Annotated in this window: 49 protein-coding genes (2 of these 49 cut by a window edge); 23 read left to right on the forward strand and 26 right to left on the reverse strand. The window is 59.2% G+C overall.

What is annotated here, in order from left to right; all coding sequences use genetic code 11:
• Together CFBP6623_RS18900 and CFBP6623_RS18905 are read right to left on the reverse strand one after the other, a co-directional pair.
• A protein-coding gene (locus CFBP6623_RS18900) for a tetratricopeptide repeat protein (RefSeq protein WP_167379185.1) crosses the window boundary here: on the reverse strand, positions 1–734 show its 5' portion. The gene continues 367 nt to the left of window position 1, outside the view; the window shows 734 of its 1101 coding nt (coding positions 1–734); its start codon is at positions 732–734; the stop codon falls past the left edge of the window.
• Between the two features lie 8 nt (positions 735–742).
• A complete protein-coding gene (locus tag CFBP6623_RS18905) occupies positions 743–1396 on the reverse strand; it encodes a thiamine phosphate synthase (RefSeq protein ID WP_046800034.1) in 654 nt (217 codons plus the stop codon).
• 104 nt (positions 1397–1500) lie between these two features.
• Here CFBP6623_RS18905 and CFBP6623_RS18910 point away from each other — a divergent pair, with 104 nt between their 5' ends.
• Complete coding sequence (locus CFBP6623_RS18910) at positions 1501–2265, forward strand: sulfite exporter TauE/SafE family protein (RefSeq protein WP_046799927.1); 765 nt, start codon at positions 1501–1503, stop codon at positions 2263–2265.
• Between the two features lie 105 nt (positions 2266–2370).
• Here the strand turns inward: CFBP6623_RS18910 and CFBP6623_RS18915 are convergent, their stop codons facing one another.
• The gene (locus CFBP6623_RS18915; RefSeq protein WP_046799928.1) at positions 2371–2547 is read right to left on the reverse strand and encodes a YdcH family protein; all 177 of its coding nucleotides are present in this window, start codon (positions 2545–2547) and stop codon (positions 2371–2373) included.
• Positions 2548–2782: 235 nt separating this feature from the next.
• Here CFBP6623_RS18915 and CFBP6623_RS18920 point away from each other — a divergent pair, with 235 nt between their 5' ends.
• The 5 genes from CFBP6623_RS18920 (at position 2783) to CFBP6623_RS18940 (ending at position 5558) form a co-directional block, all read left to right on the forward strand.
• Positions 2783–2986, forward strand: coding sequence for a YdcH family protein (locus CFBP6623_RS18920; RefSeq protein ID WP_006314698.1), 204 nt, complete (start codon positions 2783–2785; stop codon positions 2984–2986).
• 14 nt (positions 2987–3000) lie between these two features.
• Positions 3001–3501 carry a 5-(carboxyamino)imidazole ribonucleotide mutase gene (purE, locus tag CFBP6623_RS18925; RefSeq protein WP_077767952.1) on the forward strand — a complete coding sequence of 167 codons (501 nt, stop codon included), beginning with the start codon at positions 3001–3003 and terminating at the stop codon, positions 3499–3501.
• Positions 3501–4586: a 5-(carboxyamino)imidazole ribonucleotide synthase gene (locus CFBP6623_RS18930; RefSeq protein ID WP_046799929.1), complete on the forward strand. Its 1086-nt coding sequence runs from the start codon at positions 3501–3503 to the stop codon at positions 4584–4586. The genes purE and CFBP6623_RS18930 overlap by 1 nt, the downstream gene beginning before the upstream one ends.
• Positions 4587–4725: 139 nt before the next feature.
• Entirely contained in the window at positions 4726–4851 is a 126-nt protein-coding gene (ykgO, locus tag CFBP6623_RS18935; RefSeq protein ID WP_003497670.1) for a type B 50S ribosomal protein L36, read from the forward strand.
• Between the two features lie 101 nt (positions 4852–4952).
• Complete coding sequence (locus tag CFBP6623_RS18940) at positions 4953–5558, forward strand: hypothetical protein (RefSeq protein ID WP_046799930.1); 606 nt, start codon at positions 4953–4955, stop codon at positions 5556–5558.
• A 66-nt stretch (positions 5559–5624) separates the two neighbouring features.
• Here the strand turns inward: CFBP6623_RS18940 and CFBP6623_RS18945 are convergent, their stop codons facing one another.
• The 3 genes from CFBP6623_RS18945 to CFBP6623_RS18955 all read right to left on the reverse strand — a co-directional run bounded on the left by CFBP6623_RS18945 (position 5625) and on the right by CFBP6623_RS18955 (position 7143).
• The gene (locus CFBP6623_RS18945; RefSeq protein WP_006314683.1) at positions 5625–5882 is read right to left on the reverse strand and encodes a DUF2312 domain-containing protein; all 258 of its coding nucleotides are present in this window, start codon (positions 5880–5882) and stop codon (positions 5625–5627) included.
• A 151-nt stretch (positions 5883–6033) separates the two neighbouring features.
• Positions 6034–6339 (reverse strand): DUF1244 domain-containing protein, encoded by a 306-nt coding sequence (locus CFBP6623_RS18950; protein ID WP_046799931.1) that lies wholly within the window; start codon positions 6337–6339, stop codon positions 6034–6036.
• A gap of 15 nt (positions 6340–6354) precedes the next feature.
• Complete coding sequence (locus CFBP6623_RS18955; RefSeq protein WP_046799932.1) at positions 6355–7143, reverse strand: N-formylglutamate amidohydrolase; 789 nt, start codon at positions 7141–7143, stop codon at positions 6355–6357.
• 279 nt (positions 7144–7422) lie between these two features.
• Here CFBP6623_RS18955 and CFBP6623_RS18960 point away from each other — a divergent pair, with 279 nt between their 5' ends.
• Both CFBP6623_RS18960 and pyk read left to right on the forward strand, forming a co-directional pair.
• The gene (locus tag CFBP6623_RS18960) at positions 7423–7821 is read left to right on the forward strand and encodes a DUF1036 domain-containing protein (protein ID WP_225244082.1); all 399 of its coding nucleotides are present in this window, start codon (positions 7423–7425) and stop codon (positions 7819–7821) included.
• A complete protein-coding gene (pyk, locus tag CFBP6623_RS18965; protein WP_062653036.1) occupies positions 7821–9260 on the forward strand; it encodes a pyruvate kinase in 1440 nt (479 codons plus the stop codon). The genes CFBP6623_RS18960 and pyk overlap by 1 nt, the downstream gene beginning before the upstream one ends.
• An 86-nt stretch (positions 9261–9346) precedes the next feature.
• Here the strand turns inward: pyk and CFBP6623_RS18970 are convergent, their stop codons facing one another.
• Both CFBP6623_RS18970 and CFBP6623_RS18975 read right to left on the reverse strand, forming a co-directional pair.
• On the reverse strand, positions 9347–11224 hold the full coding sequence (locus tag CFBP6623_RS18970) for a DUF882 domain-containing protein (protein WP_046799934.1): 1878 nt from the start codon (positions 11222–11224) through the stop codon (positions 9347–9349).
• A 209-nt stretch (positions 11225–11433) separates the two neighbouring features.
• Positions 11434–12978 carry a sigma-54-dependent transcriptional regulator gene (locus tag CFBP6623_RS18975; protein ID WP_046799935.1) on the reverse strand — a complete coding sequence of 515 codons (1545 nt, stop codon included), beginning with the start codon at positions 12976–12978 and terminating at the stop codon, positions 11434–11436.
• 169 nt (positions 12979–13147) lie between these two features.
• On the opposite strand from CFBP6623_RS18975, the gene CFBP6623_RS18980 reads away from it, so the two are divergent.
• Complete coding sequence (locus tag CFBP6623_RS18980) at positions 13148–14998, forward strand: M3 family oligoendopeptidase (RefSeq protein WP_046799936.1); 1851 nt, start codon at positions 13148–13150, stop codon at positions 14996–14998.
• Positions 14999–15097: 99 nt separating this feature from the next.
• Complete coding sequence (locus tag CFBP6623_RS18985; protein WP_046799937.1) at positions 15098–15733, forward strand: aminotransferase class IV family protein; 636 nt, start codon at positions 15098–15100, stop codon at positions 15731–15733.
• Here CFBP6623_RS18985 and CFBP6623_RS18990 read toward each other — a convergent pair.
• Positions 15730–16638, reverse strand: coding sequence for a GGDEF domain-containing protein (locus CFBP6623_RS18990; RefSeq protein ID WP_080842849.1), 909 nt, complete (start codon positions 16636–16638; stop codon positions 15730–15732). The genes CFBP6623_RS18985 and CFBP6623_RS18990 overlap by 4 nt on opposite strands.
• Positions 16639–16881: 243 nt before the next feature.
• Between CFBP6623_RS18990 and CFBP6623_RS18995 the strand changes: the two genes are divergently transcribed.
• The 6 genes from CFBP6623_RS18995 (at position 16882) to CFBP6623_RS19020 (ending at position 23868) form a co-directional block, all read left to right on the forward strand.
• Positions 16882–18327, forward strand: a complete 1446-nt coding sequence (locus tag CFBP6623_RS18995; protein WP_052819434.1) for a homospermidine synthase — start codon at positions 16882–16884, stop codon at positions 18325–18327.
• 150 nt (positions 18328–18477) lie between these two features.
• Positions 18478–18852 (forward strand): outer membrane lipoprotein Omp10, encoded by a 375-nt coding sequence (gene omp10, locus CFBP6623_RS19000; protein WP_046799940.1) that lies wholly within the window; start codon positions 18478–18480, stop codon positions 18850–18852.
• A 219-nt stretch (positions 18853–19071) separates the two neighbouring features.
• Positions 19072–20949, forward strand: a complete 1878-nt coding sequence (locus CFBP6623_RS19005; RefSeq protein ID WP_046799941.1) for a 5'-nucleotidase C-terminal domain-containing protein — start codon at positions 19072–19074, stop codon at positions 20947–20949.
• 350 nt (positions 20950–21299) lie between these two features.
• Positions 21300–22334: a ferrochelatase gene (hemH, locus tag CFBP6623_RS19010; RefSeq protein ID WP_046800037.1), complete on the forward strand. Its 1035-nt coding sequence runs from the start codon at positions 21300–21302 to the stop codon at positions 22332–22334.
• A 59-nt stretch (positions 22335–22393) separates the two neighbouring features.
• Entirely contained in the window at positions 22394–23401 is a 1008-nt protein-coding gene (locus CFBP6623_RS19015) for an SPFH domain-containing protein (protein WP_046799942.1), read from the forward strand.
• A gap of 2 nt (positions 23402–23403) precedes the next feature.
• The gene (locus tag CFBP6623_RS19020) at positions 23404–23868 is read left to right on the forward strand and encodes an NfeD family protein (protein ID WP_046799943.1); all 465 of its coding nucleotides are present in this window, start codon (positions 23404–23406) and stop codon (positions 23866–23868) included.
• A 16-nt stretch (positions 23869–23884) separates the two neighbouring features.
• Here the strand turns inward: CFBP6623_RS19020 and CFBP6623_RS19025 are convergent, their stop codons facing one another.
• Together CFBP6623_RS19025 and CFBP6623_RS19030 are read right to left on the reverse strand one after the other, a co-directional pair.
• Positions 23885–24880 (reverse strand): KpsF/GutQ family sugar-phosphate isomerase, encoded by a 996-nt coding sequence (locus CFBP6623_RS19025; RefSeq protein WP_046799944.1) that lies wholly within the window; start codon positions 24878–24880, stop codon positions 23885–23887.
• A gap of 60 nt (positions 24881–24940) precedes the next feature.
• The gene (locus CFBP6623_RS19030; RefSeq protein WP_046799945.1) at positions 24941–25306 is read right to left on the reverse strand and encodes a PAS domain-containing protein; all 366 of its coding nucleotides are present in this window, start codon (positions 25304–25306) and stop codon (positions 24941–24943) included.
• Between the two features lie 419 nt (positions 25307–25725).
• Between CFBP6623_RS19030 and uppP the strand changes: the two genes are divergently transcribed.
• Positions 25726–27231, forward strand: coding sequence for a polysaccharide biosynthesis protein UppP (gene uppP / locus CFBP6623_RS19040; protein ID WP_046799946.1), 1506 nt, complete (start codon positions 25726–25728; stop codon positions 27229–27231).
• A 54-nt stretch (positions 27232–27285) separates the two neighbouring features.
• Here the strand turns inward: uppP and galU are convergent, their stop codons facing one another.
• Positions 27286–28173, reverse strand: a complete 888-nt coding sequence (gene galU / locus CFBP6623_RS19045) for a UTP--glucose-1-phosphate uridylyltransferase GalU (protein ID WP_046799947.1) — start codon at positions 28171–28173, stop codon at positions 27286–27288.
• Positions 28174–28368: 195 nt separating this feature from the next.
• Between galU and CFBP6623_RS19050 the strand changes: the two genes are divergently transcribed.
• The 4 genes from CFBP6623_RS19050 to CFBP6623_RS19065 all read left to right on the forward strand — a co-directional run bounded on the left by CFBP6623_RS19050 (position 28369) and on the right by CFBP6623_RS19065 (position 33119).
• The gene (locus tag CFBP6623_RS19050) at positions 28369–29592 is read left to right on the forward strand and encodes a lytic murein transglycosylase (protein ID WP_046799948.1); all 1224 of its coding nucleotides are present in this window, start codon (positions 28369–28371) and stop codon (positions 29590–29592) included.
• 62 nt (positions 29593–29654) lie between these two features.
• Positions 29655–30890 (forward strand): SGNH family hydrolase, encoded by a 1236-nt coding sequence (locus tag CFBP6623_RS19055; RefSeq protein WP_046799949.1) that lies wholly within the window; start codon positions 29655–29657, stop codon positions 30888–30890.
• A gap of 202 nt (positions 30891–31092) precedes the next feature.
• Positions 31093–31767 (forward strand): response regulator transcription factor, encoded by a 675-nt coding sequence (locus CFBP6623_RS19060; protein ID WP_046799950.1) that lies wholly within the window; start codon positions 31093–31095, stop codon positions 31765–31767.
• Entirely contained in the window at positions 31764–33119 is a 1356-nt protein-coding gene (locus CFBP6623_RS19065) for a sensor histidine kinase (protein WP_046799951.1), read from the forward strand. Before CFBP6623_RS19060 ends, CFBP6623_RS19065 begins: the two co-directional genes overlap by 4 nt.
• Positions 33120–33319: 200 nt before the next feature.
• On the opposite strand, the gene CFBP6623_RS19070 is transcribed toward CFBP6623_RS19065, so the two are convergent.
• The 3 genes from CFBP6623_RS19070 to gltB are packed head-to-tail and all read right to left on the reverse strand — an operon-like array spanning position 33320 to position 39702.
• Positions 33320–34774 carry a glutamate synthase subunit beta gene (locus tag CFBP6623_RS19070; protein ID WP_046799952.1) on the reverse strand — a complete coding sequence of 485 codons (1455 nt, stop codon included), beginning with the start codon at positions 34772–34774 and terminating at the stop codon, positions 33320–33322.
• A gap of 15 nt (positions 34775–34789) precedes the next feature.
• Positions 34790–34948, reverse strand: coding sequence for a hypothetical protein (locus CFBP6623_RS26895; RefSeq protein WP_156393940.1), 159 nt, complete (start codon positions 34946–34948; stop codon positions 34790–34792).
• Positions 34949–34956: 8 nt separating this feature from the next.
• The gene (gene gltB / locus CFBP6623_RS19075) at positions 34957–39702 is read right to left on the reverse strand and encodes a glutamate synthase large subunit (RefSeq protein WP_046799953.1); all 4746 of its coding nucleotides are present in this window, start codon (positions 39700–39702) and stop codon (positions 34957–34959) included.
• A 373-nt stretch (positions 39703–40075) separates the two neighbouring features.
• On the opposite strand from gltB, the gene CFBP6623_RS19080 reads away from it, so the two are divergent.
• Entirely contained in the window at positions 40076–41128 is a 1053-nt protein-coding gene (locus CFBP6623_RS19080; protein ID WP_046799954.1) for a low specificity L-threonine aldolase, read from the forward strand.
• Positions 41129–41161: 33 nt separating this feature from the next.
• On the opposite strand, the gene CFBP6623_RS19085 is transcribed toward CFBP6623_RS19080, so the two are convergent.
• The 9 genes from CFBP6623_RS19085 to CFBP6623_RS19120 all read right to left on the reverse strand — a co-directional run bounded on the left by CFBP6623_RS19085 (position 41162) and on the right by CFBP6623_RS19120 (position 52105).
• Complete coding sequence (locus CFBP6623_RS19085) at positions 41162–41851, reverse strand: response regulator transcription factor (RefSeq protein WP_046799955.1); 690 nt, start codon at positions 41849–41851, stop codon at positions 41162–41164.
• A 60-nt stretch (positions 41852–41911) separates the two neighbouring features.
• Positions 41912–44614 carry a sensor histidine kinase gene (locus CFBP6623_RS19090; RefSeq protein ID WP_046799956.1) on the reverse strand — a complete coding sequence of 901 codons (2703 nt, stop codon included), beginning with the start codon at positions 44612–44614 and terminating at the stop codon, positions 41912–41914.
• Positions 44615–44669: 55 nt separating this feature from the next.
• Positions 44670–45236, reverse strand: coding sequence for a potassium-transporting ATPase subunit KdpC (gene kdpC, locus CFBP6623_RS19095; protein ID WP_046799957.1), 567 nt, complete (start codon positions 45234–45236; stop codon positions 44670–44672).
• Between the two features lie 11 nt (positions 45237–45247).
• Positions 45248–47332 carry a potassium-transporting ATPase subunit KdpB gene (kdpB, locus tag CFBP6623_RS19100; protein WP_046799958.1) on the reverse strand — a complete coding sequence of 695 codons (2085 nt, stop codon included), beginning with the start codon at positions 47330–47332 and terminating at the stop codon, positions 45248–45250.
• Positions 47333–47376: 44 nt separating this feature from the next.
• Complete coding sequence (locus tag CFBP6623_RS26900) at positions 47377–47541, reverse strand: hypothetical protein (RefSeq protein WP_167379186.1); 165 nt, start codon at positions 47539–47541, stop codon at positions 47377–47379.
• Between the two features lie 9 nt (positions 47542–47550).
• The gene (gene kdpA / locus CFBP6623_RS19105) at positions 47551–49254 is read right to left on the reverse strand and encodes a potassium-transporting ATPase subunit KdpA (RefSeq protein WP_080842850.1); all 1704 of its coding nucleotides are present in this window, start codon (positions 49252–49254) and stop codon (positions 47551–47553) included.
• A gap of 33 nt (positions 49255–49287) precedes the next feature.
• A complete protein-coding gene (gene kdpF / locus CFBP6623_RS19110; protein ID WP_035226808.1) occupies positions 49288–49377 on the reverse strand; it encodes a K(+)-transporting ATPase subunit F in 90 nt (29 codons plus the stop codon).
• A gap of 317 nt (positions 49378–49694) precedes the next feature.
• Positions 49695–50648 carry an asparaginase gene (locus CFBP6623_RS19115; protein ID WP_080842851.1) on the reverse strand — a complete coding sequence of 318 codons (954 nt, stop codon included), beginning with the start codon at positions 50646–50648 and terminating at the stop codon, positions 49695–49697.
• Positions 50645–52105 carry an amino acid permease gene (locus CFBP6623_RS19120; RefSeq protein WP_080842852.1) on the reverse strand — a complete coding sequence of 487 codons (1461 nt, stop codon included), beginning with the start codon at positions 52103–52105 and terminating at the stop codon, positions 50645–50647. The genes CFBP6623_RS19115 and CFBP6623_RS19120 overlap by 4 nt, the downstream gene beginning before the upstream one ends.
• A gap of 269 nt (positions 52106–52374) precedes the next feature.
• Between CFBP6623_RS19120 and CFBP6623_RS19125 the strand changes: the two genes are divergently transcribed.
• The gene (locus CFBP6623_RS19125) at positions 52375–53802 is read left to right on the forward strand and encodes an aspartate ammonia-lyase (RefSeq protein ID WP_232370448.1); all 1428 of its coding nucleotides are present in this window, start codon (positions 52375–52377) and stop codon (positions 53800–53802) included.
• On the opposite strand, the gene CFBP6623_RS19130 is transcribed toward CFBP6623_RS19125, so the two are convergent.
• Together CFBP6623_RS19130 and CFBP6623_RS19135 are read right to left on the reverse strand one after the other, a co-directional pair.
• Entirely contained in the window at positions 53771–54487 is a 717-nt protein-coding gene (locus CFBP6623_RS19130) for a FadR/GntR family transcriptional regulator (protein ID WP_080842854.1), read from the reverse strand. The two genes, CFBP6623_RS19125 and CFBP6623_RS19130, sit on opposite strands and share 32 nt — an antisense overlap.
• A gap of 163 nt (positions 54488–54650) precedes the next feature.
• Positions 54651–57671 carry the 3' portion of an efflux RND transporter permease subunit gene (locus CFBP6623_RS19135; protein WP_046799964.1) on the reverse strand. Its footprint extends 51 nt past the window's final position, so 3021 of the gene's 3072 nt are visible here — the last part of the coding sequence; its start codon lies beyond the right edge, outside the window; the stop codon is at positions 54651–54653.

The following is a 57671-nucleotide window of genomic DNA, read 5'->3' on the forward strand; positions in this document are numbered from 1 at the left end:
GGCACATCCTTGACCGACCAGTAAATCTGCGACACCGCATATTGCGCGTCGGCAATGCCCTGCTCGGCAGATTTTTCGTAAAATGGCATGGCCATCAGCAAGCCCTTGGCGCCGGGATTTTCCGAAACCAGTATCTGCCCCCAGTTGAACTGGGCGGACCCGTTGCCGGCTTCCGCCGCACGGCGCATGAAATCGTCGGCCTTGACCTTGTCGCGGGTGACGAATTTGCCTTCCATCAGGATCAGGGCGAATTTGAACATGGCGACGGGATCGCCGCCCTGCGCCGCCTGCTGATACCAGAAGGCAGAGGTCTTCTCATCGCGGGCAATGCCGAGGCCGCGCGACATCATTTCGGCGACCAGCGTCTGTGCGGACGCGTCGCCGTTCTGCGCGCGGTTCAACGCCTTGTCGAGCGCCTGCACATATTCGCCGCGCTGGAAATGCCCGTAGGCCTCATCCACTCTACCCTTGAATTCCTTCTCAGGCGGCAGTGCCGGCAGGTCCGCGCCCATGCGCTGATAGACATTGACGCCCTGCGACGGTTGCAGATCCTTCTGTTCCTCGGATTGCACCCTGCCCTGACGGGAAGGCTGCGCCTCATCCTCCATCTGGCGGGAGAGCGCATTGCTTTCGCTCTGCGGCCCGGATTGAGCAAAGGCAACGCCCGCCGGCGGGCCGAAAACGAGCGCCAGCAGCGAAACGGAGAAGCAAAAAGGAACCGAGCGCATGAACATCGCCTGTATCAACCGCCAAACCGTGGCGCTTTTTCGTCAAGCAAAGCGTTGATTTCAGAAACGGCCTGGGCGGCACCGGCGGCATTGTCGAAAACGCCGCCGCGCATCGCCACAAATTCCACGCCGGTTTCAGCCACGGCAACCACCGACGACGGATCCGTACCGCCCATGACGATGGCCGGGATTTCGATCATCGACGCCCACCACTCGCCGAGCGCCAGGTTTTTGGGATGCGCCTCCGGTTTGATGTCACCTTCCAACTTGCCAAAAAACACATAGTCCGGATTGGACTCGCCCATCTCTAGAGCCTTGTGGCGGTCATCCGCATTGCCGCCGCCGACAATGAGCTTCGGCGTAAAGTTTTCCACGGCCTCGGCAAGCGCCTCGGCATTACCAGCCACATGCAGGCCATCCGCCTTCACCCGGCTGGCGACGCGGCTGTCGCCGGCGATGAGGGCAGCAGCACCCGCCTTCTGAACGATCGGCACAATGAGTTCGGCCCATTTCTGAAAAGAGGCGTCATCCAGGTCGTATTGCGGGATGATGACGGAAGCCACATCGCCGCCACGCAGTGCGCCCTCCAAATCTGTCGCCTGCTTTTGCGCATCGCCCGATTGCGGGACGATCAGGACAAGGCGGCAACGGTCGTCAACTATGGTCATCGGTTCGTCCATTTCAGGCAGAAGACACTTCCGGCGCGATCTGCACTCGTTTTGATAAGATAAATCCGATAAACCGGTCCGGCGAAAGGATCAACCATCCATCCATGCTGACCGATTTTCATTTTTTTCTCGTCGCCATTCCCGCAGTCGTGCTTGTCGGCCTTTCCAAGGGTGGACTGGGCGGTGCGCTGGCACTGATGGGTGTGCCGCTTATGGCGCTTGCGATCCCGCCCGTGCAGGCTGCGGCGATCTTCCTGCCGATCCTGATCGTCATGGATCTGGTTGCGCTCTGGGCCTGGCGGCACCACAATCATCGCCAGACGCTCCTCATCATGCTACCCGGCGCAATCGCCGGCATCACGCTCGGTTGGGCCACCTCGAGCCTCATATCGGCAGACGCCATGCGCCTTGTCGTCGCCTCGGTTACCATCCTCTTCGTCATGCGTTATTTTTACGAGAGCTTCAAAAGCCGAAGGGGACAGGCAATTCCGGCGAAACCGCAAAGACCGACAGCCGCAACGCTCTGGTCCAGCCTGTCGGGTTATGCAAGTTTCGTGGCTCATGCCGGCGGCCCGCCTTTCCAGATCTATGTCCTCCCCCTGAAGCTCGATCCCAAAACCTATACCGGCATGAGCGTCCGTTTCTTCGCCATTATGAACGCGATCAAGCTCATCCCATACTTCGCACTGGGCGCGCTGGACGCCACCAACCTCAAGACATCGGCAAGCCTGCTGCCGGTGGCGATGCTGGCGACACTCGCCGGCGCAAAGGTGGTGAAATACATGAAACCGGCGGTGTTTTATCCGCTCATGTATGCCATGGCGCTTGTCGCGGCGCTGAAACTGCTATGGGACGGACTGCCTTTATAGCCTTCGAGCCAATAAAAAGCCCCGGCTGCACCGCAGTGCTGCCAGGGCTTAAAGAAATCCAACCGTCAGCCCTTCATTTCATCGAAGGCTGCGGTTTGGCATTATTCAATGCCTAGTGGAGGCTTTGAGCCTCTGCAATTCGTCCTTCAGGCGCAGTTTACGACGTTTGAGGTCGGCAATCTCCGTATCGTCCGAAGACGGGGAAGCAAGAATACTTTCGAGCTGCTCCTCCAGAGCGCCGTGTTTCTTTTCGAGCGATGCAATATGAGCCTGAATGGTCATGCGGCACGTCCTTCCTTTTTTAAACCTACCTCCAGCTCTCCATCGCTGGAGTTTCAGGTTTGCGACGACAATGTGACATGGATTACCGATATTGTCGAAGGCGAAATGAAGGCAATAAGTGGGCAATTTGGTCGCAAGGGATAACTTCCCGTTACCGCGATTTGATGATAGAGGCTCGTGAACGATGACATACGCGCCGGAGGCTATCCGGCTGGCATAAAATGGGGATGACAAGATGCCCGATCAGGACCAGGCGGACATCAGGCTCACGCTGGCGCGGCTGCGCCAGGAGCATGAGGACTATGACGCGGCGATCAACGCGATGATCCAGACCAGCTGCGATGCGCTGCGGATACAGCGCATGAAAAAGAAGAAGCTGGCCGTCAAGGACAAGATGACCCAGATCGAAGATCAGGTCATTCCCGATATCATCGCCTGATCTGGAGAAATCACGTGACAGCAGAGACACCCCCCGTCGCCATCATCATGGGCAGCCAGTCTGACTGGGAAACCATGAAGAACGCCGCCGATACGCTCGATGCGCTTGATGTGGAATATGAAGCGCGCATCATTTCCGCCCACCGCACGCCGGACCGGCTTTATGACTTCGCCAATGGCGCCAAAGACGAAGGATTCAAGGTCATCATCGCAGGCGCGGGCGGCGCCGCCCATCTACCGGGCATGACGGCCGCCATGACGCCGCTGCCTGTCTTCGGCGTTCCCGTACAGTCCAAGACCATGTCCGGACAGGACAGCCTCTATTCCATCGTGCAGATGCCCGCCGGCATTCCTGTCGGCACGCTTGCCATCGGCAAGGCCGGCGCCATCAATGCCGCACTCCTTGCGGCCGCGGTTCTGGCGCTTGGCGACGACGATCTGGCCGACCGGCTGGATGCATGGCGCGCGCGCCAGTCGGCGGCCGTCGCCGAATATCCGATGGACAGCGCCCAGTGATGGCGAAGATGAATGATCTGACCATCGGCATCATTGGCGGCGGGCAGCTTGGCCGCATGCTGGCGATGGCGGCGGCGCGCCTCAACCACCGTACCATCGTGCTGGAACCGCAGGTTGATTGTCCGGCCGCCCAGGTTTGCAACGACCAGATCGTCGCAGATTATGACGATGAGCGCGCCCTTGCGGAACTCGCCCGTCGCTGCGATGTCGTGACCTACGAATTCGAGAACGTGCCTGTGGCGGCAGCCGAAACGCTCGCCGCCTCCGTTCCCGTCTATCCGCCGCCGCAGGCGCTCAATGCCTCACAGGACCGGCTGACCGAGAAACGCTTCCTAAACGGTTGCGGCATTCCGACGGCCGATTTTCGCGCCGTGGACAGCCAGGAAGAACTGGAGGCCGCCTTGGCAGCTTTCGGCGGCAAGGGCGTGCTGAAAACCCGCCGCATGGGCTATGACGGCAAAGGACAGCGCCTGTTCCGCGGCGGCGAGGACAGCACGGGTGCTTTCGACGCGCTCGGTGGCGTGCCGCTCATCCTTGAGAGCTTCGTCGCCTTCGAGCGGGAAATATCGATCATCGCCGCTCGCTTCAGGGACGGCACCGTCGTCTGCTACGATCCGGCTGAAAACGTCCATCTGAACGGCATTCTGCACACATCGACCGTGCCGGCAGCGCTCTCCGAAGCGGCTGCGGCAGTTGCCGTCCAGTCTGCGGAGAAGCTTCTGGCGGCGCTCGATTATGTCGGCGTCATCGGCATCGAATTCTTCGTGCTTCCCGATGGCTCGCTGGTTGCCAATGAAATGGCGCCGCGCGTGCACAATACCGGCCACTGGACGGAAGCAGCCTGTGTGATCTCGCAATTCGAGCAGCACATGCGCGCGGTATCTGGCCTTGCCCCCGGCAGCGCGGTCCGTCATTCGGATTGCGTCATGACCAACCTCATCGGTGACGACATTGATGATGTTCCGGCATGGCTGTCGAAAAAAGACTGTCTCGTGCACCTCTACGGCAAGACGGAAGCACGGCCCGGCCGCAAGATGGGCCACGTGACCGAGCTTTTGCACACAGGAAAAGCCTCAGTCTTTTAAGGCAAAGACACCGGCAAGTGTTGACAGGCAGGGGTCAAACGGGTATTTGCCTGCCAACCGAAAAGAGCGCGCCCCGTTGCGCGCTTTTGATTGTTTGAATAAGCACGGTAAAAGCCGTGCAAAACTGCGGACCAGTAAAATGAAAATCAAGAATTCGCTTAAAGCGCTTAAGGCCCGTCATCGCGATAACCGCCTGGTTCGCCGCAAGGGCCGCGTCTACATCATCAACAAGCAGAACCCGCGCTTCAAGGCTCGTCAGGGCTGATTGACTGCGACTGCGGTTCGCGATCAATGTCGCGGATCACTTTGTTGACAGAGCAAAACTTTGCATTTGATATTGGGCGCAGGCGGGTTAATCTTTAGCCCATGCGCCCAAATCGTTTTTGCATGGCTATTATCGTCGCTCAGGGTCTCCTGTTATCAGGACTGACTTCCATTGCTCATGCCGCGGACGGACAAACGCCGGCGGCGGCGGAAGCCGCGCCTTTACCGGTCGGAACCATCGACACGCTTTTTGCATCGCTGAAAAAAGAGCGAAATGCGGTCAAGGCGCGCAGCATCGCCAACCAGATCGCGTCCGAGTGGAACGATTCCGGCAGCGCGACGATCAATCTCCTGATGCAATGGGCAGGCGAAGCCTCCGACGAAAAGCGCAATGCCGCCGCCTATGATTTTCTCGACCAGATCATTCTGCTCGATCCGGACTATGTGCAGGCGCCCTATCGCCGCGCAATGGTGCATTTTGCCGATGGCGACACCCGCAAGGCCATGGCGGACATCAACCTGACGCTGGAAAAGGAGCCGCGCTATTTTCCGGCGCTGGCGAGCCTCGCCAATATCCTCGAAGCCTCCGGCCGCGAAGAGCTGGCGCTGAAGGCTTGGGAGCGTTATCTGGCGCTTTATCCTGCCGACAAGGATGCCCGCAAACAGGCCATCGATCTTTCCGAGAAGCTTGCCGGTACACGCGGCTAAGTCCTAAGGGACCAAACAAAAATCGCCGCAAAAGCGGCGATTTTTTATTGAGCGATCGTCAGCCGATCATTCCATGCCAAGTGCCGCCATATAGGTCTGCAGGATGGTTTCTTCCTCGATACGCTCGTTGGCGTCCTTCTTGCGCAGGCGGATGATGGTGCGGATTGCCTTGGTGTCGTAACCACGACCCTTCGCCTCGCCCATGACATCCTTGATATCACCCTGAATGGCAGCCTTTTCTTCTTCGAGACGCTCGACGCGCTCAATGAACTGGCGCAGTTCTGCGGCGGCGACGGTTTCGGTGGTGCTCGTTTCGTCCATCATATCATCCTTCGTAGTGGCGGCTCGTCTGAGCCTTGTTCATTCGATCCGGTTGGAAGCTCCCACCGGTCGCCGCCACTCGGGCGGCACAAATTCAGGCCTGTGAACTGCCCATTGCCGGGCCTCACGTCAAGTCGTTTCCATCGATCGGGGGTTATTCCTTGGGTCTGTTCTGCTCGAAGGCGGCTTTCTGGGCGTCGCTCGCCTCCGCCTGATATTTTTCCTTCCAGTCGTCATAGGGCATGCCATAGACGATTTCGCGAGATTGCTCCTTGCTGAGCGGAACACCCGCCTCCTCAGCCGCTTCCCGATACCAGTTAGAAAGGCAATTGCGGCAGAAGCCCGCCAGATTCATCATATCGATGTTCTGCACATCATGGCGCTCGCGAAGATGCTGCACCAGACGGCGGAAGGCGGCTGCCTCGAACTCGATCTGCCTGTTGTCATTCTCTTTCGTCATAGGGCAACTCCAGACTCAGTACGGGCCGGTGCGGGAGGCGAACAGCTGATATTCATGCAAAACCGGATCGTCGTTCATTGCGGCAAAAATGGGAGCGAGCCGGTCCGACCAGGCCGCAATCCCCTCCTCATCCGCGATCAGATCCTGCCGAACCTCAAGAAGCGCATGCGGTATGCCCTTCATCATGCAGTGGCGATACATGGTATCGCCCTTCAGCGCTCCGTCATAGGGTTCGTTGTCGCCGACGAGAATGTCGCCGGTGGCGCGCAGATGCGCTAGGAGCGGGTCGACCGCACGGTTATCCGTGTCCCACAGAACCGCCGCATGCCACGGTCGCGGCGTTTCTTTCCAGAAGGGCGTGTAGGAATGCAGCGACAGAACAAGCGGCGCTTCACCCGAGGCTTCGGCAACACCGGTCAGCACGCGATCAACGGCATCGTGATACGGCCTGTGAAAAATCTCGATGCGCCTTTGCCATTCCTCATCCGAAATCGGGTGATTGCCGGGAATGATCGCCCCGTCCGAAATTTTCATGATGAGAGTGGGATCATCCTCACCGCGATTCGGGTCGATCAGCAGCCGAGAAAACCGTCCAAGCACCGCCGGAACGCCAAGACGGGCCGCGAGCGAGCGCGTCAGCCCTTCTATGCCAATATCAAATGCGATATGCCGATGAAAAGCGGTTTGCGGAAGGCCAAGTTTGCCGTAGTGTGCCGGCAGAAGGTTCATCGCGTGGTCCGCCAGAAGAACCATGCCTTTGTCATATTCGCCTTCTATGATTTCATAAGGTATGAAGTCGTTCATCGATGATTTTCTGGGGCAGGATTGAGGAGAAAAGCTTGATGGCATGGCTTGAGGCCGGGCGCAAGTTTCGGCGGAAGAACAGCCATCTACCTTACCGCACTCACGATCCGACGAACAATATAATCGATTAAACTCGCGTTGACTTTCTTTGGCGGCCACGCCAAGAAGTGTGTTCATTATAACCATGGAATCCGGATGGAAGCCGTGACTCAGTCATCTCTCGCTCGTCCTCGCCACTTTCGGCATCTCGCCCGTCTTTTTTCCGCAGCGGCATTGTTTATGACCCCGTTTGTGTTCGTGGAAACCGCACATGCGGATTTTCGCGTCTGCAACAGCACGCAAAATCTCGTGGGGGTCGCAATCGGCTATCGGGCACAGGAGGGCTGGGTCAGCGAAGGCTGGTGGCAGGTCCCCTCCTCGACCTGCGCGACGCTGATCGAGGGTGAGTTGCAATCGCGTTATTATTATCTTTATGCCGAAGACGCCGCCCATGGCGGCCGCTGGACCGGTGACGTCAACATGTGCGTGGCGGAAAACGAGTTCAAGATCGGCGGCGTAGATGATTGTTATGCCCGCAGCTTCCAGAGAATGGGTTTCAAGGAATATGACACGGGCAGACAGGGCAGCTGGATGGTCCAGCTTTCCGATACGCCAGGCACACAGGGAAATCAAAACTGATGAAGCGTAACCGCAAAGTCAAAATTCTTGCAACTCTCGGCCCAGCCTCTTCGGAAGAGGCGATGATCGAGAAGCTGCATCTCGCCGGCGCCGATCTCTTCCGGATCAACATGAGCCACGCGAGCCATGACGTGATGCGGACGCTCATTCAGCGTATCCGCTCGGTCGAAAGCCGTAACGGTCGTCCCATCGGTATTCTGGCCGACCTGCAGGGTCCCAAGCTGCGCGTCGGAAAATTCGCCGAAGGCAAGGTCGATCTCGTTGCAGGCCAGACCTTCACGCTGGATAATAACGACACGCCCGGCGACAATACCCGCGTTTTCCTGCCGCATCCCGAAATTCTCGAAGCGGTCAAGCCAGGCCACCGTCTGCTGATCGATGACGGCAAGCTGCATCTGCGCGCTGAAAAATGCGACGGCAAGAGCATCGTCACGACCGTTGTTTCCGGCACCAAGATTTCAGACCGCAAGGGCATCAGCCTGCCCGATACCCTGCTCGGCGTCGGCGTTTTGACCGATAAGGACCGCGTCGACCTTGATGCCGTTCTCGCCACCAATGAGGTGGACTGGGTTGCGCTTTCCTTCGTCCAGCGCCCTGAAGACCTTGCCGAAGTGCGCAAAATCGCGCGCGGCCGCGTTGGCCTGATGTCGAAGATCGAAAAGCCGCAGGCCGTCGAGCGTATCGAGGAAATCATCGAGCTTTCCGACGCCTTGATGGTCGCACGCGGCGATCTTGGTGTCGAAATGCCGCTCGAAGCAGTTCCGGGCATCCAGAAGCAGCTGACGCGCGCCTGCCGCCGCGCCGGCAAGCCGGTCGTCGTCGCCACTCAGATGCTGGAATCGATGATCACCGCGCCCGTCCCAACCCGCGCGGAAGTGTCTGACGTCGCCACCGCCGTCTTCGAAGGCGCTGATGCCATCATGCTCTCGGCTGAATCCGCCTCCGGCGATTACCCGGTCGAAGCCGTTTCCACCATGGCCTCCATCGCCAGCACCGTGGAACAGGATCCGCATTATTCCAACATCATCTATGCGCAGCGCGCCCAGCCGGAGCCGACAGGCGCCGACGCGATTTCGCTCGCTGCCCGCCAGATCGCCGAAACGCTGAAACTGTCGGCGATCGTCACCTATACCTCGTCCGGCACGACGGGTCTGCGCGCAGCACGCGAACGGCCGCAGGTGCCGATCATTGCCCTTTCACCGATCATCCAGACCGCACGCCGCCTGTCGGTCGTCTGGGGCCTGCACTGCGTCGTCACCGGTGATGCGAGCGATCTCGATGACATGGTGAACCGCGCTTGTCGCATCGTTGTTTCCGAAGGTTTCGGCAAGCCGGGTGACCGCATCATCATCTCTGCCGGCGTGCCGCTCGGCACCCCCGGCGCCACCAATATGGTGCGCATCGCCTATATCGGCTCGGACGGCCAGAGCGGCGTCTGATAAAGGAATATCCAGGAATTAAAAAAACCCGCCGGCAACGGCGGGTTTTTTTGTTGGCCTTTCGGCCATATCAGAAAAAGCAGGGTTCAGTGCATCTTCACCGGTGTGCTGAAGCGGCTGGACTCGATTGCTGCCGCACCCGGCTTGAAGCTTGCCGATGTGGCCGAAGCCGACATGTCGTGGCTGAGCATGCGGTTGGCGATAACACGCGGCGCCTTTACCGAACGTCCAGTCGTACCCTTGTTCTGGTTGAGCGCCCAGTCAGAGATCGAATCCTGCGTCAGGCGACCACCACCGACCATCGCCTGGTGGGAAACGGCCGCATCCTGCTTGCTCGGGCGCGAGCCCTTGGTCGGCAGGCCAGCGGTGAGACCACCATTGATGGCGGGCTTCAGATCGAAAGCGTCACCGAAACCTTCCTGCGACTCCGCCTTGGCGGTTTCAGCAGGTGCAACCGTGACCTTGTGGTTGACGGCAGCCGGGAATTGCGCGGCGGTCGGCATGGCGGCGGACTGGACCTGCGAACGGGCAGCCTGGCCGCTCTGCTCCAGAGCCGCAACAACCGTCGGAGAAAGCGTATCCTGCCGAGCCTCGGCGAGATCGTCTTCGCCTTCCGGATCGGCATTGGCGGCAGCAAGAAGGGCTTCAGCCACTGCCGGGCGATTGGCGGGAACCGGAACCGAGGCAAGCTCACCGGTCGCCGCAGGGGTCGCACCATCGGCGGACGCCGTCAGGATCGATCCTTCCGCATCGCCTCTCATGCCACGCGGCCCGAGAAGGGTGGGCACAGGCACGGAGACCTCAGCCAGATCGGCGAATTGCTGGCGCTCGGCCGGAGCGGAAGCGGGCGTCGGCGTTGTTGCTGCCTGAAGAGCATCCTGCGCGGCATTGCGGGCCGGCGAATAGAGCGCTGTCGCGAGACCGGTATTGGCCGGCGGCTGGTTGCCGAAGGCAGGGCGAGCCGTCGGCAGCGGCGCATCGTTCACGCCAGGAAGGGATTGTGCCGAAGCAACCGCAATCGTCGGTTCAGGCTCGGGAGCGGCCTGTGGCGGCGTTGCCGGGCGAGCAACAGCCGGGCGTTCTGCGGGTTCCGGCGCTGCGATGCTATCGGGATCTTCATCCTCGTCGCCACCGCCGCCAAAGAGCGCCTGCAACAATGTCTTGCGCTTGCCGCCGCCACCCGAGGAGGCCGGGCCGGAGCCGGCGCTGGACGCAACCTGAATGGAGGAAGAGCTGACGCGCTTCTTGTAGTCCGCCAGCGCCTGCTCATAACCGGGAAGCGGCTTGCCGTCGGAAGGAAGATGCAGCGTGTTGCCGTTCGGGAAGATACGCACCAGTTCCTGGCGGCTCATGCGCGGCCAGGCGCGAACGCCGCCGACATCCATGTGCACGAAGGGAGAACCGGAACTGGGATAAAAGCCGACGCCACCGATCTGCATCTGCATGCCGACTTCGCGCAGGCGGGAGAGCTTGACGCCAGGAATGTAGAAATCCATGGCCTTGCCGAGCATATGCTGGCTTTTTTCCGCAACACCCTTGGTACGTGTCCGCAGGAGACCGTTGGTTTCCGGCGAGCGGAAAGCAGAAACGACATTGATATAATCGGTCGCGCCGCTGCGGCGATAAACTTCCCAGACGAGATCGAAAAGGCGCGGGTCCATGCGCGTCGGCTGGTTACGACGCCAGTCGCGCAGGAAGCGGTTCAGCTCCTGCAAGCCCTTCTGGTCGTATTTTCCATTGCGCTTGAAGGTGATGACCGCCTTCTCGCGTGTATGGATATAATACAGTTTGAGGCTGCGCGTTTCGGCGGCGGCTTCCGTCGCCGAAACACCTACGAAGGGCATTGCGGCGAGCATCAGGCAGGCAAAGGTGACAGCGCGCGCCGACAGCTTCGTGCATATATCCTTGATCAAGCCGCGCGCAATCTTTGTCGAAAGCGCGTTATTCCGATGCAGATATGGCAATTCGATCCCCGCCTGGAAGACAATTTATGTCACATTGCCTCAAATGAACGTCAAATACGGTGACACGATGGCAAAATTGCCACACACATGCAACCTTCCTCTACATAGTGAATCAGCCACTAACAAGAGGTTTATAGACGGTAAGCGGATATCCTTGCTCAGAAGTTAACAAATTTCACGATCTGCCGGGCGATACGCCATTTGCGGCGTCATGCGGCGTCTCGAAGAGGATCGTCGGGATCGATGCCATAATCCTTCAGTTTCCGATAAAGCGTCGAGCGGCCGATGCCGAGTTTTCTGGCGACCTGGCTCATCTGCCCGCGATAGAAACGGAGTGCGAAGCGGATGAGCTCTTCTTCGATCTCGGCCAGCTTTCGAATGTTGCCCGCTTCGTCCATGCTTGAGATCAGGTTTCCGCCCCGATATATGGTGGTGGAAACATCCGTTGCCTCTTCCACAACAGCGTGGCTTTCGGCAAGCGGAGGCGGCGGCGAATAGGCGGCCAGCTTCAGCGACGACCCGGATGGTGAACGGATGGCATCACCCGTATCGTCCATCGCCGCGAATTCCGGCAGCTGCAGCGCGATCTGCGGAAAATCGGTATCCGCCAGTTCCTCGCCCTGCGACAGCACGACGGCGCGGAAGACCGCGTTTTCAAGCTGGCGGATGTTGCCGGGCCAATCATAGGCCGTCAGAAGCGCCAGCGCGCTGGCATCAAGGCCAACGGGATTGGGCAATTTCTGCTCGGCGGAAAAACGCTCGGCAAAAACCCGCGCCAGATGAGGAATGTCTTCCTTACGGCGACGCAGCGCCGGAATGGTGATGGGGAAAACGTTGAGACGGTAATAAAGGTCTTCGCGGAAACGACCTTCCTTCACCTCTTCAATCAGGTTCTTGTTGGTGGCGGAGATCAGCCGCACATTGACCTTCTGCACCCGCGCCGAGCCGACGGTTTCGATTTCACCCTGCTGAACCGCGCGCAACAGCTTCACCTGCACATCCAGCGGCAGATCGCCGATTTCATCGAGGAACAGCGTGCCGCCATCGGCTTCCATGAATTTGCCGATGTGTTTTTCCGTCGCACCGGTAAAAGCGCCCTTCTCGTGGCCGAACAGGATGCTCTCCACCAGATTATGCGGGATGGCACCGCAATTGACGGTGATGAACGGCTTGTTCGCCCTGTCGCCTGCCGACTGGATAGCGCGGGCGACCATTTCCTTGCCGACACCGGATTCGCCTTCCAGCACCACGGGAATGCTGGACTGGGCGGCGCGCTGCGCCAGTTCTATGACCCTCAGCATTGCCGGGCTGGCGGAAACGATATCGGTAAAATTCACTGCATTGCTCCGTCCACGCCTGCCCGTGCGGGCCTTTGCCTCTCTCCTGTCCAGCTTGAGGGCATTGGAAATGGCCGCGCCTATCCTTTCCGGCGAGACTGGCTTGACGACGAAATCAAAAGCGCCGGCGCGCATGGCCTGCACGACGGTATCGATGCCACCCTGGCCGGTCTGAACGATGACGGGAACGTCGGTGCCAAGTTCACCAACGGCTTTCAGAAAAGAAAGACCGTCCATTTCCGGCATCATGAGGTCGAGGACGATGACATTGATCTCGCCGCTATATTGCTTGAGCAGCTCCAGCCCCGCCCTGCCGTTTTCGGCAAGCAAGGCCAGATGCCCATAACGTTCCACCGCATTTTTGAGCAGGCGGCGCTGGACGGGATCATCGTCTATCACGAGAACATGCGCGGTCATTTTTGGCTCCGGTTTCCGGTTTATGGACCTGCGTCATGCGGTCCCTTGTGCCGCACTCTGGCACGGGAGACTTGAACATCCAGTTTTGAGATTTGCTTGCATTTTATCCATTGCTGCGGGAAACAAAGGACCCATATGCTTCGCAAGCATAATCAGAAGGACGCGTTCGATGACCCTCAATCGCCTCACCCCGCAGCCCGCATTCTCCCTTGCCGAAGCCTCCGGTCCCGTGCTCGGTGACCTGCCCGGCTGGAAGCTCTCGGATCTCTACCCGTCGAGCGATTCACCGGAATATAAGGGCGATATCGAGAAAGCGGCGGCAATGGCGACCGCTTTCGAGGATAAGTGGAAGGGCAAGCTTGAGGCAGCCGCAGAGGCCGCTGGCGAAAAAGGCATCGGCGCGGCGCTGAAGGAATATGAGGCGCTGGACGATCTTATCGGCCGTATCGGTTCCTTTGCCGGACTGACCTATTTTTCCGATACATCCAACCCGGCAAACGGCAAGCTATATGGGGATGCCCAGGCGAAGCTGACGGATATTTCCGCACATCTCCTGTTCTTCACGCTTGAACTCAACCGCATCGATGATGCGACGATGGACGCCTGCATGGCGAATGACGCCGCTGCGGGCCACTACCGGCCATGGCTGGTGGATTTGCGCAAGGACAAGCCGCACCAGCTAGACGACCAGCTGGAGCAGCTGTTCCTCGAAAAATCGATGACCAGTGCGGCGGCCTTCAATCGCCTGTTCGACGAAACGATGGCCGATCTACGTTTCGACATTGACGGCGCGAGCCTTCCCCTGGAAGTGACGCTCAACATGCTGCAGGAGCCGGAGCCTGAAACCCGCAGGAAGGCGGCACAGGCGCTGAGCGCCACCTTCAAGGACAATCTGCGCGTTTTCACCCTCATCACCAACACGCTCGCCAAGGACAAGGATATTTCCGACCGCTGGCGCAAGTTCGAGGATATTGCCGATAGCCGCCATTTGGCCAACCGCGTCGAGCGCGAAGTGGTCGATGCATTGGCCGCCGCCGTAAAGAAAGCCTATCCGCGTCTTTCGCATCGATATTATGCCATGAAGGCGAAGTGGCTCGGCATGGAGCAGATGAATTACTGGGACCGCAACGCGCCGCTTCCCGATACCTCGAACACGATCATTCCATGGGATGAAGCGAAGAACACCGTCCTTTCCGCATACGGAAACTTCGCACCTGAGATGGCCGATATCGCCCGCCGTTTCTTTGACGAGGAATGGATCGACGCCCCCGCCCGTCCGGGTAAGGCGCCGGGCGCATTCGCGCATCCGACCGTGCCTTCGGCCCACCCTTACGTGCTCGTCAATTATCTCGGCAAACCGCGCGACGTGATGACCCTCGCCCATGAGCTTGGTCATGGCGTGCATCAAGTGCTGGCCGGTCAGCAGGGCGCCCTGATGTGCGCCACGCCGCTGACGCTTGCCGAAACCGCTTCCGTCTTCGGTGAAATGTTGACCTTCCGCAAGCTGCTCGACGACACGAAGGATGTGAGGGAGCGCAAGGCCATGCTCGCCCGCAAGGTCGAGGACATGATCAACACGGTCGTGCGCCAGATCGCCTTTTACGAATTCGAGCGCAAGCTGCACACCGCCCGCAAGCAGGGGGAACTGACCTCCGAACAGATCGGCGAATTGTGGCTTTCCGTGCAGGCTGAAAGCCTCGGCCCGGCAATCCGCATTTCCGAAGGCTACGAGACATGGTGGACATACATCCCCCATTTCATCCATTCGCCCTTCTACGTGTATGCCTATGCCTTCGGCGATTGCCTGGTAAACTCGCTCTATGCGGTTTACCAGAAGGCCGAGACGGGCTTTCAGGAGAAATATTTCGAACTTCTGAAGGCAGGCGGCACCAAGCACCATTCGGAGCTTCTCAAACCCTTCGGCCTCGATGCGACCGATCCTTCCTTCTGGGACAAGGGGCTTTCGATGATCGAGGGATTGATCGACGAGCTGGAAGCGCTGGACAATAAACAGGCTTAACCTCGTCAGCCGGCAGGGCTATCCTATTTCGGACAAGCTTTGCCGGTTGATAGTGCCGGCGCAGAAACCGACCATGATGACAGGCGACGAGCACAGGCAATGAAACGCAAACCTGCCGATCTGACCTTGAGGGAAACCCTGCGCTGGGAGCCGCAAACCGGCTTTCAGCGCATCGACCAGCATATGCGCCGGCTGCTGCGTTCGGCCGATGCGCTCGGTTTCCGCGCCCCGGCCAACGCCGTTCAGGCGCTGGAAAAGACGGTGGGCGGCGAAAAACCGCTCTGCGTCAGGCTGGTTATGAACTACAAGGGCGAACTCGATATCGAGGCGGCCGATTTCAATCCCGTACAAACAAATGCGGTCTGGCGCGTTCGTATCGCGACAAAAACCACGCTCGATTCCACGGATACCTTCTATCGCCACAAGTCGTCGCGCCGCGAGCCCTATGATGCCGCCCGCGCCGAGTTTTCAGCCGAGGAAGCGGATGAGGTTCTTCTGCTCAATGAACGCGGCGAATTGTGCGAGGGATCATCGACCAGCATTTTCGTCGAAATGCCGGATGGGCAACTGCTGACGCCGCCGCTCGACAGCGGCATCCTGCCGGGCGTGCTGCGCGCCGACCTGATCCGCGAACGCAAGGCGCGCGGACAGGCGCTGAAACCGCAGGACGTCACGGGGCGGCGGCTGTTCGTCGGCAATTCGCTGCATGGGCTGATTGCGGCTGAGTTGATTTAAACAGTCACCGCCAGAAGCCGGTCGCGGCCTTTTTCCTTGGCCGCATAAAGAGCCTGATCGGCACGCATAAAAACATCATCGGCGCTTTCCGCCATCCGATAGGTCGTCATGCCGGCCGAGCAGCTGTAAGAAAAATCGGGAAACTCGGCCAGAGGTCTTGAAAGCCGCACCCTCTGCAGCAGCCGCTCGACGATTTCCCGGCCCTCCGCCACGGTGCTGCGCGGCAGGACGAGCATGAATTCTTCACCGCCGATCCTGCCGAAAAAATCCACCCGCCGGATGACGGAATGGGCGATGCCGACAAAATCGCGCAGCACCGCATCACCACATTTATGGCCGAAACGATCATTGATCTGCTTGAAAAAATCGATGTCGAGCGTGCAGAGGCAAAAGGGTGCTTCAAGCCCCTTGCCAACCCGTTCCACCTGTAGTGCCAGCTTGGCGAAAACGAAACGGCGGTTCGCCGTTCCCGTCAACTCATCCGTCTGCGAGGCGCGCACAGCCAGGTCCCGGTCCTGCCGCAGCGCCCGGTAACCCTGGCGTAATTCCGTCACGTCACTGGCAATGCACAGCATCCAGCCATCCTGCTGCACCGTTTCCGTCATCCAGAACCAGCGGCCGTCATACATGTCCATCTCGAAGGCGCGGTAGGGCAGCTTGCCGCGCCGGGACTGGGCCGACAGGAGCCAGCCTTCGAAATCCCTATGTCGAACGACAACACCGGTTTGCAGGCGATGGTTCATCCGCATGATATCCGCCCAGGTCGGAAATTCTTCCGGGGTAATTTGAAAGCTTTCCTGAAATGACGGGTTGGCATGCCGCAGCCGGTCTTCGGAATCATAAAGGGCAATCAGAACGGGGGTGGCACCTTGAAGCGCAGCGACACGCTCGATGAAACTGTCCAACAGGCAATTCTCCTGTGATGGCGAAACTCCCTTGCCGTCATTGACCAGAGCCCCCCAGCACTTGGTCTCAACACGAAAAGAAGAACTTGATTATAAACGCAGTCTCTAAAATGCGAAGGGGCAGAATGTGCCTGCATGTGTGCTTTCACCCCAACCGTCATATGTCCGTCATCCACCTGCCCTTTATTGTGGCACGCTTTTGTGATCTAGCTTACTTATTGGCTGAAAAAGGAAAATTGACGAATGACGGACGCAAACCATCCGATTTACGGCGATATTGACGGCCCCATCATCATGATCGGCTTCGGCTCCATCGGGCGCGGTACTCTTCCGTTGATCGAACGTCATTTCAATTTCGACAAGACCCGGCTCGTCGTCATCGATCCGCGCGAAGATATCGCCGCGTTTCTGGCCGAGAGGAATATTCTCCACATCCGCACGCATCTGACCAAGGAGAATTACAAGGAAGTTCTGAAGCCGCTGCTCAAGGGCGTTCAGGGCCAGGGCTTCTGCGTCAATCTTTCGGTCGATGCCGCTTCCGTCGATCTGATGCGGCTCTGCCGCAAACACGGCATGCTCTATATCGACACGGTGGTTGAGCCATGGCCGGGCTTTTATTTCGACGCCGATGCCGACAATGCATCCAGAACCAATTATTCGCTTCGCGAGACCATGCTGAAGGAAAAGGCACGCAAGCCGGGCGGCACGACGGCCGTTTCCACCTGCGGGGCGAACCCCGGCATGGTGTCGTGGTTCGTGAAGCAGGCGCTGATCAATCTCGCCAAAGATACCGGCCTTGATATCGAAGAGCCGCAGCCGCATGACCGCGAAGCCTGGGCAAAGCTCATGAAGCAACTCGGCGTCAAGGGCGTGCATGTGGCTGAACGCGATACGCAGCGGGCAAAAGATCCCAAGCCCTTCGGCGCTTTCTGGAACACCTGGTCGGTGGAAGGTTTTATCGCCGAGGGTTTTCAGCCCGCCGAACTCGGCTGGGGCACCCATGAAAACTGGATGCCGAAAAACGCAAAAAAACAGAAGAAGGGCAGCAAGGCGGCGATCTATCTCGACCAACCCGGCGCCAATACACGAGTGCGGACATGGTGTCCGGGACAGGGTCCGCAATATGGCTTTCTGGTCACCCACAATGAGGCGATCTCGATTTCCGACTATTTCACGGTCCGCAATGATGATGGCGACGTGACTTATCGGCCGACCTGTCATTATGCCTATCACCCCTGCAACGACGCCATTCTTTCGCTGCATGAACTTTTCGGCAACGGCGGCATCCCGCAGCCGGTGCAGCATGTGCTGGGCGAAGACGAACTGGTCGACGGTGCCGACGAGCTGGGCGTTCTGCTTTATGGCCACGACAAAAATGCCTATTGGTACGGCTCACGGCTGAGCCTGCAGGAGGCGCGTTCGCTCGCCCCCAACCAGAATGCGACCGGACTGCAGGTCAGTTCAGCGGTGCTGGCCGGAATGGTCTGGGCCATCGAAAATCCGCAGGTCGGCATCGTCGAGGCGGATGAAATGGATTATCGCCGATGCCTGGAGGTGCAGCGCCCCTATCTAGGCCCGGTCGAAGGACACTACACGGACTGGACACCGCTTGACGGCCGCCCCGGCCTGTTTCCCGACAATATCGACACCGCCGATCCATGGCAGTTCCGCAATATTCTGGTGCGGTGAAGAAAGCGGCGTCTCATATTTGTCACATCCATGCTTTCATGCGGCAGATGAGGAACCGGCAGGAGCAAACAACGTTGCCTTGAAATAAGGAACGCTTCACGGCATGGTCGAAACACAGAAAGTTTCATCGAATCGCAGGAGAACAGGCTCATGAACTTCAAGACAAGCGCTGCTTTGCTTTGTGCCGCCATCGCGGTGTCTTCATGCGTCGCGCCGGGTCCCTCGCAGCAGACCTCGATGGCGCCTTCGCTTTCCCGCGGCCCGGCCGTGGATGGCCGCTGGATCGACCGCAACGGCATCGTGTCGACCTTCCAGAACGGCGCCTTCTCCACCCGTTCGACCGACACCAACACGCTTCTGGCCTCCGGCACCTATGTGACGATTTCGCCGACGCTTTACGAAATCAACATGACATCGCTGGTGCGCAACACGCAATCACGCGTCAACTGCGCCCTCGTCTCGCCTTCACAATTGAACTGCACGACAGACAGCAACAGCCAGTTCTCGCTGACCCGCCAAGGCTAATACTTCTAATTTTTCAATGTGATGACCTTTTTAAACGCACGCTTCCAGCGTGCGTTTTTGTTTGTTGCGCACCTGTCATAATTTCGCTTGCGGCAATTGCCGCTAAATGGAAACATCCGGCTTTGAAAGCCTGACATACTTTCAGATTAAAGAATGATCGGAGCACGGGCGGATGATGATCGGGAAGCCCGGCTTTCGCCTTGAACAGGGGATAGGACCATGAAGAAAATTTTGGGACTGGGCATGCTGAGCGTTTCGGCGATAACGCTTTCAGCCGGAGCAGCTCTGGCCGATTACGAACTCAACATTCTTCACATCAACGATTTTCACTCCCGTATCGAATCGATCAATAAATTCGACTCGACCTGCTCGGCGGAAGAGGAAGGCAAAAACGAATGCTTCGGCGGCGCTGCCCGCCTCCTGACCGCAATCAACCAGACCCGTGACGCGCTGAAGGCTGAAGGGAAGAACGTTCTGCTGCTCAATGCCGGCGACAACTTCCAAGGATCGCTGTTCTACACCACTTACAAGGGCACGGTGGAAGCGGAAGTGCTGAACGCCATGAAGTTCGACGCCATGACCGTCGGCAACCATGAGTTCGACGACAGCGAGGACGGACTTGCCGGCTTCCTCGACAAGGTGCAGTTCCCCGTCGTGACCGCCAATGTGGTGGCCACCGCCACCTCGAAAATCGGCGACCGCGTCAAGCCCTCCATCGTGCTTGAAGTCGGCGGGCAGAAAATCGGCATCGTCGGTGCTGTCGCCAACGACACGGCTGAACTGGCAACGCCCGGCCCTAACATCACCATCGCCGAAGATGTCGCGAAGATCAGCGAACAGGTGCAGAAGCTGAAGCAGGACGGTGTTAACAAGATCATCGCGCTCACCCATGTCGGATATCCGCGCGACCTAGAATTCATCGCGAAAATCCCTGACGTCGACGTGGTGGTCGGCGGCCACACGCATACGCTGCTTTCCAACACCGACCAGAAGGCCGAAGGCCCTTATCCGACCCTCGTTGACAATCCCGGTGGTTACAAGGTTCCGGTCGTTCAGGCCGGGCAATACAGCAAATATCTCGGCGACCTGAAAGTCGTCTTCGACGACAGCGGCGTGGTCAAGGAAAGCAAGGGCGATCCCATCCTGATCGATTCCTCCTTCAAGCCCGACGAAGCCACACTCAAGCGTATCGATGAGCTGAAGGCCCCGATCGAGGCACTGAAAACCAAGGTCGTTGGTTCCTCCGAAGGTCCGATCGAGGGCGACCGCAAGGTTTGCCGCGTCAAGGAATGCTCCATGGGCAATCTGGTAGCGGATGCAACGCTTGCACGCGTCAAGGATCAGGGTGTCACCATTGCTTTCGCCAATAGCGGCGGGCTGCGCTCCTCCATCGATGCCGGCGATGTTTCCATGGGCGAAGTTCTGACTGTTCTGCCGTTCCAGAACACGGTTGCAACATTCCAGCTGAAGGGCGAGGATATTCGCGCCGCCCTCGAAAACGGCGTCAGCCAGATCGACGACGGTGCGGGCCGCTTCATGCAGGTTTCCGGCATGAAATATTCATTTGACCGGTCGAAGCCGGCTGGCAGCCGCGTCATTTCAGTTGACGTGAAGGAAGGCGAGGCCTTCGTGCCGCTCGACCCGGCCAAGACCTATATCGTTGCGGCCAATAACTATGTGCGCACCGGTGGCGACGGCTTCAAGGTCTTTGCGACCAAAGCGATCAACGCCTATGACTTCGGCCCCAACCTGGAGGAAGCGGTCGCGGCCTATATCAGCGCCAACAGCCCCTACAAGCCCTTTACGGACGGCCGCATCAGCGAAGTGACGCCGGCCGGTTATGTGGCTCCCGCGAAAGAGGCTGCACCGGCCCCGGCCCCCACAGCGCCTGCGGCAACCGCACCGGCCACCACTGCTCCTGCCGCAGCAGCAGCCACAGCCAGCAAATATGTTGTCGAAAAGGGCGACTCGCTCTGGAAGATCGCAGCGGAAAAATATGGCAATGGCGCGCTTTGGACCCGAATTGCCAAGGCGAACACGCTGCAGCATCCAAACCATATCGAAATCGGCAAGGAACTTGAACTTCCGGCTCAATAAGCCGGACACCGAAAGACAGGGCAATTTGCCGCAGACCGGAAGCCGGCCCTCACCCATGGGGCCGGCTTCTTATTTTTCCTTAAAAAACAGTCTGTTAGGCGCTACGAATTGCCAAAACGCAACATGCCCCTTCATTGAAGGCGCAAATCACATCCGTTGGTGGTTCAATCCTGAAAAAATTCGTCTAGAACACGTGAACAAATCGACGACACGGGCGTATAGCTCGTGCATTTCCGGCAAAAGCCATCAAGGTTTGCATCCGGTATGCATAAATAGAAGATGGAGCCTCTCCGCCGCTATCCCAGGCGGAAAAGCTCTCACGCAACCAGTCCGAGTTTCAGGTGTCATTCATGGCGACAGAACTATCCGCACTCCCCGCAGACCACCCCCGTACGGCATTTGGCAAGGTTGGCGTCCTGCTCGTTAATCTCGGCACCCCTGACGGTACGGACTACTGGCCGATGCGCCGTTATCTGGCGGAATTTCTGAGCGACAAGCGCGTCATCGAGTGGTCGCGCCTCTACTGGTATCCGATCCTTTACGGCATCGTTCTCAACAAGCGCCCACAGAAGGTTGGCAAGGCTTATGAGGAAATCTGGAACCACGAGCGTAACGAAAGCTATCTGCGCACCTTCACCCGCAGCCAGGGCGAACTGATGGCACAGGCGCTGACGGATCTGCCCAATGTCGTCGTCGACTGGGCGATGCGCTATGGCCAGCCGTCCATCGCCTCGAAAATCGACGCGTTGAAGGAACAGGGTTGCGAAAAAATCCTGCTTTTCCCGCTTTACCCGCAATATGCCGCTTCGACCACGGCAACGGTGAACGACAAGGCATTCGAACATCTGATGAAGCTGCGCTGGCAGCCCGCCATTCGCACGGTGCCGCCCTATCACGACGACCCGGCCTATATCGAGGCGCTAGCAGCTTCCGTCAAAAACCATCTGGCAACGCTGGATTGGGAGCCGGAGATGCTGATCACCTCCTTCCACGGCATTCCGCAATCCTATTTCAAAAAGGGCGATCCCTATTATTGTCATTGCCAGAAAACCGCACGCCTGCTGCGGGAGGCTCTTGGCCGGACTGACAAGAATTTCATGATCACCTTCCAGTCGCGTTTCGGGCCAGAAGAGTGGTTGCAGCCCTATACCGACAAGACCGTGGAAAAGCTGGCATCCGAGGGCATCAAGCGCATCGCCGTCATGAACCCCGGCTTCGTCTCGGATTGTCTTGAGACGCTGGAGGAAATTGCCGGTGAAGCCGGAGAAATCTTCCTGCACAATGGCGGCGAGAAATTCACCCATATTCCGTGTCTGAACGACAGCGCCGAGGGCATGAACGTTCTCGAAAAGGTTGTAAGACAGGAGTTGCAAGGCTGGGTATAATCTTGCCATAACGCTACTGGGGTAAAACCCTGACGGTTCTGATCCTTGGAGGGAAAGTGATGATTGCATTGGGCGGTTTTGACATCGTCGTCATAGCGGCGGTTGTTCTGGTTATTCTGGTGCTGTTTGCCGGCATCAAGACCGTACCGCAGGGGCATCGTTACACGGTTGAACGGTTCGGGCGTTACACCCGCACGCTGGAACCCGGCCTGAACCTCATCGTGCCGTTCTTCGAAAGCATCGGTTCGAAGATGAATGTTATGGAGCAGGTGCTCCATATTCCGACACAGGAAGTCATCACCCGCGACAATGCCAGCGTCTCTGCTGATGCCGTCACCTTTTATCAGGTGCTCAATGCTGCACAGGCCGCTTACCAGATCTCCAATCTGGAAATGGCGATCGAAAACCTCACAATGACCAATATCCGTTCGGTAATGGGCTCGATGGACCTCGATGAGTTGCTGTCGAACCGCGATGCCATCAACGATCGCCTTCTGCGCGTGGTGGATGAGGCGGTGGGACCATGGGGCATCAAGGTCACCCGCATCGAGATCAAGGACATCGCGCCCCCGAAGGATCTCGTTGATTCCATGGCGCGGCAGATGAAGGCCGAGCGCGAAAAGCGCGCGCAGGTGCTGGAGGCTGAAGGCTCCCGCAACGCCCAGATTCTGCGCGCCGAAGGCGCAAAACAATCCGCCATTCTGGAAGCCGAAGGCCAGCGCGAGGCAGCATTCCGGGACGCCGAAGCCCGTGAGCGTCTCGCGGAAGCCGAAGCCAATGCCACCCGGATGGTGTCGGAAGCCATCGCCGCCGGCAATGTCCACGCTATCAACTATTTCGTTGCCCAGAAATACACCGAGGCGCTGGCAGAAATCGGCACGGCGAAGAATTCCAAGATCGTGCTGATGCCGATGGAAGCCTCGGCGCTGATTGGCTCGCTCGGCGGCATCGGCACGATTGCGAAAGAGGTTTTTGGCGATAGAGGCGATGCGCCGTCCGCCCCGGCTCCGGCCCGCTCCGTACCTCCGACGCGGCCTTCCCCCTTCGGCTCTTCATCGGAGAAGTGACGATGCTGCAACGGCTTGCCACTGAGCTGGGACCATGGAGCTGGTGGATCGTCGGCTTTGTGCTGCTGGCGGCCGAGCTCATCGCTCCGGGCGTTTTCCTGATCTGGATCGGGCTTGCCGCGCTTGTCATTGGAGCGCTTTCGCTGCTTTTATGGGATGCGGCATATTGGGCTTGGCAATTGCAGCTGGTGCTGTTTGCCGCGCTCTCCATCGTCTTTGCCCTGCTCGGCCGGAAATATTTCGGCAGGAACCGGGCCGCCACCGATGAACCGTTCCTCAATCAGCGCGAGGCAAGCCTTGTCGGCCGCACAGCGACGCTGCAGGAACCAATTGTCGAAGGACGCGGCCGGATAAGACTGGACGACACATGGTGGCCAGTAAATGGTGAAGACCTTCCAGCCGGAACCCGTGTCAGGATCGCATCAGCACGCGGCCGCACACTGACGATCGAACCGATAGATCAATAGGAGAGCCGAGCGGGCCTCAGGCCACGCCGATTCGCAACAGATCGTGGAAATGCACCAGGCCGATCGGCCGGTTGTCATCATCCACCACGATCAGCGCGCCGATATGGAATTTTTCCAGTGTCGCCAGCGCGCTGGTCGCAAGCACCGACTTTTTGACCGTCTTCGGGTTGCGGGTCATGATATCGTCCACCGTCAATTCGGCGAGATTGCGCGACAGGTTGCGGGCCAGATCACCCTCGGTGACAATGCCGCACAGACGTCCATCCTCATCCAGAATGCCGACACAGCCAAAATGTTTGCGGGAAAGAACGCCAACCGCTTCCGGCATGGCTGTTCCCTTGGCCACCAGCGGCACACGGTCGCCGGTATGCATGATATCGCTGACCAGTGTCAGACTGGCGCCCAGTTTGCCGCCGGGATGAAACACCCGGAAATCACCGGCAGTGAAATTGCGGGCTTCCAGAAGTGCCACGGCAAGAGCATCACCCAGCGCCAGCTGCATCAAGGTGGAGGTGGTGGGTGCCAGACCAAGCGGACAGGCTTCCTGTTCATTGGGAACCAGCAGCACGATATCGGAGGCCTTCGCCAGCGATGAAGCCTCGGAACAGGTGAGTGCGATCAGCGGAATGGAGAAGCGGCGCGAATAGTTGATGATGCTACGCAGTTCCGCACTTTCACCACCTTTGGAGATCGCCAGAACCACATCGTCACCGCCGATCATCCCCAGATCGCCATGATTGGCCTCGGCCGCATGCACAAAAAACGCCGGTGTGCCGGTGGAGGCGAAGGTGGCTGCAAGCTTTGCGCCGATATGGCCGCTTTTGCCGACCCCGGTGATGATGAGACGGCCATTCGACTGGCCGATTGTCTCAATGGCTTTGCAGAAAGGCTCGGAAAGACCGTTTGTGAGAGCGGTCTCAAGGGCGGCAAGACCAGCCCGCTCCATCGAAATCGTCCGCACAGCGGATGAGATGGCATTGTCTTCGACCAGTTTGACGGCGCGCGTAATCATGGCCGACTGTTACTCTTTCACCTGAAAGAAGTCCACTCTTCAGCCAGCCGGTGTTGCTTTTTAGTGCCGCAGGTCCGGCGGAGAGATTTCCTCCATCGTTCCCAGCCGCTTGAAAGGGATGTTTTCTTCATCGACGAGATATCTCCCGACTGTCCTTACCCATGATACCGAACCGTCGTCCCGGCGCACGGCATATTCCTGATTGTAAAAGCTTGCCGCTTTCAGGGTGATCAACGCGGTCTCGATCACACGATTTCGGTGATCCAGATGCACTTTTTCAAGCATCTGAAAAATGCTGATGCCCTGCATCGCCTGTCTCAGCGGAATTCCAAAGAGTTCCGCACAGACCTCATCCAGATAGAATCGGTCGTTGGTAATATCCCAGCAATAAAAACCGACCTGCTTGATGTTCAAAACGGGATTCATGAAACGACGCTGTCACATAAAATAAAAATCAATAGAATTTACCAAGCAATAGAAAGACCTTTACCCCTAAATCATAGGGCGATTCCGTGCCAAATTGAAACGTTTAAATCTTATCATATTAGAAATATTTTGCACTGCGGCACGTTTTTCCAGTTCTCCGGTTGGCAGCATTCTGAATACAAGCAGTTAGCGCGAGGCCCGCCGATTTTCACGTGCTTGCCAAAACTCTGAAATCTCATCGATCTTTATCAACTGTTAACCATAAAAAACCTATTGTTAAAGTGATGTTAAAACTTGCGTCGCCTGTCTGGTCCCTGGTTTGTCCACGTCATTTCATCGGCCTCTCATTCATTTGGCCCGGGGAAGTGTTTTGGCAAATTATCGATCGGGCATCGGCCAAATTCGCCGGGTGAAGAGGAATGAATGTGAAGGGCGCCGCCACACGTCTGCAGACGTCGCGGAAAGCAGCAACCCTGTTGCTTGCCTGCACGCTTCTTTGCTCCACCACGGCAAGCCTTTTCGCACAAACTGCCGTCACAGCCACACCCTTATTGCCCGGCGTTCCTCCCGCCGGTGACGGAACAACTTCGGCCACCCCAGCGACGAGCGATGGAGCAGCGACAGATGCGCGGCAGACTGCACCTGCGGCCGCGCCTGCGCCACAACAGCTCTGGCGTCCCTCGAACAATCCCGGCGACCCGATTTACGAACAGCAGGACGATGCGGGCCAACCCTATGCCGAGGCTGAAAACCCCTATGAGCCGACGGTGGATGGCGGTGAAAATCCGCAGATAGCGACTGAGCCTGGCCAGACCCCGGGCATCCGGATCGGCACATTCCTGCTGCGTCCCGCGATCAGCCAGACCATCAACACGGAAAAACAGACGAACACCGGCGGTCCCTCCAGACGCAACTATCTGACAACAGGCATCCGCGGTACGCTTACCAGCGACTGGTCTCGCCACGCACTGACCGTGACGGGCGACGGCGCCTGGGAGAGAAACTTCGGCGGCGACAAGGATGGTGAAGAGCCCCGGGCGCGGATAGAGGCCGATCTGCGCCTTGATCTCGGCGAAGAGACGAAGGCCAATCTCAAGGCCGGTTACGAATTCAGCCGCGAAGACACAACAGACCCCAATGCTCTGACCGGCGCTGCCGTGCAGGGTGGTGAACACCGTTTTACGACCGGCGCTTCGATAGAGCGGGACTTCGGCAAACTGCGTGGGCTTGCGGCGCTCGATCTCTCCCGCACGGTCTATACGGATGCGAAAGGCCTTGATGGCAGGCCGATCAGCCTCAGCGACCGCGACCAGAACGGTGCGAACCTGCGCGGGCGCATTGGTTACGAATTGTCGCCGGCGCTGATCCCGTTCCTGGAACTGAACGCGGGAAAGACCAGATATGACAGCCGTCTGGACAATTCCGGTTACGCCCGCTCCTCCAACTCCTATGGCGCGAAGATCGGAACCGAGGTCGATCTCGGCGAAAAGACCCGTGGCGAGGCCGCGATCGGTTATCTGCGCAAGCAATATGATGATGACCGTCTTGCCGCCATCGGCGCTTTGACGCTGGACGGCGAACTCAACTGGTCGCCGCAGCGCGGCACGAATGTCAATCTCGGCCTGCGCACGACGATTGAGGATTTTGCCGGCGGTCCGCAGGGCGGCTGGATTTCCTATCGGCTGGATGCCGGGCTTACCCACGAATTACGCAACAATCTGGTCGCACGTTTGACGGGACAGATCGTGCACCGCACATTCCCCTCCTCCGACACCGAGAATGCCGTGGAATACACGGCAGGCGCCGGCCTGACGTGGGGGCTGAACCGCTATCTCGACCTGACCGCCGACGTCAGCTACCAGTGGACACCGGTCTATGACAGCAACGAATTCCGCGTCGGTGCAGGACTTGTCCTGAAGCGATGATCGCCAAACAAAAATCCCGGCGCGAAGGCCGGGATTTTATTGCGTTCTGGTCGGTTACTTCAATCCGTCGATCAAGGCCTTGATCGGCTCTTCGATCGCCGGACGAATATCACCACGTTCAAGAGCGAATGCAACGTTGGCCAGGATGAAGCCGTCCTTGGCGCCGCAATCGAAAGTCTGGCCGCGGAAATGATAGCCGGCGAACTCCTGCGACTGGGCAAGCGTCAGCATGCCGTCCGTCAGCTGGATTTCATTGCCTGCACCCCGTTCCTGATTTTCGAGAATATCGAAAATTTCCGGCTGAAGAATATAACGACCGTTGATGTAGAAATTCGATGGCGCCGTACCCTTGGCAGGCTTTTCCACCATTTCAGTGATCTTGAAACCTTCGCCCACGGCATCACCCACACCAACGATACCGTATTTGTGGGTCTGGTCGGGAGCGCATTCCTGCACCGCGATCACGTTGCCGGCGGTCTGGTCGTAAAGTTCGACCATGCCTTTCAGGCAGCTTTTCTGTGAATGCATGATCATGTCTGGCAACAGCACGGCGAAAGGCTCGTCGCCGACGATATCACGGGCGCACCAGACCGCATGGCCAAGACCGAGCGGCACCTGCTGGCGCGTGAAGCTTGCCGTGCCTGCCTTGGGCAGAAGGCCGGCCAGCAATGTCAGCTCGGCATTCTTGTTGCGCTCACGCAGCATCTGTTCAAGTTCAAATTGAATATCAAAATAATCTTCGATCACCGCCTTGCCGCGGCCGGTGACAAATACGAAATGCTCGATGCCCGCTTCCGCCGCCTCATCGACGACGTATTGAATGACCGGCTTGTCAACGACAGTGAGCATTTCTTTCGGAACCGCTTTGGTTGCGGGCAGGAAACGGGTACCGAGACCTGCGACTGGAAATACGGCCTTCCGAATTTTTTTCTGTTCTACCACATATCCCTCCTGAGAGATAAAACTTGATCACAATCCCCGCACGCTGTTGTTATTTCAAAAATAACAACGTTTTGTAAAGGGTGACGCTACCATCTATTAATGGTAAAGAATTTGTTGACGTTCTTTTGTTATCCATGACGACGCCCGATGCGTTTTCGCAATCGAAATGACATTCGAGAGAACGAAAGACTGACGATGACAAAGATGATCCTTTCAGATGTCCGCAAATTCGGCTGCATGATGGTTGCAGGCCTGGTGATTTCTCTGGCACCCGTTTCGGCCCATGCCGATGCCGGATTCAGACAGTGGATCAACCAGTTCTATGCAACAGCCGCGAAAGAAGGCATCAGCAAGGCAACCTATCAGAAGGCCTTCGCCGGCGTCAGCGAACCGGATCCGGATGCGCTGCGCAAGGCAACCTTTCAGCCGGAATTCACCAGCCAGGTCTGGGATTATCTCGATTCCCGCGTCAACCCCTATACGGTGCGGATTGGCCGCGAGATGAAGATGAAGCATGCGACGACCCTCAACTGGATCGAGCGCAACTTCAATGTCGACAAGCACATCATTCTCGCCATCTGGTCGATGGAATCGAATTACGGCGCGGTTCTCGAAAAGCCGGAGCGGCTGCACAATATTCCGCAGGCACTGGCGACGCTTGCCTATTCCGATCCCAAACGCGGCAAGTTTGCGCGCACGCAATTGATCGCCGCCCTCAAAATCCTTCAGGCGGGCGATGTCACGCCGAAGCAGCTGACGGGCTCGTGGGCGGGCGCGATGGGCCACACCCAGTTCATTCCGACCAGCTACCTGCTTTATGCGGTGGATGCCGACGGCAATGGCAAGCGCGACATCTGGCATTCGGTTCCCGATGCGCTGGCGACGGCCGCCAATCTGCTTTCCAAGAACGGCTGGGAACCCGGCCGGACCTGGGGTTATGAAACCGCCGTACCGCGCGGCGGCGCGCGTTACGAAGGCCAGACGAAGACGATTTCGGAATGGACAAAGCTCGGCTTTTCCCGCCCGAACGGCAAGAATTTCACCCGCGGTTCTGATCGCGCTATGCTGAAATTGCAGGGTGGCGCAAACGGTCCTGGCTTCCTGATGATGAAGAACTTCTTCACCATCAAGAAATACAACGCGTCGGACAGCTATGCGCTGGCCGTCGGCCTGCTCGCGGATGAAATCGCCGGTTATGGCGGCATGCAGCAGAAATGGCCGCGCCCGGATGGCACGCTCGACATTCGCGAAAAATTCGAACTCCAGACCCGCATGAAGGAACTCGGTTATTATGATGGCGAAATCGATGGTAATTTCGGCTCCGGTTCGAAAGCCGCCATTAGCGCCATCCAGTCGCGCATGGGCATGGAAAATGACGGCCAGCCGTCGCAGAGATTGCTGAGAGCCCTGCGCAATTGATAATATGCCGGCGAATTCGGCGGGGGTTCACCACCGCCGAAGCATCCGGAAAGGTCGATGTTATGAATAGGAAACCTGCGGTGAATAGCGGAAAGACCGGATGGCGCATCTGCGCCATCATTCTTTCTGCTGCCCTTTGCGTGCCGCTGGTTCCATCCCAGACCTTTGCCCAAGAACAGCGGCGCACCCTGTTTGAAATGCTGTTCGGCAGGCCGGTTGGTCGCGATGGCGGATCCGGGCGTGAATACCAGCCCCGCAACCGGCGGGATTTCCCCTCTGCCCCGCGCGAAAGATCGGTTACTCGCCCGCAACCCGCCCGAAAGGCACCTTCGGTGGTTCAAATGCGAACCGCAAAGCCGGAGCCAGCCGCCAAGCTTGAAAACGCAAGGCGCGTTCTGGTTATCGGTGACTTCCTGGCCGGCGGCATGGGGGAAGAGCTGGTCAATGCCTTTGCCAGTTCACCGGCAATTGCCGTCGATGTGCGTGCGAATGGTTCTTCCGGTCTCGTCCGCACGGATTATTACGACTGGTTTTCCAACCTGCCGCAATTCATAAGCGAGACCAATCCGGCCACCATCGTCATCATGATGGGCTCGAACGATCGCCAGCAAATGCAGATCGGCGATATCAGGGAAAAATTCGGCACCGATGTCTGGTTCAAGGAATATGAACGGCGGATCGATGAACTTCTGACCCTTGCCGGCCGCCCGAAAGTGCCGCTGCTCTGGGTTGGCCTGCCCGCCTTCCAGTCCCCCTCGCTCACAGCCGATCTCGTCGGCTTCAACCGGCTCTACCGCAACCATGTCGAAAAATATGGCGGCGAATTCGTGGATGTGTGGGACGGCTTCGTCGATGAGGGCGGAAAATTTGTCATCACCGGATATGATATGAACGGCCAGCAGGCCCGTCTGCGCGAGGCTGATGGCATCGGTATGACGCAGGCCGGCAAGCGCAAGCTCGCCTTCTACGTCGAGAAATTCGTGCGCCGGCACCTCGACAGCGCTGGCCCTGATCTCGTGAAACTGGATGGCAGCAATCTTCCAGCACTCACCTCGCTGCCGGCGCTTGGCATCGATGCGGGGCAGGTGCGCACGCAGCCGATCAGCCTCACCGATCCCAATCTCGATGGCGGCGACAAGCTGCTGGGCGATGCGCCTTTGACAGCCGGGCCGACACGCGTCTCGGTGGTGGAATCGCCGCGTGAACGGCTGACAAAGCGTGGCGAAATGGCCGATGCGCCGGCGGGCCGCATCGATGACTATCGGGTCGTCCCGGAGAATGTGCAAGCCCGACAATAGGCGCTTCTGCACCGGCATTACAAACGCAAGCGGGCGTAATGTTTAGGCAATGCGAAAATGGCAAGATAACTGAAGTTCTACAGAGATGCGGCCTGTAGCCGCATTTTGTATGGCGATATTTCTTCGTTACCACCAAAAAGCTGTCATTTTTACTTCATGCACGGCCGCGGGAGCCGCGTCAAGATTTTGCCGAGACCAATTCATGCGCCTGCTGCTAGTTGAAGACGAACGCGAAATGGCAGCAGCCCTGTCCGCCGCGCTCCACCGGTTCGATATCATCGTGGATAATGTCGGCACGCTGGATCTTGCCCGTCATGCCATCATGGATGGTGTCCACGATCTTGTCGTGCTCGACCGGCAATTGCCCGATGGAGACGGTATCCAGCTTATAGAGGATCTACGCCTCTTGCCCGTCACCCCGCCGGTGATCGTATTGACGGCGCAGGGTGCGCTTGCCGACCGCGTGAAGGGCCTGAACCTCGGTGCGGATGACTATCTGGCCAAGCCCTTCGCCGTCGAAGAGCTTCTCGCCCGCATCCGCGCCCTGATGCGACGACCCGCCAGCGCCGTGACGATGACGGCGAAGCTGGGTAAGCTGGAATTTTGCTTCGAAACCCGTGAAGTCCGCATTGCGGGCGAGTTTCTTGCCCTGACCAGGCGGGAACTGCTCATCCTTGAAGCGCTGTTGCGGCGACAGGGCCGAACGGTGCTGCGTTCGCTGCTGGAGGAAGCCGTCTATAATTTCGATGATGAAATCCAGTCTAACGCCCTCGATTCCCACATTTCCCGTTTGCGCCGCAAATTGCTGGCCGCCGATGCGGGGGTGGAGGTCCATGGCATTCGCGGCGTCGGTTATCTTTTGAGGGCGACATCATGAAGCCGGCCAAGAGGAAATCGCTTAAACGCCGCCTGACCATTCAATTGCTGCTGTTCCAGATCGGCAGCCTCTTCATCGTCAGCGCCGGCTTCGTCGCCTATCTGTCCACCGGCGGCGGGGGCAGTGCACTGCTCAGCCCACAGGCAGCCCAGATTACCGCCAATGCGCTGGTGCGGGACAAGGATGGCCGGCTGGTCCTCAAGGAAACGAGTGAATTCGTGCAGTTGCGCAGCAACACACCCGATTTCTGGTTCGTCGCCGTCAGCGAAACAGGGGAGATCGTGCAGGGCGGGCAAGTGCCCGAAGCATTCAGCAACATGGATCAGCAGCTGAGCGACGTTAAGCTCTCCGATATACGCGATGCGGCATTGTCCTATTCCTATCTCGCCGTCGTACGTATCGCCGTCGTTCGCCGCGTTTCCGGGCCAGTGGGCGAATTTGCGATGATCGGCAAAGGCGGACCGTTCAGCATGACATTCCCTGTGCTGCTGTTTTCCAACATATTGATCATGCCGATCCTCATTCTCATGTCGATTGTAACGATCGTGACCATTCCCTGGATCATCCGCAGGGAATTTCTCGCCCTCTCCGCCATTGCACGCACAGCGGAGACCATCGACATCGACAAACGCGGATATCGATTGCCGGATGGCGATATTCCAAGAGAAGTGCAGCCACTGGTGCATGCCGTCAACGGCGCGCTGAAACGGCTGGACGATGGTTACGAGCGGCACAAGCGCTTCATTCTTGACGCGGCCCATGAATTGCGAACCCCCGTCGCCATTCTCCAGACCCGTGTCGAAACGCTGCTGGACGGCCCATCCCGTAGCAGGATATTGGCCGATGCCAGCCGCATCGCCGTGCTGGCCGAACAATTGCTCGATCTGCAGCGCCTGGGCGGACAGAAAGCGCCGCTTATTCCGCTTGATCTTGTCAGCCTGTGCAGGTCGGTTGTGGCTGACATGGCGCCGCTTGCCATCTCCCAGGGGTATGAGCTTTCCTTCGAGCCGGAAGAAGAACCGATCCTTGCTTTGGCCGATGACGCCTCATTGCAACGCGCCCTTATGAATATCGTGCAAAACGCCATTGAACATGGCGGCAATCGCGGAACAATCACCATAAAGGTCGCAACCAACCGCGTTATCGACATATGCGACGAAGGCAGCGGGATTCCAGAAGAGGACAGGGAGCTGGTGTTTGATGCATTTCACCGCTTGAGGCCGAAAGATCGCGGCACCGGGCTTGGTCTCAACCTCGTTCAGGAAATCATCCGTTACCACGGCGGAGAAATCACCATCAGTGATTCATCGACCGGGGGCGCCTGTTTCCGTATCAGCCTGCCCTATTGCTGACACACCGTTTTTCGTAAAAAAGCTGCTTTTTGAAAAACTCGTAATGCCGGTGCAATTCACAGGCACGATATTTTGCCTGTCCCCATGAATGCGACACCCCAATCGCATTTTTGGTCGTCCAGTCGAACGAAAGGCCTGTTGTGTTTCTCACAACAGGCCTTTTGTTTTTCTTTGTGCGGCCTATGCGCACATCGATCCGCTCAACGTGGCAATAGGCTTGCACCCATCAAGGCTTCATCGATCGCACGTGCCGCCTGACGGCCTTCGCGGATCGCCCAGACCACCAGCGACTGGCCACGGCGAACGTCACCCGCCGCCCAAAGCTTATCGACGGAGGTTTTATAGTCAGTCTCGTTGGCGATCACATTGGTAGAACCGCGACGGTCTGTATTGAGCGCCAGCTTGCCGTTCATTTCCTTCAGCACGCTGTCAGTGAAGGGACCGGAGAAGCCGATGGCGATGAAAGCGAGATCAGCCTTGATGATGAATTCCGTGCCGGCAATCGGCTTGCGACGATCATCCACCTGACAGCACTTCACGCCGGTCAACACGCCGTCTTCACCGACGAACTCAAGCGTCGCCACCTGGAACTCGCGAATGGCACCTTCTGCCTGAGAGGAAGAGGTGCGCATCTTGGTTGCCCAGAAGGGCCAGACAGCCAGCTTGTCTTCCTTTTCCGGCGGCATGGGACGAATGTCGAGCTGCGTGACTTTCACCGCGCCCTGACGGAAAGCGGTGCCAACGCAGTCAGACGCCGTATCACCGCCGCCGACAACGACAACATGCTTGCCGCCGGCGAGGATCGGATCGGCCGGCCAGCCGACGCTGTCGATGTTCTCACGGCCAACGCGACGGTTCTGCTGCACGAGATAGGGCATGGCGTCGTAGACACCATGCAGATCTGCACCGCCGATGCCGGCAGGGCGCGGGGTTTCCGAACCGCCGCAATAAAGCACCGCATCGTGATCAGCCAGGAGCGCCTCGACGGTTACATCGACGCCGACATTGACGCCGTAATGGAAGGTGACGCCTTCACCCTTGATCTGCTCGACGCGGCGGTCGATGAAGTTTTTCTCCATCTTGAAATCCGGAATGCCGTAACGCAGCAGGCCACCGGCCTTCGATTCCCGCTCATAAACATGAACCTCGTGACCGGCGCGGCCAAGCTGCTGCGCAGCCGCCATGCCGGAAGGGCCGGAGCCGATGATGGCGACCTTCTTGCCGGTATGAATGGTCGCCGGCTTCGGCACGATGAAACCCAGCTCATAGGCCTTGTCGGCAATCGCCTGCTCGACGGTCTTGATCGCGACCGGCGCATCCTCGAGGTTCAGCGTGCAGGCTTCCTCGCAAGGCGCGGGACAGACGCGACCGGTAAACTCCGGGAAGTTGTTGGTGGAATGGAGGTTGCGGATCGCCTCTTCCCAATTGTTGTTATAGACCAGATCGTTCCAGTCGGGGATCTGGTTGTGCACGGGACAGCCCGTCGGGCCATGACAATAGGGAATGCCGCAGTCCATGCAGCGTGCCGACTGCTTCTGCACTTCGGCATCCGACATCGGAATGGTGAATTCGCGGAAATGGCGGATACGATCCGATGCGGGCTGATACTTGCCCACCTGCCGGTCGATTTCCAGAAAACCTGTTACCTTGCCCACGTTTATGTCCTCACATCAAAGCGGAGCGCCTGTCGGGCCCCAGTACCAGTAAGCGAAACCGAAAGCCGCCCCCAATACGATGAACTCAAATCCGATCTCGCCGCTCGTCCAGTAGATCGCCGTGGGAACGGCGACCGCGATCAACAGCGAGACCAGTTGGTGTAGTATCTTCACGCGGCGGATTACTCCGCCGCCACGCCCATGCGCATACGTTCCATTTCCTCAAGTGCGCGACGGTATTCGACCGGCATGACCTTGCGGAACTTCGGACGGAACTCGCTCCAGCGGTCGAGTATATCCTTGGCGCGCGACGAGTTCGTGTAGTGGAAGTGGTTGGAGATCAGCTGGTAGAGGCGCTCCTCATCGTGGCGCGTCATGTCTTCGGAAACGTCCACGCGTCCCTTGTGCATGAGGTCGCCGCCGTGATGGTGCAGCTTCTCCAGCATGTCGTCCTCTTCCGGAACCGGCTCCAGCTCGACCATCGCCATGTTGCAGCGGGTGGCGAAATCGCCGGTCTCATCGAGAACATAGGCCACGCCGCCGGACATGCCGGCCGCGAAGTTGCGGCCCGTCTCACCGAGAACGACGACGATGCCGCCGGTCATATATTCGCAGCCGTGGTCGCCCACACCTTCGACAACCGCAACAGCGCCGGAGTTGCGCACCGCGAAACGCTCACCCGCGACACCGCGGAAATAGCACTCGCCGGTGATCGCACCGTAAAGCACTGTGTTGCCGACAATGATCGAGTTTTCAGCGACGATGCGGGTGTTTTCCGGCGGGCGCACGATGATGCGGCCACCCGACAGACCCTTGCCAACATAGTCGTTGCCATCACCCACCAGATCGAAGGTGATGCCGCGTGCCAGGAACGCACCGAAGGACTGGCCGGCCGTGCCGCGCAGCGTCACGTGGATCGTATCGTCCTTCAGGCCCTTGTGGCCCCAGCGCTTGGCAAGCGCACCCGACAGCATCGCGCCGGCGGAGCGGTCGACGTTCTTGATAGGCACTTCGAAAACCACGGGCTCGCGGTTTTCGAGCGACGGCAGCGACTTCTCGATCAGCTTGCGGTCGAGAATGTCGTCGATCGGGTGCTTCTGGCGCTCGGTCCAGAAGGTTGCCTCCTTGGGAGCCTCGACCTTGTGGAAGATGCGGCTGAAATCCAGCCCCTTGGCCTTCCAGTGAGCCAGCATCTCATCCTTCTCAAGCAGTTCGGAAGCGCCGATGATTTCGTCCAGCCTGGTAACGCCAAGCGAGGCAAGGATTTCGCGCACTTCTTCAGCTACGAAGAAGAAATAGTTGATGACGTGTTCCGGCGTGCCCTTGAAACGCTTGCGCAGAACCGGGTCCTGCGTCGCGACGCCCACCGGGCAGGTGTTGAGATGGCACTTGCGCATCATGATGCAGCCCGCTGCAATCAGCGGCGCTGTGGCAAAGCCGAATTCGTCCGCACCGAGCAGAGCGCCGATGATGACGTCGCGGCCCGTCTTCAGACCACCATCCACCTGCAGTGCGACGCGTGAGCGAAGGCCGTTCAGCACCAGCGTCTGCTGGGTTTCGGCAAGGCCGATTTCCCAGGGGCTGCCTGCATGCTTGAGCGAGGTGAGCGGCGAAGCGCCGGTGCCGCCATCAAAACCGGAAACGGTGATGTGGTCGGCGCGGGCCTTGGCAACGCCGGCCGCAACCGTACCGACGCCGACTTCCGACACCAGCTTCACTGAAACATCGGCTTCCGGGTTGACGTTCTTCAGGTCGTAGATCAGCTGCGCCAGATCTTCGATGGAATAGATATCATGATGCGGAGGTGGCGAAATGAGGCCGACGCCCGGCGTGGAGTGACGGGTCTTGGCAACGGTTGCATCCACCTTGTGGCCGGGTAGCTGTCCGCCTTCGCCGGGCTTTGCACCTTGCGCCACCTTGATCTGCAACATATCGGCATTGACGAGATATTCCGTCGTCACACCAAAGCGGCCCGACGCAATCTGCTTGATGGCCGAGCGTTCGGGGTTTGGCTTGCCGTTGAGCAACGGCAGGTAGCGGTCGGATTCCTCGCCGCCTTCGCCGGTATTGGACTTGCCACCGATGCGGTTCATGGCAACGGCCAGCGTCGCATGCGCCTCACGGCTGATGGAGCCGAAGGACATGGCGCCGGTCGAGAATCGCTTGACGATATCGGCTGCCGGTTCGACGTCATCGATGGAGACCGGCTTGCGGCCGAGCACTTCCGCTGACTTGACGTTGAACAGGCCGCGAATGGTGTTCATGCGCAGCGCCGTGTCATTCACCATGCCGGCGAATTCGCGGTAGCGATCCTGGCTGTTGCCGCGCACGGCATGTTGCAGCGAAGCGACAGCATCCGGCGTCCAGGCGTGGCTCTCGCCACGCATGCGATAGGCATATTCGCCGCCGATATCGAGCGTATTGGCAAGGATCGGATCCTTGCCGAAAGCCGCGGTATGGCGCGTTACGGTTTCTTCGGCGATTTCCGTCAGGCCCACACCTTCGATGGAGGTGGCAGTGCCGAAAAAATATTGCTCGACGAATTGCGAAGACAGGCCGACGGCGTCGAATATCTGCGCGCCGCAATAGGACTGGTAGGTGGAAATGCCCATCTTGGACATGACCTTGAGAATGCCCTTACCAACCGCCTTGATGTAGCGATAAACGACTTCGTCGTCGGACACTTCCTTCGGGAAGGCGCCGTGCTTGTGCATGTCGAGCAGCGTATCGAAGGCGAGATAGGGGTTGATCGCTTCGGCACCATAACCGGCCAGCAGACAGAAATGGTGGATTTCTCGCGGTTCGCCGGTTTCCACGACGAGGCCGACCGAGGTGCGCAGACCCTTGCGGATCAGGTGATGGTGCACGGCAGCCGTTGCCAGCAGCGCGGGGATCGCGATGCGATCAGGGCCGAGCTGACGGTCGGAAAGCACGATGATGTTGTAACCGCCGCGTACGGCGGATTCCGCCCGCTCGCACAGGCGGTCCAGCATATCAGGCATGCCTTCCGCGCCACGTTCCACATCATAAGTGAAGTCGAGCGTCTTGGTGTCGAAGCGGTCTTCCGTGTGGCCGATGGAGCGGATTTTTTCCAGATCGCCATTGGTCAGGATCGGCTGGCGCACTTCCAGACGCTTGGCGCGGGCCGCACCTTCGTGATCGAGAATGTTGGGGCGCGGGCCGATGAAGGACACGAGGCTCATGACGAGCTCTTCACGGATCGGGTCGATCGGCGGGTTCGTCACCTGCGCAAAGTTCTGCTTGAAATAGGTGTAGAGCAGCTTCGACTTGTCCGACATGGCCGAAATCGGCGTATCCGTGCCCATCGAGCCGATAGCTTCCTGACCGGTGGTCGCCATCGGCGACATCAGGAGCTTCGTATCTTCGCTGGTGTAGCCGAAGGCCTGCTGGCGGTCGAGCAGCGACACGTCGCGGCGCAGCGCGCGGGGTTCGACCGGCTTCAGCTCTTCAAGGATAAGCTGCGTGCGGTCGAGCCAGGTGCGATAGGGGTGCTTGGCGGCAAGTTCATGCTTCACTTCCTCGTCGGAAATGATCGAACCCTTTTCCATGTCGATCAGCAGCATCTTGCCGGGCTGCAGACGCCACTTCTTGACGATGCGCTCTTCCGGCACCGGCAACGTGCCGGCTTCAGACGCCATGATGATGCGGTCGTCGTCGGTGACGAGATAACGTGCCGGGCGCAGGCCGTTGCGATCAAGCGTCGCGCCGATCTGCTTGCCATCGGTGAAGGCAACGGCGGCCGGACCGTCCCACGGCTCCATCAGTGCTGCGTGATATTCGTAGAATGCCTTGCGTTCAGCCGACATGGACTGGTTACCGGACCAGGCTTCCGGGATCAGCATCATCACGGCATGCGCCATGGAGTAACCGCCGCGCACGAGGAATTCCAGCGCGTTGTCGAAGCAGGCGGTGTCCGACTGGCCTTCATAGGAGATCGGCCAGAGCTTGGAGATATCGTCGCCGAACAGCGCCGACGAGACGGATGCCTGACGCGCCGCCATCCAGTTGACGTTGCCGCGCAGCGTGTTGATTTCACCGTTATGGGCGACCATGCGGTAGGGGTGCGCAAGCTTCCACGATGGGAAAGTGTTGGTGGAGAAACGCTGGTGCACGAGGGCGACGGCGGATTCAAAACGCGGATCGGCCAGATCCTTGTAATAAGCACCCACCTGATAAGCGAGGAACATGCCCTTATAAACGATGGTGGAGGAGGAGAGCGACACGGGATAGAAATCCTGTGTCTCCTTGCCGCCGCCCTCGTCATAGATGCGGTTGGACAGCACCTTGCGGATCAGGAACAGCTTGCGCTCGAAATCGGCATTGGTCGCGGCATCGCGCCCGGCACCGATGAAGACCTGAACATGGTGCGGTTCTGTCCCGGCAATATCCGGGGCCTTGGACAGCGAGGAATTGTCAACCGGCACATCACGAAAGCCGAGGAACTGCTGCCCTTCTTCGCCGATTACGTCGACGATGACTTTCTTGTAGTGCTCGATGCGCGACGGATCGCGCGGCATGAAAATGTGGCCGACGGCATATTCGCCAGCCTTGGGCAGCGTCACGCCCTGGCCCGCCATTTCCTCGCGGAAGAAACGGTCGGGGATCTGCACGAGAATGCCGGCACCATCGCCCATCAGCGGATCGGCACCGACAGCGCCGCGATGCGTCAGGTTTTCGAGGATGAACAGGCCGTCCTTGACGATCTGGTGCGACTTCTGACCCTTCATATGGGCAACAAAACCGACGCCGCAGGCGTCATGTTCATTGGCCGGATCATAAAGACCCTGCTTTTCCGGCAGGCCGCCCGCGAAACGCGCCTTCGCAGAAACAGGTGCGGCCACGGCCGCGGTGGGACAGTCTGTGGTCAGGGTTGCGGCGGCGATCTCTGCCTGCGGCTTGTGCGTCATTTTTGTCCCTCCTGCAAAATTACTTGCATGGTTTCATGCGAAGATCCGGCTCGACCACGAATTCTCGCTTCCCGCAAAAATCGCACTCAACCCGGTTCGAGCAAATTTAGGACAGCAAAGCTGTCTCAATTCATGAGGATTTTGGCAGAAACCGGCGGAATTGGCAAGGGTGCGAATCCAATTAGTCGGACCGTCATTTTGCAGTGAAGTTTCGATACTGACCTATTGCGCGAAACTTTCTTGTCACAAAATGGGCCGAGCTATTGCTTTCATTACCGGATTTGCCAATCGCAAGGTTAGGTCCTAGAACTTTCCCCGTCATCGCTTCACGCAGCCCCAAAACAGACACTCAGCTATCGGAAAGCCTTCAGAGATGTTTTTTGCTTCAGACAATTGGGCTGGCGCCCATCCGGCCGTCAACGAACGGCTTTCGCGGGAATCCACCCGCTTTGCCGCTGCTTACGGCACCAGCGAACTCGATCTCTCCATCGAAAAACGCTTCAACGAGATATTCGAGCGCGAGGTCGCGGTGTTTTTCGTCGCCACCGGCACGGCGGCCAACTCGCTTTCGCTGGCCAGCATCGCCCGCCCCGGCGGCCTGACCTTCTGTCATTCGGAAGCCCATGTGATCGAAGACGAATGCGGCGCGCCTGATTTCTTCAGCGGCATGCGCATGGTCGCCGTTGAAGGGCCTGATGGCAAGATGTTGCCGGAAAACCTGATCGAACGCATCGCGCGTTATCCGCAGGACGCCGTTCACCATGGCCGCGCCGCCGCCATCACCATGACGCAGGCAACCGAGGCCGGCACGGTCTATACGCTCGATGAAATCGACGCCATCGCCAGGATCGCCAAAGACAACGGTCTGCCACTGCACATGGATGGCGCGCGGTTTGCCAATGCGCTTGCCGCACTCGACACCACGCCGGCCGAAATGACCTGGAAACGCGGCGTCGACGTGCTGTCTTTCGGCGGCACGAAAAACGGCTGCTGGTGTGCGGAAGCGATCGTGTTTTTCGATCCTTCGCTCGCCCGGGACTTCTCCTTCCTGCGCAAGCGCACCGCCCAGCTTTTTTCGAAATCGCGTTTCATCGCCGCACAATTCGAAGCCTATCTGCAGGACGATCTGTGGCTTGGTCTCGCCGGCCACGCCAATGCCATGGCCAACCGGTTACGCGCCGGCTTCGGCTCGCTCAACAGCGCCCGCCTCGCCTGGCCGACACAGGCCAACGAAGTGTTCGCCATTCTGCCGAAGGCCGCCGCCGAAGCCGCAACGGCCAAGGGTGCGAAGTTCTATGACTGGCTGGAGCCGCGCGACATGCCGGAAAAGGTCGGCAAGGACGAATTGCTGATCCGCATGGTCACCAGCTTTGCGACGACCGAGGCCGACGTGGACGAATTCCTGTCGATCTGCGCTTCTGTCTGACACAACATTTGAGGGCGTCCCATAACGGCGCCCTCAAACCTCCTGAAGCCGGTAACCGACACCGGTTTCCGTCAGGATATAGCGGGGCTGGTCCGGAATTTTTTCGATCTTCTGGCGAAGCTGGCGCACATAGACCCGCAAATATTGGACGTCGGTCAACTCGTCCCACGCATGCTCAAGCAAAAATCGGTGCGTCAGCACCTTGCCCGCATGTTGCACCAGAACCCGCAGAATATCATACTCCTTGGGCGAGAGTTTCACCTCGCGATCCTCCACCTTGACGATGCGCCGGACAAGATCGACCGAAAGGTCACCTGTTTGAAATACCGGCCTTTCCCCCTGGCTCTGCAGGCGGTGGCGCAGGGCGACGCGGATGCGGGCGACAAGCTCGTTCATGCCGAAAGGCTTGGCGATGTAATCATCCGCTCCTAGTTCCAGCGCCTTGACGATACCCGCCTCATCCGTGCGGCTGGAGAGAATGATCACCGGCAGCGCCAGCCCTTCGCCACGCCATTTCGCCAGGAGATCATGTCCTGATATATCCGGCAACCCGAGATCGAGAACGACGAGATCGGGTTTGTCCTCACCGACCAGCTCCATCGCCACCTTCGCATTCATGGCCTCGCTCACCGCATATCCTTGAGTCGACAGCCCCACCCGCAAAAGCTTGCGGATCGGCGGTTCATCGTCGACGATCAGAATGCGGACGGCGGAATTGGTCATTCCCGATCTCCTTTAGCGGCACGACGAAGCACGTGAATGATTCTCTTCTGAAATCGCGCCCTAATCATGATCTAGCACGGGTGCGTCAGGGGGAGCTGGCAGGCTTATGGTAAATTGCGCGCCTGGGCGACCCGACCTGTTTTCCGCCCGGATCGACCCGCCCATGGCCTCGATGAAACCCTTGCAGATGGATAGCCCGAGACCCGTGCCGGCCTGCACATGATCCGCCTTGCGCACCCGGTAGAAACTGTCGAACACCCGCTCCGTATCATCAGGGGGAATGCCCGGCCCCTCGTCCGCAACGGACAGGAAGACATGCATGCCCTGCCGCCACCCCCTGATCTCGATAGCCGTCTGTTCGGACGCGTATTTAGCCGCGTTGTCGATCAAATTAAACAACACCTGTTCGAAAAGCACCGGATCGACCTTCAGCATCGGCAGATCGGAGGGAATATCCAGAATGATCTCGTGCCGGACAACAATTTTCGCCGCGCGCGAAAGCGCCGTGCCGACCATATCCCCGACGAAATGCAGCCCGTAATTTGGCTCCATCGCCCCTGAACCAATTCTTGTCATATCCAGCAGGTTGGAGATGAAACGGTTAAGCCGCTCGGACTCCTCAATGATTGTCGAAAGTAACTCAGTCCGCGCATCGGGCGGAATGTCGTCCGCAAAATCCTTTAGCGTTCCGGCCGAACCCAGAATGGCCGCAAGTGGTGTTTTCAAGTCATGGGAAATGGAGGTGAGGAGAGCAGTGCGTAGCCGGTCGGTTTCCGCCGCAAGCCTTGCCCGGTCGACATCCGAGGCAAGCTGGATACGTTCGACGGCAAGGGCCGCCTGATCGGCCAGCGCATCGAAGAGCCGCTGCTGCTCCGGTGTCAAAAGCGGGCCGACCCGGTCATCATCCAGCCCCACCACGCCGATGGCGCCGCTGCCGGTGCGCAATGGCAGATAAAGACGCTTCGCACCCGGCAGAGTATCCGCGCCGCGGCCCGTGGCTCTATTATGCTCCCATGCCCATTGCGCGGCGGCGATATCGGCATCCGCCAGCGTATCATCCGGCGGATAACCCGCCTTGACGGTGATCGTATTGTTTTCCGGCAGCAGCAGAACAACCCGGACCTTCAGCATCGAAGCCATCTGGTAAGCGGTTGCCCACAACACATCATCCAGTGTGCTAGTGCCTGCCAGTTTTTTTGAAAACAGATAGAGGTCCTCGGTGGTTCGCGCCCTCGCCCGCGCCGACGCCGCCTGCCGCTGCACGGCGACGGCCAGATTGGAGGCGACCAAGGCCACTCCGAAATAAAACAGCAGCGCCACGACGCTGTCCGGTGCGCTCACCGTCAGCGTGTAGCGCGGCTCCAGAAAGAAGAAGTTGAAGGCGAAGGCGCCAAGCAATGAAGCATAGAGCGCCGGCCCCAGCCCGCCGCGCACGGCAGCGGCCAGAACCGCCATCAGGAAGACCAGCGCCAGATTTCGAACGTCGAGCATCTGGTCCAGCCCGATGCCGACAATGATAGCCACCGCCACCAGCAACGTGCTGCTGAGATAAGCCTTGAGCAGATTGCCACGACGCGGAGACGCCTGCTTCACCGTCTGCACCGGCTTTTCCGCCGTCTTGTCGCCGGAAATGACGTGGACGCTGATATCGCCCGCATGGTCGATCAGTTCATGGGTCAGCGAGCGCTGGAACAGGCGCTGCCACCAGTTCTTTTTAGGACGGCCGATGATGATATGGGTGAAATTATTGGCGTTTGCATAGGCGATGATCTCGCGCGTCAGATCAAGCGCCGGCAGGGTTACCGTCTCGCCACCCAGCTTCTCGGCAAGCCGCATGGTGCCGGCCAGCCGGTCCTTCTCCGCCTCCGATAATTGCTGCGAACGCGGCGTATCGAGATGCAGCGCCGTCCAGGGCGCGCGCAGGCGATCCGCCTGCCTTCGGGCATAACGCACGAGACCCGGGCCATTGCCGCCATGGTCGAGGCATACCAGAACCCTGTCCCCCGCCGCCCATGGTCCGGAAATGGCATGCGACTGCATGTGGTTGAGCAATTGCTCGTCCACCCGCTGGGCGGTGCGTCGCAGCGCCAGTTCACGCAACGCCGTCAGGTTGCCGCGGGAAAAGTAATTCTCGATGGCGCGCCGCGCAGTGCGGGGCATGTAGACTTTGCCATCCTGCAGGCGTTTCAGCAGATCGTCGGGGGTGATATCGATGATTTCGACATCGTCGGCCCTGTCGATGATGCTGTCAGGCACTGTTTCCCGCACGCGGATGCGGGTGATCTGTGCCACCACATCGTTCAGGCTTTCGACATGCTGGATGTTCAGCGTCGTATAGACATCGATGCCCTGCGCGAGGATTTCCTGAACATCCATATAGCGCTTGGGGTGGCGGCTGCCGGCGGCATTGGTATGAGCAAGCTCATCGACCAGCACCAGAGCGGGGCGGCGGGCGAGTATCGCATCGAGATCCATCTCATCCAGCATCTGGCCGCGATAATCGATGCGCCTGCGGGCGATCACCTCCAGCCCTTCGACCAGAGCTTCAGTTTCGCGGCGGCCATGGGTTTCCACGACGCCGATAATGGTGTCGACGCCATCTGCAAGTTTCGCACGGCCGGACATCAGCATTTCATAGGTCTTGCCGACGCCGGGGGCTGCGCCTAGAAAAATCTTCAGCCGGCCCCGCGCCTCGCGCCGGGCGTTTTCCAGCAGCGCATCGGGCGACGGTCTGCTCGGCATATTGCTGATATCGTCAGGCATTTAACCCACCAGTGGTCGAAGCTATGGCTTCCGAAGAAGCCATAGCCATTTCAGTTCATGAGCCGGCTGCGTCAAGAGCCATGTTCAGCGCCAGCACATTTACGACGGGTTCGCCCATGAAGCCCAGTTCCGGTCCCTCGACATGACGCTCGACGATGGCACGCAACGAGGTTTCATCCATGCCCCTTGCCTTTGCGACACGCGGTATCTGGAAATAGGCGGCCTCAGGCGTGACATGCGGGTCAAGACCGCTGCCCGATGCCGTCACCAGATCGGCCGGCACCTCGGCTGCCGGGTTTTCGGCTTTCGCGGCCTCATAATCCTGCTTCACCCGGTCGATGAGCTTGGCGCTGGTCGGACCGAGATTGGAGCCGGAAGACGAAGCGGCATTATATCCGTCGCCGGCGGCGGAGGGCCTGCCGTGGAAATATTTCTCACCGGTGAAGGCCTGCCCGATCAATTGCGAACCCACCACGCTGCCGTTCTTTTCTATGAGGCTGCCATTGGCCTGAAAGGGAAAGAGCGCCTGCGCCAGACCCGTCATGCCCAGCGGATAGGCAAGGCCGGTTATGGCGGTGGTGGCAAGGATCAGCACCAGTGCGGGACGAAGCTGTCTAAACATTGTCTTACTCCTCAGGCTAGACCAAGCGCCGTGATGGCGAGGTCGATGGCCTTGATGCCGATAAAGGGAACGATGATGCCACCGAGGCCATAAATGACCAGATTGCGCGACAGCAGCGCGCCGGCGCCGATCGGGCGGTATTTGACGCCCTTCAGCGACAGCGGGATGAGCGCGATGATGATCAGCGCGTTGAAGATGATGGCGGACAGGATCGCGCTCTGCGGTGTTGAAAGCCCCATGACGTTCAGGACGCCAAGCTGCGGATAGAGCACCAGAAACATCGCCGGGATGATGGCGAAATATTTGGCGATATCGTTGGCGATGGAGAATGTCGTCAACGCGCCGCGTGTCATCAGCAACTGCTTGCCGATTTCGACGATCTCGATGAGCTTGGTCGGGTCGCTGTCGAGATCGACCATATTGCCCGCCTCGCGGGCCGCAACCGTGCCGGTGTTCATGGCGACGCCGACATCGGCCTGCGCCAGCGCCGGCGCATCATTGGTGCCGTCGCCGCACATGGCGACGAGCTTGCCCTTGGCCTGCTCCTCGCGGATCAGCTCCAGCTTGTTTTCAGGCGTTGCCTGGGCGAGGAAATCATCGACGCCTGCTTCTGCCGCGATGGCAGCCGCCGTCATCGGATTGTCGCCGGTGATCATGACAGTGCGGATGCCCATGCGGCGAAGCTCGGCGAAACGCTCCCGAATGCCGCCCTTGACGATATCCTTCAGCTGCACGACCCCGAGCAGCTTTCCATCCCGCACCACGGCAAGCGGCGTGCCGCCAGCCTTGGCGATTTCTTCCGCAATCGTGCGGATTCCACGCGTGGCATCGGTTTCGGTTTTGACGGCCAACGCCGCGTTCCCATGTTGCGTAACGCCGCCATCGACATAAGCCAGAACGGCATCAACGGCACCCTTGCGAATGGAGGCGCCTTCGAAATCCACGCCGCTCATGCGGGTCTGGGCGGTGAAAGGCACGAAGGTAGCGTGCAGCTTCTGCATGTCGCGGGCGCGGATGCCGTATTTTTCCTTGGCTAGAACGACGATGGAGCGGCCTTCCGGCGTCTCATCGGCAAGCGAGGCGAGCTGTGCGGCATCGGCAAGTTCCTGCTCCGAAACGCCGGCGATAGGCCGAAACTCGGTCGCCTGCCGGTTGCCGAGCGTAATCGTGCCGGTTTTGTCCAGCAGCAGCGTATCGACGTCACCAGCCGCTTCGACGGCGCGGCCGGACATGGCAAGCACGTTGAAACGCACCAGCCTGTCCATGCCGGCAATACCGATGGCGGACAAAAGAGCGCCGATGGTGGTGGGGATGAGCGTGACGAACAGCGCCACCAGCACGATGATCGGGATGGAGCCGCCGGCATAGGCGGCGAAGCTTGGAATGGTCGCGGTGGCAAGAACGAATATCAGCGTCATGCCCGCAAGCAGGATGTTGAGCGCGATTTCATTCGGCGTCTTCTGGCGCTCGGCACCTTCCACCAGCGAAATCATCCGGTCGAGGAAGGTGGAACCGGCAGCAGCGGTGATGCGCACCCTTATCCAGTCCGACAGAACCTGCGTGCCACCGGTGACAGCCGAGCGGTCGCCGCCGGATTCGCGGATGACGGGGGCGGATTCGCCTGTTATCGCCGCCTCATTGACGGAGGCCACACCTTCGACGACTTCGCCATCGGACGGGATGATATCACCGGCTTCGACGAGCACGACATCGTTGACCTTCAGGCTTGTGCCCGCCACCATCTTGTACTGGCTACGGTCATCGCCGGTCAGCAATTTCGCCTGGGTTTCGGTGCGGGTCCGGCGCAGCGAATCCGCCTGCGCCTTGCCGCGCCCTTCGGCGACGGCTTCGGCGAAGTTGGCGAACAACACGGTAAACCAGAGCCAGAGATTGATCTGGAAAGAAAAGCCGAGATTGCCGCTGTCCATGACGAGATCACGGATGAACAGCACGGTCGTCAGCACCGAGACCGTTGCCACGACAAACATGACCGGGTTGCGCGCCAGCGTGCGCGGGTTGAGTTTTTTGAATGCGGCGGCAGTGGCCGGAACGAGAATGCGAGAATCGAGAATGCTCGCTTGTTTGGACTGGCTCATGAAGAGGCTCCAGCGTTTGAAACAGGGCGACCGATGAAGGTCGATCAGCCCGTGAGAACTTCGAGAGCGACGACGGCGGCGAACAGGGCCGCCATCATCGCAAGAATGAGATTGGAGGCGCACCAGCCGCCGGGACCGGCGCCCCTTTTGACGGGAGCACCAGTGCGGACAGGAAGGTTGCGTCGGTGTCGGGGTATGTCATTGGTCATGGCGCCACCTCAAAAGACCTGACCTGCCGCCATCACCAGATGTTCCGCGACCGGACCAAGAGCTAGCGCAGGCAGGAAGGTGAGGCCGCCGACAATCAGGATCGTGCCGACAAGCAGACCGACAAACAGCGGACCATCCGTTGGGAAGGTGCCGGCCGATGCCGGAACGGTCTTCTTGGTGACCAGCGAGCCGGCGATGGCGAGCGCCGGAATGATCACCAGAAAACGCCCCATCAGCATGCCGAAACCAAGCGTGATGTTGTACCAGGTGGTATTGCCGGTCAGACCGCCGAAAGCCGAGCCGTTATTGGCGGCTGCCGAAGTGTAGGCATAGAGGATTTCGGAGAAACCGTGCGGTCCGGCCGTGCCGATCGACGCCACCGCCGATGGCAGGACCGTGGCCGTGGCGGTGAAAGCCAGCATGGCGAGTGGCAGGCAGAGAATGGCCAGAACTGCCATCTTCATTTCCTTGGCCTCGATCTTCTTGCCGAGATATTCCGGCGTGCGGCCCACCATCAGACCCGCCACGAAGATGGCGATGATGATGAACAGCAGGATGCCGTAGAAACCCGCGCCGACACCGCCAACGATCACTTCACCCAATTGCATGTTGATGAGCGGGACTAAACCACCAAGCGCCGTGAAGCTGCCATGCATGGCGTTGACCGCACCGCAGGACGCGGCTGTCGTGATGACTGCAAACAGCGATGAAAGCGCTACACCGAAGCGAACTTCCTTGCCTTCCATATTGCCGCCCGGGAGACCAAAGCCGTGCATCAGCGGATTTCCGGCCGCTTCCGCCCAATAGGTGACGGCGACGCCGGCGATGAACAGAACGCCCATGGCCGAAAGGATCGCCCAACCCTGGCGCTGGTTGCCCACCATGCGCCCGAAGACATTGGTGAAGGCCGCACCGATCGCGAAGATCGACACCATCTGGATCATGTTGGAGAAGGCATCAGGGTTTTCAAACGGATGCGCCGAATTGGCGTTGAAGAAACCGCCGCCATTGGTGCCGAGCATCTTGATCGCCAGCTGCGATGCGACGGGCCCGACCGCAATCGTCTGCTGCGCGCCCTCGAGCGTTTGTGCCGTGACATAAGCGCCGAGCGTCTGCGGCACCCCAAGCCACACATAAATGAGGGTCAGCACGATGCAAAGGGGCAAAAGCACGTAGAGCGTCGCGCGGATCATATCCACCCAGAAATTGCCGATGGCCTTGCCTGAAGCGCGCGAAAAGGCGCGGATGAGACCGATGGCGATTGCCATGCCCGTGGCGCCGGAAACGAAATTCTGAACGGTTAAACCAGCCATCTGGGTCAGATAAGACATGGTGCTTTCGCCGCCATAATTTTGCCAGTTGGTATTGGTGACGAAGCTGACCGCCGTGTTGAACGACAGTTCCGGCCCGACGGCCGGCATTGCCTGCGGATTATAAGGCAGCACGGCCTGAAAACGCATCAGCGAATAAAGCAGGACAAAACCGAGAAGGTTGAAGAGCAGCATGGAAAACGCATAGGTCGTCCAGTGCTGCTCTTCGCGCTCGCTTGTTCCGGCAAGGGCATAGAGGCCGCGCTCGACAGGCACAAGAACCGGCGAAAGCAGGGTGCGTTCACCACTAAAAACACGCGCCATATAGAAGCCGAGCGGCTTCACCAGCGCAAAAATGATCCCGCAAAACAGCAGAATCTGAAACCATCCATTGAGGGTCATTGTATTGAACTTTCAATAGCCGCCGCTTCCCGATCAGAAGCGTTCGGGGCGAATGAGAGCATAGGTGAGATAGGCGGCGATAAAGACGGTGACGGCACCGCTGAGGACATAGTCGAATATCATCGCAGCCTCCGTCTAAAGCCGGTCGCAGGCGCGCGTATAGGCAAAGCAGAGGGCGAAAAACACCGTCGCTGCGCCGATCAGAACAAGGTCCATCATGATGGGACTCCTTTTTTCCACGAGGAGCCTGACAGGAAGAAAAGCGCCGCCATGTGGGACGTCGCTTTTCATTCTTTCTGGCTCAGGAAGGGAACACCATCCCTTCCCGAACAGAAGAATGCACCCGAACCGCATAAAGGTTCGAGACGGCCTCAAAGGGAATAAAATAGGAATCCTATAGGAATTTCGATGCCCGCAGACGCGGGCACCGCTGCCATCCCTTAGTGAGAGAGCGGCTCGCCAAAAGCGGAAACAATGGTTTCCGCGGTGCTTTTGCTGGCCAGCAGCGCCGCCAGCAGAATGCGGGCCTGGCCCGGGCGAAGCGTGGAAGAATGCACGGCACCGGCCGCGACAAGGTCATGTCCGCCGCCGCCGCCGCCATAACTTGCGACAAGACGGCCTTCCGGCACGCGGCTGGAAACGACGACAGGGACGCCGTGTTCCGCGCAGCGTTTCACCGCCTCGGCAATATCAGGATTGGCGTTACCGGAACCGAGCGCGGCGAGCACGATACCTCTAGCGCCCGCCTGCAGGCTCGCGTCAATATGGGTTGCGTCGCAGCCGGGATGGATAGCGACGATATCAACCCTGATATCGGCGACGGGCGCAGCAAGGTTCGGCGCTGAGGCCTGAACCAGTGGTCGCGCCGAGCGAAAGGCGTCAGCCGCATCCGCACTCAGCTTGTACAGCCCCCAGGCCGGCAGACAGCGACCGCCGAAGGAAAGAAGCACGCCCTTTTGGACGTTCTGCCGATCGAGCGCGGTTTCTATGGCCTGCGCCAGATTGACGGGTCCGTCCGCATTCGGGTGGTCTGCCGTAAACTGCGCACCGGTGAATACCACCGGTTTGGTGAGGCTGTGCTGCAGATTGACGAGCAGGGAGGATTCTTCCATGGCGTCGGTGCCATGCAGAACGACGACGCCCGCCACCGCGGGGTCATTGAGTTCCAGGCCTACCGCATCGCTGATGCGCTGCATGTCTGCCAATGTCAGGCTGGAAGAATCCTTCGCCATCAGATCGACCGGCTTCAGCCGGGCGCTGATCTGCGGAACCAGCGCCAGCAGGTCCTCGCCGGAAAGACTGGGGGTACTGGCCCCATCGGCACCACGCCGGCTGGCGATGGTGCCACCGGTGGCGATGACCGCCACCAGTTGAGTGTCACCCTGCCCGCTCAATGCGACGCCCCTGCACCGGCCGCACGTTCAGCCGCCAGACGGTGGATACGGTCGCGCAAAAGATACCAGCCGACCACCAACGCCGGAATGATGACCAGCAGTGAAGCGATGGTCCAGGAGCCGACGGGATAATCGAACGCCATCAACACCAGCACGCCGAACAGGAAGATGAGCGTGAGAATGCCGGTATAGGGTGCGCCGAACATGCGGAAATCCGGACGCGCCAGTTCGCCGCGCTGCGAAAGCTGCCAGAGCTTCAGCTGGCAGAGCACGATGACGGCCCATGCGCAGATGATACCAAGCGCCGAGAGGTTGAGGGCGATTTCGAAGGCGGAAGCGGGAACGACGGCGTTCAAGGCCACGCCGAGAACGGTGACGACGGCGGTCACTGCGATGCCGCCATAGGGCACGCCGGCCTTGTTCATCTTCGCAAGTGCGGCCGGAGCCGAGCCGGAAACCGCCATGGAGTGCAGAATGCGGCCAGTGGAATAAAGACCGGCATTAAGTGAGGAAAGCACGGCGGTCAGAACCACGAGGTTCATGATCACGTCAGCGCCCTCTACGCCGATGGAGCCAAAGAAGGTGACGAAGGGGCTCTCACCCGCCTTGTAGGCGGTATAGGGCAGAAGCAGCGTGAACAGCAGCACCGAGCCGACGTAAAACACCACAAGGCGCAGAACCACCGCGCGGATGGCACGGGGCATGACTTTGCGCGGATCTTCGGTTTCGCCTGCCGCCGTGCCGATCAGCTCAATCGAGGCATAGGCGAAGACGACACCCTGAATGATGACGAAGGCCGGCAGAATGCCGTTCGGGAAGAAGCCGCCATTGTCCGTAATGAGGCTGAAGCCGGTGACATGGCCCTCAATGGGCGTGCCGAAGATGACGAAATAAACGCCGACGACGAGGAAAATGGCAAGCGCCAGAACCTTGATCAGGCTGAACCAGAATTCAAGCTCGCCAAAGACCTTCACCGACAGCATGTTCATCGCCAGCACGACCAGAAGCGCCGTCATTGCGAAGACCCACTGGTCGATGCCCGCCAGCCACGGAACATATTGCTTGAAGAAATTCATGTAGAGGGCGACGGCTGTCACATCCGCCACCGAAGTCATCGCCCAGTTCAGCCAATACATCCAGCCGGCGGCAAAGGCCATTTTCTCACCGTAGAACTCACGGGCATAGGACACGAAGGAACCGGAGCTCGGGCGATGCATGATAAGCTCGCCAAGCGCACGCAGCACCAGAAACGCGAAGAAGCCGCAGAGCGCATAAACAAACACAAGCGCCGGACCTGCCTGCGCCAGCCGGCCGCCGGCGCCAAGAAACAGGCCGGTGCCGATCGCGCCGCCAATGGCGATCATCTGGATCTGACGTGGCTTGAGGGCCTTGTGGTAACCGAGTTCCTCTTCGACGAAGACCTCACGTTCGGCAGGCGCCGTTTTCCCAGAATGCATGGATATTTATCCTCCCGATAAAGTGCTTTAGTCGGCGATAAGCCGGAAATCAAAATGAAACTGGCACAGTCCGTGCTGGAAACATGGCCAGCATGCTCATGCACGCTGTAAAGCTGCATGACAGATTTTCGCCCCTCATAATGGCAGATAATGCCGTTCGTCAAGGGTATTCGATATGATTGACCTTCTCCTCAGCCCAGATTAAGGTCGAAAAATCTGTAAGACAGCTTTACAGATATAGCAACACTTAAAAGCCAGTGGAGGAAAAAGTGAGTGTGACGCGCAGGGAGCATGATTTGCTCGGGACGAAGGAAATTCCGGCTGATGTCTATTGGGGTGTGCACACCGCACGCGCCGTGGAAAACTTTCAGATCACCGGGGTAACCATTGGCCACAATCCCTATCTCGTCAGGGGATTGGCCTATGTGAAGGAGGCGGCGGCGCGCGCAAATCACGAACTCGGCCTGCTCGACACGGGGCGAATGGAGGCGATCGCTGCGGCCTGCCGCGAAATCCGAGCCGGCACGCTGCACGAGCAATTCGTGGTGGATGAAATCCAGGGCGGAGCCGGCACCTCCACCAACATGAATGCCAACGAGGTCATTGCCAACCGGGCGCTTGAACTGCTTGGCCACCAGAAAGGCGATTATGCCCGCCTTCACCCCAACGACCATGTCAATCTCAGCCAGTCCACCAACGACGCCTATCCGACGGCGGTCAATGTCGGCCTGATCGAATCAATCGACGATCTGGCGGCCTCCATGGGCGTGCTGAAGGACGCTTTTGACCGCAAGGCGCAGGAATTTGCCGGCTTCATCAAGATCGGGCGCACACAATTGCAGGACGCCGTGCCGATGACGCTCGGCCAGGAATTTCGCACCTTCGTGGTGATGCTGGGTGAAGATCAGGCCCGCCTGATTGAATCCGCGGCCCTGCTGCACGAGATCAATCTCGGCGCCACCGCCATCGGCACCGGCCTTAATGCGCCGCGCGGTTACGCAGCGCTCGCCTGCCAGCATCTGGCAGCGCTGACCGGACGGCCGCTGGTGACCGCGGCAGACCTTATTGAAGCGACACAGGACCCCGGCGCATTCGTGCATCTGTCCGGCGTGCTGAAGCGCGTGGCCGTCAAGCTGTCGAAAACCTGCAACGATCTTCGCCTGCTCTCCTCCGGTCCGCGCGCCGGCATCGGCGAAATCACCCTGCCGTCGGTTCAGGCGGGTTCCAGCATCATGCCGGGCAAGATCAATCCGGTCATTCCCGAAGTCGTCAATCAGGTGGCCTATGCCGTCATCGGCAACGATATCACCATCACCATGGCCGCCGAAGCCGGGCAGCTGCAGCTTAACGCCTTCGAACCGATCATCGTACGCGCCCTCTCCCAGAGCATCAGCCAGCTCAGCGCCGCCTGCCGGACACTGGCGGAACGCTGCGTTGACGGCATCGTCGCCAACCCGACCATCATGGCGCAGCGCGTGGAAGAATCGATCGGCCTTGCCACCGCTCTTAATCCGCTGATCGGTTATTATGCAGCGACGGAAGTGGCCAAGGAGGCGCTCGCCAGCGGGCGCACCGTGCCGCAGGTGGTTCTGGAACGCGGATATCTGACGGAAGCGCAATTGCAGCAGGCGCTGAGCCCGCGGCACCTCGCCAACCTGCCGGCGCTTACGGTTGACGAACCCGATCTTCTCCAATGATCGTCGTCACCACCTGCTTCACCTGCCCAAGGTGAAGCTCCATCGCCTCACGCGCCTCGGGTGCTGAACCCCGCCGGATTGCTTCGACGATCCGGCGGTGCTCGTAATTCGACGCAACGCGACGGCCCGCCATCAGATTGACCATCTCTGACTGTTGGGACACAGCCTCGCGGGCATCGGCGACCACCTTGGCGAAGAGACGATTGGCGGAAGCCTCCGCGATGGCACAGTGGAATTGCCCGTCCAGCAGCACCCAGGGGTGCGGCCTCTCTTCAACTTCCATCCTGTCACAGAGGTGCAGCAATGTTTCCAACTGGGCATCGGTGCGCCTGAGCGCCGCCCATCCGGCGGCCGGCACCTCGATGAAGGGACGGGCCTCGATAAGATCGCGGGCGGAATAAGCGCCGTAATTCAACTCGGAAGGCGGCGTCGGCGTCATCACATAGGTGCCGCTTCCGGTGCGGGTCTGCGTCAGCCCCAAAGTCTGGAGAGATCGCAACGCCTCGCGAATGATCGGCCGGCTGACGCCATATCTTTGTGCCAGATGCGCCTCGGAAGGCAGCCGCGTGCCGACTGCAATCTGCCCCGAGGTAATCGCTGAGCGGATATCTTCAAACACCGCTTCCGCGGCATTCTTGCGATTGATCGGCTGTGCATCCGCAAGCCAATCCGACAACCCGCCCATCTTTAAACCCTCCGCACCCTCAATATGCCTGCCATCCAGCAATGAAAGGACGGCTGCCGCTCACGCGGCTAAGCCGACCTTCCTAACACTATCCGGCCGGATGGAACAACGACGGCGGATATTTTTATCGGAGGAAGGAAGCGGCGGCCGCTTCCTTCCAATATCACGCCTTCACGTCCTGTCCCTCCGGCTCGTCATCCTCACGCGGAATGCGGAACCACGCGACATAAAGCGCCGGCAGGAAAAGCAGAGTCAGTGCCGTGCCGACCACGATGCCGCCCATCATCGCATAAGCCATCGGCCCCCAGAAAATCTCCCGCGATATGGGAATGAGGGCAAGAGTGGCCGCCGCCGCCGTCAGCATGATCGGCCGCATGCGGTGCTCGGTCGCCTCGACCACCGCGCGCCAGGCCGAGACGCCCTCGCTTCTCAGATGCTCGATCTGGACGACGAGGATGACCGAGTTGCGGATCAGGATGCCGATCAGCGCCAGCACGCCGAGGATGGCGACGAAGCCCATCGGCGCATTGGAGAGAAGCAGCGCCACCACCACGCCGATCAATGCGGTCGGCGCCACGGCGAAGACGAGGAACAGCCGGCTGAAGCTTTGCAGCTGCAGCATCAGAATGGTCGCCATCGCAAACAGCATCAGCGGTACTACGGCAACGATCGGCGCTTGCGAATCCGCGCTGGATTCCACCGAACCACCCGTTTCCAGCTTGTAGCCGACGGGAAGTGTTTTCTGGAACGCCTCGATCTTCGGCTTCAGCTGCTCGACGATCGTTGCAGGCTGCGTCGGGCCGATAATGGCGGCCTTGACCGTGATCGTCGGGATCCTGTCGCGGCGCCAGATGGTCGGCTGTTCCAGTTCGTAGCGGAAATTGGCGATAGCCGACAGCGGCACGGCCTTGCCGTTGGTCGCCGGCAATTGCAGGTTCTGCAATGTCTCGATGGAGCCGCGCTCCGACATCTGCGCCCGCGCCACCACATTGACGAGATAGATGTCGTCCCTGACCTGGGTAACTGTGGAACCTTCGACAATGCTGTTCATGGCATTGGCGATGTCTTCCGACGAGACGCCCAGCTGGCGGGCCTTGTCCTGCAGAACGTCAACCTTGACCACACGCGTCGGCTCGTTCCAGTCCATGACCATGTTGGACAGCAGCTGGTGTTCGCCGACGATGCCCGACAATTGTTGTCCAAGCTCACGAACCTTCTGGATATCAGGACCGCTCAGGCGATATTGCACCGGTTTCCCGACCGGCGGGCCGATATCAAGCAATTTCACGAAGGCATCGGTGCCGGTGAAGGTCCGGTTCAGGTAATCCTGCAACTCGGCACGCACCTTGTCACGCACATCCAGCCCCTTGGTGACGATGACCGTCTGGCCGAAAGTGACATCAGGCGTCTGCACGTCGAAGGACAGGATGAAACGCGGCGCGCCTTCGCCGACATAGGTCGTCCAATGATCGATATCCGTATTCTTGGCCAGCATCTCCTGTTCGAACTGCGCCATCTGCCGGTTGGTTTCGGCAATCGAGCTGTTCTGCGGCAGGTTCCAGTCGACAATCAGCTCCACGCGGTCGGATGACGGGAAGAACTGCTGCTGCACGAGGCTCATGCCTCCGACGGAAAGACCGAACAGCGCAATGGTCAGAATGATCGTCACCCAGCGCCAGCGCAGCGCCCGGCCAAGAAGCCACGAAAAGCCGGAGGCGAAACGGCCCTTCTTTTCGTGATGCGATTTCATCGTCTTCGGCAGGATCGTCACGCCGAGCAGCGGCGTGAAGAGCACCGCGACGATCCACGACACGACCAGCGAAACCGCAATCACCACGAAGAGCGTGAAGGTGAACTCACCCGCCGCGCTGTTGTTGAGACCGACGGGAATGAAGCCGGCGACGGTGACCAGCGTACCCGTCAGCATTGGGAAGGCCGTCGAGGTATAAACATAGGTCGCCGCTTTTCTGAGATCATCGCCGACCTCCAGCCGCGCGACCATCATCTCGACGGCGATCATCGCGTCATCGACAAGCAGCCCCAGCGCAATGATGAGGGCGCCGAGCGAGATGCGTTGCAGCGAAATGCCGGTATATTCCATGTAAACGAAGGTGATCGCCAGCACGAGCGGGATGGAGACGGCAACCACCATGCCGGCCCTGAGGCCAAGGCTGATGAAGCTGATGACGAGAACGATGGCGATCGCTTCGAAGAGAGCCGAAGTAAAGCCCGATACCGCCTCGTCAACCACGGCGGGCTGATCGGATACCCGGTGCAGATCAACACCGATCGGCAGGTCCGCGACGATGCGCTTCATCTGCGCATCCAGCGCCTCGCCGAAATGCACGAGGTTCGCACCGGTTTTCATGCCAATGGCAAGACCGATGGCCGGCTGGCCGTTAAAACGGAACAACGAAGATGGCGGATCGACATAACCGCGCCGGATCGTCGCCACTTCCGTCAGCGGGAAGAACCGGTTGTTGACGCGCAGGTTGATGGACCGCAGGCTGTCTTCCGAGGTGAACTGGCCGCTGACCCGCAACGCCACACGCTCAGGACCGGCATTAACGAAACCAGACTGGGTAACGGCGTTCTGGGATTGCAGCGTCTTGATGATCGACTGCTGGTCGATGCCGAGCGCTGCGATCTGCCGCGTCGAAAATTCGAGATAGATCGCCTCGTCTTGCGCGCCGATCACATCCACCTTGCCGATATTGTCGACGGTCAGAACCTTCGCACGGGCATCCTCCACCAGATCGCGCAATTGCCGCTGGCTGAGGCCATCACTGGTGAAAGCGTAGATATTGCCATACACGTCGCCGAAACGGTCATTGAAGAAAGGACCGACGACGCCCGAGGGGAACTCGCCCTTGATATCGCCGATCATGTTGCGCACCCGCACCCATGTCGGTTCAACGTTCCTGGCCTTGGTTTCCGGCACCAGCTCCACGAAGATCGTCGTGCGGCCGGCCACCGTCTGGCTGCGCAGATGGTCGAGATTATCGAGTTCCTCGAGTTTCTTCTCGATCCTGTCGGTCACCTGCCGGGCCACGTCTTCTGCCGAAGCGCCGGGCCATTGCGCACTGATCACCATCGTCTTGATGGTGAAGTTCGGATCTTCCTCACGGCCGAGGTTGAGATAGGAAAAAACGCCGGCAAGAACGAAAACCAGCATGAAGTACCA

The organism is Agrobacterium tumefaciens (assembly GCF_005221385.1).
Classification (GTDB): domain Bacteria; phylum Pseudomonadota; class Alphaproteobacteria; order Rhizobiales; family Rhizobiaceae; genus Agrobacterium; species Agrobacterium tomkonis.

Excerpts from the sequence above, each read along its gene's own strand:
- CFBP6623_RS18905 (WP_046800034.1), bottom strand. The coding sequence starts at position 1,396 with ATGACCATAGTTGACGACCGTTGCCGCCTTGTCCTGATCGTCCCGCAA.
- CFBP6623_RS18910 (WP_046799927.1), top strand. The coding sequence starts at position 1,501 with ATGCTGACCGATTTTCATTTTTTTCTCGTCGCCATTCCCGCAGTCGTG.
- CFBP6623_RS18915 (WP_046799928.1), bottom strand. The coding sequence starts at position 2,547 with ATGACCATTCAGGCTCATATTGCATCGCTCGAAAAGAAACACGGCGCT.
- CFBP6623_RS18920 (WP_006314698.1), top strand. The coding sequence starts at position 2,783 with ATGCCCGATCAGGACCAGGCGGACATCAGGCTCACGCTGGCGCGGCTG.
- CFBP6623_RS18930 (WP_046799929.1), top strand. The coding sequence starts at position 3,501 with ATGGCGAAGATGAATGATCTGACCATCGGCATCATTGGCGGCGGGCAG.
- ykgO (WP_003497670.1), top strand. The coding sequence starts at position 4,726 with ATGAAAATCAAGAATTCGCTTAAAGCGCTTAAGGCCCGTCATCGCGAT.
- CFBP6623_RS18940 (WP_046799930.1), top strand. The coding sequence starts at position 4,953 with ATGCGCCCAAATCGTTTTTGCATGGCTATTATCGTCGCTCAGGGTCTC.
- CFBP6623_RS18945 (WP_006314683.1), bottom strand. The coding sequence starts at position 5,882 with ATGATGGACGAAACGAGCACCACCGAAACCGTCGCCGCCGCAGAACTG.
- CFBP6623_RS18950 (WP_046799931.1), bottom strand. The coding sequence starts at position 6,339 with ATGACGAAAGAGAATGACAACAGGCAGATCGAGTTCGAGGCAGCCGCC.
- CFBP6623_RS18955 (WP_046799932.1), bottom strand. The coding sequence starts at position 7,143 with ATGAACGACTTCATACCTTATGAAATCATAGAAGGCGAATATGACAAA.
- CFBP6623_RS18960 (WP_225244082.1), top strand. The coding sequence starts at position 7,423 with ATGACCCCGTTTGTGTTCGTGGAAACCGCACATGCGGATTTTCGCGTC.
- pyk (WP_062653036.1), top strand. The coding sequence starts at position 7,821 with ATGAAGCGTAACCGCAAAGTCAAAATTCTTGCAACTCTCGGCCCAGCC.
- CFBP6623_RS18975 (WP_046799935.1), bottom strand. The coding sequence starts at position 12,978 with ATGACCGCGCATGTTCTCGTGATAGACGATGATCCCGTCCAGCGCCGC.
- CFBP6623_RS18980 (WP_046799936.1), top strand. The coding sequence starts at position 13,148 with ATGACCCTCAATCGCCTCACCCCGCAGCCCGCATTCTCCCTTGCCGAA.
- CFBP6623_RS18985 (WP_046799937.1), top strand. The coding sequence starts at position 15,098 with ATGAAACGCAAACCTGCCGATCTGACCTTGAGGGAAACCCTGCGCTGG.
- CFBP6623_RS18995 (WP_052819434.1), top strand. The coding sequence starts at position 16,882 with ATGACGGACGCAAACCATCCGATTTACGGCGATATTGACGGCCCCATC.
- omp10 (WP_046799940.1), top strand. The coding sequence starts at position 18,478 with ATGAACTTCAAGACAAGCGCTGCTTTGCTTTGTGCCGCCATCGCGGTG.
- CFBP6623_RS19005 (WP_046799941.1), top strand. The coding sequence starts at position 19,072 with ATGAAGAAAATTTTGGGACTGGGCATGCTGAGCGTTTCGGCGATAACG.
- hemH (WP_046800037.1), top strand. The coding sequence starts at position 21,300 with ATGGCGACAGAACTATCCGCACTCCCCGCAGACCACCCCCGTACGGCA.
- CFBP6623_RS19015 (WP_046799942.1), top strand. The coding sequence starts at position 22,394 with ATGATTGCATTGGGCGGTTTTGACATCGTCGTCATAGCGGCGGTTGTT.
- CFBP6623_RS19020 (WP_046799943.1), top strand. The coding sequence starts at position 23,404 with ATGCTGCAACGGCTTGCCACTGAGCTGGGACCATGGAGCTGGTGGATC.
- CFBP6623_RS19025 (WP_046799944.1), bottom strand. The coding sequence starts at position 24,880 with ATGATTACGCGCGCCGTCAAACTGGTCGAAGACAATGCCATCTCATCC.
- CFBP6623_RS19030 (WP_046799945.1), bottom strand. The coding sequence starts at position 25,306 with ATGAATCCCGTTTTGAACATCAAGCAGGTCGGTTTTTATTGCTGGGAT.
- uppP (WP_046799946.1), top strand. The coding sequence starts at position 25,726 with ATGAATGTGAAGGGCGCCGCCACACGTCTGCAGACGTCGCGGAAAGCA.
- CFBP6623_RS19050 (WP_046799948.1), top strand. The coding sequence starts at position 28,369 with ATGACAAAGATGATCCTTTCAGATGTCCGCAAATTCGGCTGCATGATG.
- CFBP6623_RS19055 (WP_046799949.1), top strand. The coding sequence starts at position 29,655 with ATGAATAGGAAACCTGCGGTGAATAGCGGAAAGACCGGATGGCGCATC.
- CFBP6623_RS19060 (WP_046799950.1), top strand. The coding sequence starts at position 31,093 with ATGCGCCTGCTGCTAGTTGAAGACGAACGCGAAATGGCAGCAGCCCTG.
- CFBP6623_RS19065 (WP_046799951.1), top strand. The coding sequence starts at position 31,764 with ATGAAGCCGGCCAAGAGGAAATCGCTTAAACGCCGCCTGACCATTCAA.
- gltB (WP_046799953.1), bottom strand. The coding sequence starts at position 39,702 with ATGACGCACAAGCCGCAGGCAGAGATCGCCGCCGCAACCCTGACCACA.
- CFBP6623_RS19080 (WP_046799954.1), top strand. The coding sequence starts at position 40,076 with ATGTTTTTTGCTTCAGACAATTGGGCTGGCGCCCATCCGGCCGTCAAC.
- CFBP6623_RS19085 (WP_046799955.1), bottom strand. The coding sequence starts at position 41,851 with ATGACCAATTCCGCCGTCCGCATTCTGATCGTCGACGATGAACCGCCG.
- CFBP6623_RS19090 (WP_046799956.1), bottom strand. The coding sequence starts at position 44,614 with ATGCCTGACGATATCAGCAATATGCCGAGCAGACCGTCGCCCGATGCG.
- kdpC (WP_046799957.1), bottom strand. The coding sequence starts at position 45,236 with ATGTTTAGACAGCTTCGTCCCGCACTGGTGCTGATCCTTGCCACCACC.
- kdpB (WP_046799958.1), bottom strand. The coding sequence starts at position 47,332 with ATGAGCCAGTCCAAACAAGCGAGCATTCTCGATTCTCGCATTCTCGTT.
- CFBP6623_RS26900 (WP_167379186.1), bottom strand. The coding sequence starts at position 47,541 with ATGACCAATGACATACCCCGACACCGACGCAACCTTCCTGTCCGCACT.
- kdpA (WP_080842850.1), bottom strand. The coding sequence starts at position 49,254 with ATGACCCTCAATGGATGGTTTCAGATTCTGCTGTTTTGCGGGATCATT.
- kdpF (WP_035226808.1), bottom strand. The coding sequence starts at position 49,377 with ATGATATTCGACTATGTCCTCAGCGGTGCCGTCACCGTCTTTATCGCC.
- CFBP6623_RS19120 (WP_080842852.1), bottom strand. The coding sequence starts at position 52,105 with ATGCATTCTGGGAAAACGGCGCCTGCCGAACGTGAGGTCTTCGTCGAA.
- CFBP6623_RS19130 (WP_080842854.1), bottom strand. The coding sequence starts at position 54,487 with ATGGGCGGGTTGTCGGATTGGCTTGCGGATGCACAGCCGATCAATCGC.